The 57,671-nt window shown below is 56.5% G+C and carries 56 protein-coding genes (1 of these 56 running past the window's edge); 32 read left to right on the forward strand and 24 right to left on the reverse strand.

The genetic code is table 11. The features are described 5' to 3' along the window. Positions 1 to 428: 428 nt before the first annotated feature. The 5 genes from Q7U76_12180 to Q7U76_12200 all read right to left on the reverse strand — a co-directional run bounded on the left by Q7U76_12180 (position 429) and on the right by Q7U76_12200 (position 5,734). On the reverse strand, positions 429 to 1,436 hold the full coding sequence (locus Q7U76_12180; protein MDO8357139.1) for a hypothetical protein: 1,008 nt from the start codon (positions 1,434 to 1,436) through the stop codon (positions 429 to 431). 22 nt (positions 1,437 to 1,458) lie between these two features. Further along, positions 1,459 to 2,217, reverse strand: a complete 759-nt coding sequence (locus tag Q7U76_12185; protein ID MDO8357140.1) for a DUF3365 domain-containing protein — start codon at positions 2,215 to 2,217, stop codon at positions 1,459 to 1,461. Positions 2,218 to 2,345: 128 nt separating this feature from the next. After that, the gene (locus Q7U76_12190; GenBank protein ID MDO8357141.1) at positions 2,346 to 2,663 is read right to left on the reverse strand and encodes a hypothetical protein; all 318 of its coding nucleotides are present in this window, start codon (positions 2,661 to 2,663) and stop codon (positions 2,346 to 2,348) included. A 32-nt stretch (positions 2,664 to 2,695) separates the two neighbouring features. Next, on the reverse strand, positions 2,696 to 3,718 hold the full coding sequence (locus tag Q7U76_12195) for a sodium-dependent bicarbonate transport family permease (GenBank protein ID MDO8357142.1): 1,023 nt from the start codon (positions 3,716 to 3,718) through the stop codon (positions 2,696 to 2,698). 444 nt (positions 3,719 to 4,162) lie between these two features. Further along, positions 4,163 to 5,734, reverse strand: a complete 1,572-nt coding sequence (locus Q7U76_12200; protein MDO8357143.1) for a hypothetical protein — start codon at positions 5,732 to 5,734, stop codon at positions 4,163 to 4,165. A 327-nt stretch (positions 5,735 to 6,061) separates the two neighbouring features. Here Q7U76_12200 and Q7U76_12205 point away from each other — a divergent pair, with 327 nt between their 5' ends. From Q7U76_12205 to Q7U76_12225, 5 genes are all read left to right on the forward strand, one after another. Further along, positions 6,062 to 6,310 carry a hypothetical protein gene (locus Q7U76_12205; protein ID MDO8357144.1) on the forward strand — a complete coding sequence of 83 codons (249 nt, stop codon included), beginning with the start codon at positions 6,062 to 6,064 and terminating at the stop codon, positions 6,308 to 6,310. Next, entirely contained in the window at positions 6,307 to 6,912 is a 606-nt protein-coding gene (locus Q7U76_12210; protein MDO8357145.1) for a carbonic anhydrase, read from the forward strand. Before Q7U76_12205 ends, Q7U76_12210 begins: the two co-directional genes overlap by 4 nt. Positions 6,913 to 6,948: 36 nt before the next feature. Continuing rightward, entirely contained in the window at positions 6,949 to 7,149 is a 201-nt protein-coding gene (locus Q7U76_12215) for a hypothetical protein (protein ID MDO8357146.1), read from the forward strand. 138 nt (positions 7,150 to 7,287) lie between these two features. Further along, positions 7,288 to 7,698, forward strand: a complete 411-nt coding sequence (locus Q7U76_12220; GenBank protein ID MDO8357147.1) for a response regulator — start codon at positions 7,288 to 7,290, stop codon at positions 7,696 to 7,698. Between the two features lie 35 nt (positions 7,699 to 7,733). Continuing rightward, positions 7,734 to 8,342, forward strand: a complete 609-nt coding sequence (locus Q7U76_12225) for a GPR1/FUN34/YaaH family transporter (protein MDO8357148.1) — start codon at positions 7,734 to 7,736, stop codon at positions 8,340 to 8,342. Positions 8,343 to 8,505: 163 nt separating this feature from the next. Here Q7U76_12225 and Q7U76_12230 read toward each other — a convergent pair whose 3' ends face one another. From Q7U76_12230 to Q7U76_12275, 10 genes are all read right to left on the reverse strand, one after another. After that, the gene (locus Q7U76_12230) at positions 8,506 to 9,261 is read right to left on the reverse strand and encodes a DUF3365 domain-containing protein (GenBank protein ID MDO8357149.1); all 756 of its coding nucleotides are present in this window, start codon (positions 9,259 to 9,261) and stop codon (positions 8,506 to 8,508) included. 16 nt (positions 9,262 to 9,277) lie between these two features. After that, positions 9,278 to 10,363 carry a transporter substrate-binding domain-containing protein gene (locus Q7U76_12235; protein ID MDO8357150.1) on the reverse strand — a complete coding sequence of 362 codons (1,086 nt, stop codon included), beginning with the start codon at positions 10,361 to 10,363 and terminating at the stop codon, positions 9,278 to 9,280. A gap of 2 nt (positions 10,364 to 10,365) precedes the next feature. Continuing rightward, complete coding sequence (locus tag Q7U76_12240; protein ID MDO8357151.1) at positions 10,366 to 10,962, reverse strand: hypothetical protein; 597 nt, start codon at positions 10,960 to 10,962, stop codon at positions 10,366 to 10,368. Between the two features lie 78 nt (positions 10,963 to 11,040). Further along, complete coding sequence (locus Q7U76_12245; protein MDO8357152.1) at positions 11,041 to 11,412, reverse strand: hypothetical protein; 372 nt, start codon at positions 11,410 to 11,412, stop codon at positions 11,041 to 11,043. A gap of 88 nt (positions 11,413 to 11,500) precedes the next feature. After that, positions 11,501 to 12,451 (reverse strand): multicopper oxidase domain-containing protein, encoded by a 951-nt coding sequence (locus tag Q7U76_12250; GenBank protein ID MDO8357153.1) that lies wholly within the window; start codon positions 12,449 to 12,451, stop codon positions 11,501 to 11,503. A 183-nt stretch (positions 12,452 to 12,634) separates the two neighbouring features. After that, the gene (locus Q7U76_12255; GenBank protein ID MDO8357154.1) at positions 12,635 to 13,366 is read right to left on the reverse strand and encodes a Crp/Fnr family transcriptional regulator; all 732 of its coding nucleotides are present in this window, start codon (positions 13,364 to 13,366) and stop codon (positions 12,635 to 12,637) included. Next, on the reverse strand, positions 13,335 to 15,200 hold the full coding sequence (locus Q7U76_12260; protein MDO8357155.1) for a transketolase: 1,866 nt from the start codon (positions 15,198 to 15,200) through the stop codon (positions 13,335 to 13,337). Before Q7U76_12260 ends, Q7U76_12255 begins: the two co-directional genes overlap by 32 nt. 172 nt (positions 15,201 to 15,372) lie before the next feature. Beyond that, a complete protein-coding gene (locus Q7U76_12265) occupies positions 15,373 to 15,813 on the reverse strand; it encodes a fibronectin type III domain-containing protein (GenBank protein MDO8357156.1) in 441 nt (146 codons plus the stop codon). 465 nt (positions 15,814 to 16,278) lie between these two features. Then, the gene (locus Q7U76_12270; protein ID MDO8357157.1) at positions 16,279 to 17,112 is read right to left on the reverse strand and encodes a sulfite exporter TauE/SafE family protein; all 834 of its coding nucleotides are present in this window, start codon (positions 17,110 to 17,112) and stop codon (positions 16,279 to 16,281) included. Positions 17,113 to 17,114: 2 nt separating this feature from the next. After that, positions 17,115 to 17,549 carry an Rrf2 family transcriptional regulator gene (locus tag Q7U76_12275; protein ID MDO8357158.1) on the reverse strand — a complete coding sequence of 145 codons (435 nt, stop codon included), beginning with the start codon at positions 17,547 to 17,549 and terminating at the stop codon, positions 17,115 to 17,117. 262 nt (positions 17,550 to 17,811) lie between these two features. Between Q7U76_12275 and Q7U76_12280 the strand changes: the two genes are divergently transcribed. From Q7U76_12280 to Q7U76_12390, 23 genes are all read left to right on the forward strand, one after another. Then, a complete protein-coding gene (locus tag Q7U76_12280; GenBank protein MDO8357159.1) occupies positions 17,812 to 18,753 on the forward strand; it encodes a glycine--tRNA ligase subunit alpha in 942 nt (313 codons plus the stop codon). 18 nt (positions 18,754 to 18,771) lie between these two features. Then, positions 18,772 to 20,964 carry a glycine--tRNA ligase subunit beta gene (gene glyS / locus Q7U76_12285; GenBank protein MDO8357160.1) on the forward strand — a complete coding sequence of 731 codons (2,193 nt, stop codon included), beginning with the start codon at positions 18,772 to 18,774 and terminating at the stop codon, positions 20,962 to 20,964. A gap of 130 nt (positions 20,965 to 21,094) precedes the next feature. Continuing rightward, positions 21,095 to 21,586, forward strand: coding sequence for a hypothetical protein (locus Q7U76_12290; GenBank protein ID MDO8357161.1), 492 nt, complete (start codon positions 21,095 to 21,097; stop codon positions 21,584 to 21,586). A 28-nt stretch (positions 21,587 to 21,614) separates the two neighbouring features. Beyond that, positions 21,615 to 24,458, forward strand: coding sequence for a pyruvate, phosphate dikinase (ppdK, locus tag Q7U76_12295; GenBank protein MDO8357162.1), 2,844 nt, complete (start codon positions 21,615 to 21,617; stop codon positions 24,456 to 24,458). Then, entirely contained in the window at positions 24,455 to 25,573 is a 1,119-nt protein-coding gene (ribD, locus tag Q7U76_12300; GenBank protein MDO8357163.1) for a bifunctional diaminohydroxyphosphoribosylaminopyrimidine deaminase/5-amino-6-(5-phosphoribosylamino)uracil reductase RibD, read from the forward strand. Before ppdK ends, ribD begins: the two co-directional genes overlap by 4 nt. Further along, the gene (locus tag Q7U76_12305; GenBank protein MDO8357164.1) at positions 25,570 to 26,859 is read left to right on the forward strand and encodes a hypothetical protein; all 1,290 of its coding nucleotides are present in this window, start codon (positions 25,570 to 25,572) and stop codon (positions 26,857 to 26,859) included. The genes ribD and Q7U76_12305 overlap by 4 nt, the downstream gene beginning before the upstream one ends. A 14-nt stretch (positions 26,860 to 26,873) precedes the next feature. Then, complete coding sequence (locus tag Q7U76_12310) at positions 26,874 to 27,659, forward strand: hypothetical protein (protein MDO8357165.1); 786 nt, start codon at positions 26,874 to 26,876, stop codon at positions 27,657 to 27,659. Beyond that, complete coding sequence (locus tag Q7U76_12315) at positions 27,656 to 28,825, forward strand: MFS transporter (GenBank protein MDO8357166.1); 1,170 nt, start codon at positions 27,656 to 27,658, stop codon at positions 28,823 to 28,825. The genes Q7U76_12310 and Q7U76_12315 overlap by 4 nt, the downstream gene beginning before the upstream one ends. Before the next feature lie 265 nt (positions 28,826 to 29,090). Further along, positions 29,091 to 29,747: a riboflavin synthase gene (locus Q7U76_12320; GenBank protein MDO8357167.1), complete on the forward strand. Its 657-nt coding sequence runs from the start codon at positions 29,091 to 29,093 to the stop codon at positions 29,745 to 29,747. Between the two features lie 203 nt (positions 29,748 to 29,950). Then, positions 29,951 to 31,075 carry a sensor histidine kinase gene (locus Q7U76_12325; protein ID MDO8357168.1) on the forward strand — a complete coding sequence of 375 codons (1,125 nt, stop codon included), beginning with the start codon at positions 29,951 to 29,953 and terminating at the stop codon, positions 31,073 to 31,075. Beyond that, on the forward strand, positions 31,072 to 31,716 hold the full coding sequence (locus Q7U76_12330; GenBank protein MDO8357169.1) for a response regulator transcription factor: 645 nt from the start codon (positions 31,072 to 31,074) through the stop codon (positions 31,714 to 31,716). Before Q7U76_12325 ends, Q7U76_12330 begins: the two co-directional genes overlap by 4 nt. A gap of 263 nt (positions 31,717 to 31,979) precedes the next feature. Further along, a complete protein-coding gene (locus Q7U76_12335) occupies positions 31,980 to 32,411 on the forward strand; it encodes a response regulator (GenBank protein ID MDO8357170.1) in 432 nt (143 codons plus the stop codon). Positions 32,412 to 32,429: 18 nt separating this feature from the next. Further along, positions 32,430 to 32,714, forward strand: a complete 285-nt coding sequence (locus tag Q7U76_12340) for a hypothetical protein (protein MDO8357171.1) — start codon at positions 32,430 to 32,432, stop codon at positions 32,712 to 32,714. 96 nt (positions 32,715 to 32,810) lie between these two features. Continuing rightward, entirely contained in the window at positions 32,811 to 33,215 is a 405-nt protein-coding gene (locus Q7U76_12345) for a hypothetical protein (protein MDO8357172.1), read from the forward strand. Positions 33,216 to 33,412: 197 nt separating this feature from the next. Next, positions 33,413 to 33,802 (forward strand): response regulator, encoded by a 390-nt coding sequence (locus tag Q7U76_12350; GenBank protein MDO8357173.1) that lies wholly within the window; start codon positions 33,413 to 33,415, stop codon positions 33,800 to 33,802. Positions 33,803 to 34,277: 475 nt separating this feature from the next. Further along, positions 34,278 to 34,679, forward strand: coding sequence for a hypothetical protein (locus Q7U76_12355; protein MDO8357174.1), 402 nt, complete (start codon positions 34,278 to 34,280; stop codon positions 34,677 to 34,679). After that, positions 34,672 to 35,184: a hypothetical protein gene (locus tag Q7U76_12360; GenBank protein ID MDO8357175.1), complete on the forward strand. Its 513-nt coding sequence runs from the start codon at positions 34,672 to 34,674 to the stop codon at positions 35,182 to 35,184. Before Q7U76_12355 ends, Q7U76_12360 begins: the two co-directional genes overlap by 8 nt. A gap of 139 nt (positions 35,185 to 35,323) precedes the next feature. After that, positions 35,324 to 36,679 carry a TolC family protein gene (locus tag Q7U76_12365; GenBank protein MDO8357176.1) on the forward strand — a complete coding sequence of 452 codons (1,356 nt, stop codon included), beginning with the start codon at positions 35,324 to 35,326 and terminating at the stop codon, positions 36,677 to 36,679. After that, entirely contained in the window at positions 36,676 to 37,905 is a 1,230-nt protein-coding gene (locus tag Q7U76_12370; GenBank protein ID MDO8357177.1) for an efflux RND transporter periplasmic adaptor subunit, read from the forward strand. Before Q7U76_12365 ends, Q7U76_12370 begins: the two co-directional genes overlap by 4 nt. Next, positions 37,905 to 41,117, forward strand: coding sequence for a CusA/CzcA family heavy metal efflux RND transporter (locus Q7U76_12375; GenBank protein ID MDO8357178.1), 3,213 nt, complete (start codon positions 37,905 to 37,907; stop codon positions 41,115 to 41,117). The genes Q7U76_12370 and Q7U76_12375 overlap by 1 nt, the downstream gene beginning before the upstream one ends. Before the next feature lie 71 nt (positions 41,118 to 41,188). Continuing rightward, positions 41,189 to 41,503 (forward strand): quaternary ammonium compound efflux SMR transporter SugE, encoded by a 315-nt coding sequence (sugE, locus tag Q7U76_12380; protein MDO8357179.1) that lies wholly within the window; start codon positions 41,189 to 41,191, stop codon positions 41,501 to 41,503. A 244-nt stretch (positions 41,504 to 41,747) separates the two neighbouring features. After that, a complete protein-coding gene (locus Q7U76_12385) occupies positions 41,748 to 42,485 on the forward strand; it encodes a pseudouridine synthase (GenBank protein MDO8357180.1) in 738 nt (245 codons plus the stop codon). 212 nt (positions 42,486 to 42,697) lie between these two features. Then, entirely contained in the window at positions 42,698 to 45,160 is a 2,463-nt protein-coding gene (locus tag Q7U76_12390) for a hypothetical protein (protein MDO8357181.1), read from the forward strand. 218 nt (positions 45,161 to 45,378) lie between these two features. Here Q7U76_12390 and Q7U76_12395 read toward each other — a convergent pair whose 3' ends face one another. Together Q7U76_12395 and Q7U76_12400 are read right to left on the reverse strand one after the other, a co-directional pair. Then, entirely contained in the window at positions 45,379 to 45,969 is a 591-nt protein-coding gene (locus tag Q7U76_12395) for a DUF3365 domain-containing protein (protein MDO8357182.1), read from the reverse strand. A 981-nt stretch (positions 45,970 to 46,950) separates the two neighbouring features. Then, complete coding sequence (locus tag Q7U76_12400) at positions 46,951 to 47,448, reverse strand: BCAM0308 family protein (GenBank protein MDO8357183.1); 498 nt, start codon at positions 47,446 to 47,448, stop codon at positions 46,951 to 46,953. Positions 47,449 to 47,994: 546 nt separating this feature from the next. Here Q7U76_12400 and Q7U76_12405 point away from each other — a divergent pair. Next, positions 47,995 to 48,888, forward strand: a complete 894-nt coding sequence (locus tag Q7U76_12405; GenBank protein ID MDO8357184.1) for an IS1595 family transposase — start codon at positions 47,995 to 47,997, stop codon at positions 48,886 to 48,888. A 79-nt stretch (positions 48,889 to 48,967) separates the two neighbouring features. Then, positions 48,968 to 49,126, forward strand: coding sequence for a hypothetical protein (locus tag Q7U76_12410; protein ID MDO8357185.1), 159 nt, complete (start codon positions 48,968 to 48,970; stop codon positions 49,124 to 49,126). Here the strand turns inward: Q7U76_12410 and Q7U76_12415 are convergent. The 4 genes from Q7U76_12415 to aepX form a co-directional block, all read right to left on the reverse strand. After that, entirely contained in the window at positions 49,121 to 49,804 is a 684-nt protein-coding gene (locus Q7U76_12415) for a hypothetical protein (protein ID MDO8357186.1), read from the reverse strand. The genes Q7U76_12410 and Q7U76_12415 overlap by 6 nt on opposite strands. 96 nt (positions 49,805 to 49,900) lie before the next feature. Continuing rightward, positions 49,901 to 50,068, reverse strand: a complete 168-nt coding sequence (locus Q7U76_12420) for a hypothetical protein (protein MDO8357187.1) — start codon at positions 50,066 to 50,068, stop codon at positions 49,901 to 49,903. 190 nt (positions 50,069 to 50,258) lie between these two features. After that, entirely contained in the window at positions 50,259 to 51,086 is an 828-nt protein-coding gene (locus Q7U76_12425) for a hypothetical protein (GenBank protein MDO8357188.1), read from the reverse strand. Between the two features lie 322 nt (positions 51,087 to 51,408). Then, positions 51,409 to 53,043, reverse strand: a complete 1,635-nt coding sequence (gene aepX / locus Q7U76_12430) for a phosphoenolpyruvate mutase (protein ID MDO8357189.1) — start codon at positions 53,041 to 53,043, stop codon at positions 51,409 to 51,411. 940 nt (positions 53,044 to 53,983) lie between these two features. Here aepX and Q7U76_12435 point away from each other — a divergent pair. Both Q7U76_12435 and Q7U76_12440 read left to right on the forward strand, forming a co-directional pair. Then, positions 53,984 to 54,241, forward strand: coding sequence for a hypothetical protein (locus Q7U76_12435; protein MDO8357190.1), 258 nt, complete (start codon positions 53,984 to 53,986; stop codon positions 54,239 to 54,241). Between the two features lie 194 nt (positions 54,242 to 54,435). Continuing rightward, the gene (locus Q7U76_12440; GenBank protein MDO8357191.1) at positions 54,436 to 54,948 is read left to right on the forward strand and encodes a pyridoxamine 5'-phosphate oxidase family protein; all 513 of its coding nucleotides are present in this window, start codon (positions 54,436 to 54,438) and stop codon (positions 54,946 to 54,948) included. Positions 54,949 to 55,092: 144 nt separating this feature from the next. Here Q7U76_12440 and Q7U76_12445 read toward each other — a convergent pair whose 3' ends face one another. The 3 genes from Q7U76_12445 to acs form a co-directional block, all read right to left on the reverse strand. After that, on the reverse strand, positions 55,093 to 55,308 hold the full coding sequence (locus tag Q7U76_12445) for a hypothetical protein (GenBank protein MDO8357192.1): 216 nt from the start codon (positions 55,306 to 55,308) through the stop codon (positions 55,093 to 55,095). A 151-nt stretch (positions 55,309 to 55,459) separates the two neighbouring features. Beyond that, complete coding sequence (locus Q7U76_12450; GenBank protein ID MDO8357193.1) at positions 55,460 to 55,933, reverse strand: IPT/TIG domain-containing protein; 474 nt, start codon at positions 55,931 to 55,933, stop codon at positions 55,460 to 55,462. A gap of 68 nt (positions 55,934 to 56,001) precedes the next feature. Continuing rightward, positions 56,002 to 57,671 carry the 3' portion of an acetate--CoA ligase gene (gene acs / locus Q7U76_12455; protein ID MDO8357194.1) on the reverse strand. It continues 220 nt past the right edge of the window, so 1,670 of the gene's 1,890 nt are visible here — the last part of the coding sequence; its start codon lies off the right edge, out of view — the gene reads right to left on this strand; it ends in the stop codon at positions 56,002 to 56,004.

Raw genomic sequence — 57,671 nt, forward strand, 5'->3', positions numbered from 1 at the left:
CTTCGGCTTGGGAACCTGGCCTTCGAGGGTCACGATTCCCGTGATGCTACCTCCGTCCGTTACGGCAATTTCTTCATAGGCCCAAACAGGATTCCCGAATTCGATCGTGGCTAACATCACTGCTGCAATTACAGAACGCATTGGATCCTCCTTGTTCTCAATCAGGGTCTCGGCATGAGTCCTTTGTATACGTGTTTGACTATTAAGAGTTGCCAGATCCGGGGTCGGCAGCGGGCCATCCCTCTTCATTTTAGATTGCCAGACGACAGGATAACATAATTTTTTCAGTTGAAGAGGGCTTCTTTATGTTGTCCAAGCTTTTTCAGTACCGAGGCGGGGTCACGCTGGGCGAGGATACCCTTCTGGCAGATAGTCGGACGCTTCTCCACCCCTGCCTTCGATCGTTACAAGGGTCAATTCCAAGAGATCTAGGGGGCGGGTGTTATCAGAAAAATGTGCGGCTTTCCGTCCGCGGCGATTCCGACCCCGGCGATCTGGCCGCGATCGTTGATGCAGCGGGGAGTCAGGGCCTTCCACCCGGATCCCGATGGAAGAAGGGTGGTGAGATCGATCATTTTCCCCTGGCTATAGAGGAATCCGCGCGAACCACTGGTTCCAACGATTTGCCCTGCCTCGTTGATGGCCAGAGCCGTACTTTCTTGCCCCTCTAACGTTCCCAGGTCCGTCATCTTTCCCTCTGCATAGAGAAAGGCATGGGCCTTGTTGGAACCAGCCATGTTGGCGCTTCCCACGATTTGGCCACGGTCATTGACGCTGTTGGCGCGACTATCCGTTCCTCCGAGCGTCCCCAGATCTGTCATCCTGCCATGTTGGTACAGAAAGGCATGGGTTTCGTCGCTGTAGGTGCTGGCATAGCCCACAATTTGGCCATTGTTGCTGATATCTGTCGCCGCACTTTCTTTGCCTCCGAGGGTGCCTAAATCAGTGAGTGTTCGTCCTCGATACAAAAAAGCATGTCGTTCAGAGGGGAAATCGGAGCCGGGCACCGGAATGAGGGTGTACCATCCCACTGCCTCAGCGGAATCGTTGACCGCCAATGCAATTCCCGGCGGTCTCACAAACGCGGCGAGGTCGACGAACTTGCCGTCATGATAGATAAAGGCATCCCGACCGATATTCCCTACGATCTGGCTTTTGTCGTTGATGTCCATGGCTCGGCAACCCACTCCACCGCAATTGCCGAGATCGATGATTTTTTTCCCGTCAAACCACCAACCGGTATTCCTGGTTTGGCTGACCGGGACGGCTCCGGCCAATTGACCGTGGTTGTTGATGCTTTCAACCGTGCCGCCGGCGGCAATCGCTCCAAGGTCCTTGACGGTATATCTGTCCGCTGCCGCCGCCAGAACGGTGACACTCAACCAGGCTACTATTGCACAGAGGCTGATGGCCCAACGTGTACGAGACCGTTTCATCAGATTGACCTCCTCGACTTTCTCATTTTACCGCGTTCAAAGGAATCGACACACTGATCGCACCAGCCAGATCGCCCTCTTCGGCTCCTTCTTTGCGATATCCGGAAATGTCTAACTGTCCTGCCGGTCCACCGTGGCAGGCCAGGCAGTCTCTGGTGTAGTAGATCGGGGTCAGCACTCGCAGCATGTTGTTTCCGGTCTGCACCTCGCTGATCGTCACGGATTGACTGGGCTGAGTCAGCAAGCGCCGAAGGACCGCCTTTTCATACGGATCCGGTGCGTTTTTCGGGTTGCGCGGCTCGAGCGTCGTTTGTTTCAATTGAATGCCTGAACGAGCTGAAAATCGCTCGGCGACCTGGCTGCCGAAGGTGGCCGGGATGAAGTGTTTGTACCCGACTCCCTGTTGGTTAATCACCGGCTGGGCTTCTGCGACCACGTCTTTGCTCGCATCTAAGAGCGCGCGTAAGAGGTTCGTTGTACTGGGAGGCAAATGATCGGACGCGGGTTTGGTCAGGTCCACACCGGTCCTGGATCGAAACTCGTTCACGACCTGTCGCTCGAACACTTCTGGCGTGAATCCCTTGGCCCCCTTGCTTGGATCGTCGATCAATGATTGATGGCGATCGATCACCACTCGTCCTGTACTGAGGAGCATGGCGATCAGGCGTGCGGTTTCTTCTGCTTGATAGGGCGTGACGCCTGCCTCCACACAAGAGGGTCCTGCCAGGCCTAATCCACCGGCAATCATGATCATTAAAATTTTCTTGGCAACACAGGTCATATTCGTCTCCTTCACCGTACTGGTCTACGCCGATGTACTGCCTCGCACCGCATTTCAGACATTGTTCAGTTCTCGCATGCGACAGTGGGTCCACTGGGCGCATGGCCTTGCAAATGACTGACGAATTCTCATGCCTCAGGCTGAGTCGGTGTTCGGCTCTGCACCTCAATCTCATGCTGATATGCCATGACTTCATAATCCGGTTGGAGGATCCGCTCGACTTCTTGGAGGATGAGTTGGGCCACGGACGTGGATACGATCAGGAGCATTTTGACGCTCTGGTCGCTCTCGAGTTGACCTGTGCGGCTGCCATGTTTTCCCCATCCAGACGCGACATCTTCAATCGTGTAGCCCTGAGCGCCCGCATGTTCAACCAGGTTTATCAACGTGGGTTCCATGACCCGCTCGGTAATGATGGTCAGTAGTACTGCTTTTCCCATGGGCATATGCAGTGCTCCTCTCGTCCGTACTCCGCCGGTCATGATCCGAACAATTGTTTTGCGAGCCAAAAATACAGGGGGATGCCCATCGCAATATTGAAGGGGAACGTGATCCCCAGCGATGCTGTGAGGTAGAACGAGGGGTTGGCTTCCGGGATTGAGATGCGCATGGCGGCCGGTGCGGCGATGTAGGAGGCGCTCGCAGCCATGACGCCCAACATTGTGGCGCCGCCGACGCTCAGTCCGACAAATCCCCCCACGAGTACCCCAATCGTCCCGTCGATAATCGGCATACAGATCGCAAAGGCGATCAGGAACGCTCCGACGGCTCGAACCTCAGCCAGTCGTCGACCGGCTACCAAACCCATTTCCAACATGAATAGACATAAGACGCCTTTGAAGAGATCTCCAAAGAAAGGTTTGGTCACGGCAATCCCGTCCGGTCCTGAGATGTAGCCGATGACCAGCGCACCTAGGAGGATGATGGAGCCAGTCCCAGTCAGGGCTTCGTGCAAAACGGGCCGGATCCATCCTGCGCGGCTCTTCACGGTTCCATCCGATTCACCCTGTTGCCGCATTTCCACTTGAAGGGCGATCCGGGCCAATAAGATTCCGACGACCACGCCGGTTGGTTCGAGGATCGCCAGAAAGGCGGACAGATATCCCTCAGGTTTGACTTGAAGGCTGGATAAGAACTGCGTCGCCACGGCGAAGGTGACGGCACTGACCGATCCATAGTGGCCTGCAATTGCGGCCGAGTCATGGATGCTGAATTTCCCCATATAACGAAGGATAAAATAACCGGCGATGGGGATCAGGGAGCCCAACAAGAAGCAGGCGACAATCGGCATCCAGATTGCCGTGATTCCCACTTCACGGATTTCAGCTCCTCCATGCAACCCAATGGCGGCTAACAGATACAGTGTCAGTCCGATATAGAGGGCATCGGGGACTTTGAGTTCAGACCGGAGCAAGGTGGCTAGGATGCCCAACGCAAAAAAAAGCGGCATTGGTGCGGTTAAGTTATGCCCGATGGCGTCGAGTAACGTGTGGTCTACCATTCGGTTTTCCTTCCGATGTCATGCTGGTCCAAACGTAAACCGGGGATCGCAAGTTCTGTTCCGTCAACATGCGGTTGGCCATGAGGCTCGCGTCGATCTGAAATCATTGTCGGAAGCGGCTTTTCGCAAAAATCTGTAGAGATGTAGGCGGGTTCTGCCTTGAGTCATGTTTTGAGGTAGAGCGGATTCGCTCGGCCCGCTCTGTGCGAATCATGAGGTCTGAGAACGGGGAAGCACGACACTGATGTGGAGTGGGGGTGCTGTTGGAACCGGGTATATGGCGAATCCGACTGTGCTTCCATCACAGGTGACCGTGATGCCAATCGTATGGGCTGTTGCTGGTAGATCGGTCAATCGGCCAATTCCTGCCGGGTTGCGGGAGTCAGCGGTTTTGATGTTGAGAGATAGACCGGCTGCGTTGGTCAAGTGGCATCGCGGTCTACGCTAGAATCGCCAGAAGAACGACAGTTGTATCCGGTGGTTCTCGGCATTGGCCCCATCCGCATAGGTGGTACGGACCCAGTTCGTCATCAGCGCCGCTCGAATTTCCTGAGTGAAATCGTGGAACACATAGGCATAGTAGGTGGAGTCGCGGATATAGATACTCTGTGCTGTTCGGAGCGCTCCACCACAGAACGCCGCTGTCACCGTACAGGTCATTTCACCGGCGTTGGAGGAGTAGATGGTTCCATAGCCGCCTCCGATCCACGTTTTCCCTTGATCGGGGAGATAATACGTCGCATGAACCATCATCGAGGTCGAGCGTATCGCTTCAAATTTGCCGGTTTGACTGCTCACGGCTGCAAGACCGGCATCGATATTGGTCTGGCCGAAGGCCGTTCCGCCAAAGCCGCTGTTTGAAGTGGAACTCCCGCACACCGGATTGCAGACGCCCCAACTCAATCCGTTAAACATGTCGGATATCCCGGCACCTGTGACGCCCTCCATCACGATGTGCGCCGTATGACCCCACTCTCCATCCCGTGATGGGAGAACCGGAATAAATAGGCTAGAGGAGATTCCCCAGCCGGTTGCGTATGATTGACCAATCAGATTGGGTTGGGTTCCCGATGGACTCGTCGAACCCCCAGCATTCGCTTCGAGTTTCCGTCCGACCCCGCTGATTTGGAGGCTCAACGGCTTGAGCGAAATGTCGCCTGTCGAAGAACCGGTATAGGGCGCAAGCAAGCCGTGATAGGCGACCTGAACTCCCGCAACGAACGAGGGGAGGTTGGCATCGGGTTGTGGCGGACGCTCTACGGAGAAGACGGGAGTCAGGGAGAGGGTATCCGTCACGCGAAGTCGCTTAGACAGGCTGGCTTGAATCCATCGATTGAACATATTTGCCGGAGTCGCGGCGACCGACACCTGCCCTCTCGAATAGTCAGACATGAATCCAAACCGAGACCAATCCTGCCCGATCTTCACATCGACCGCTGGACTTTCCACCAGGAAGTACATCTGGAAAATGCGTGCATCCGGGCTGGTCCGCAACGTGAGATTGGACACTCCGGGGCTGCCGATCGCCGGCTCGTTCCCCAGGAAGTCGATCGATCCATAAAAGCGGCTTTTGATGCTATCCCGCTCCGGGGCTCGCACATCGAGTGTGATTCGGCTGTTTCTCGGGCTGGTTTGAAATAGGCTGTTGGCTCCGCCCAGCGTATTGCTTCGCAGGACCGGTCGGTTGCCGATGATTTCCTCATAGCTCCGCGTGCTATCCCCGATAAAGTCAATTTCGGCGAAGCCTCCCAATTTGACTTGCAGCCCGTTTTTCGTGATGGCCGCCGCCTGCTTCATGCGCTGTGCTTCTTCGGCTTTCGTTCGTTGCTCCTCTTCGAAGGCCTGATCGAATTCCTGTTGGGTGATGATGCCTTTGTCCAGGAGGAGTCGTAGTGCACGATGATCGTCTCCCCCCGCGAGACTCTGTTGAGAGAGCATGAGCGTTACTAGGAGGAGAGCAATTGTCCCAGCCAAAACTTGTCCCGTCGCGATTCGAGCTCGGCACGTGATGGCCATCAATTTCTCCTGAGACGATGTGTGGTTGATGTGAGTGCAGAGGCCTCCAGCAAGGACAATGCCATCTGAGAATGGTGGAAGCGCGCGTGGGATTGCTTGTGTGCTGGAGGATTGATTTTGGAGTCGAGCGGATCCGCACAGACCGCACAGTGCGAAACAGCGAGAGCGCATGGATTATTCGGCGCGTCTTGCGCGCGCTGTGCCACGGAGTCTTCTGAATTGCCCACTGCAGTCGAGCCGTTAGCCTACGGCGCAGGATTCGTATGAGGACGGACTAAATATTGCAGAGTTGTCGAGAGAGGTTTCTCTATGAGGGGCTGACGCAAGATGGCTGGTCACATGGTTTCTGTCACGATGCGAGAAATTGAAGACGCGGTGTATCAACTGGTGGCGCAGCATCGCCGGGTGACCTTTACGCTGCTCTCGTCTGCTTTACCTCAGTGTAGATGGCAGACGCTGTTTCAGGTGCTGCATGATTTACAGGAGAAAGGCCTCGTGGTCCTGGCTCCTCTTCCGTGGGATTACGAGATCCGTGCGGAGGACGCAAACGCGCGAATCGATGGGAGGACCAGGTGACTGTATTGAGACCGATCGAATCATTGGCCGACATCTCGCCGGAGGTCAGGGGCACACCGATCGAGGATCTCCTTCGCTACCACAATATGGGAGCGACTCACAGCCCCTACAGTCAGGCAGAAGTTTTAGTAGGGATGTGTATGGACCATCGTGAACGGCTGAGTTTCCCGGAAAACTTTGCCTATATCATTCGCTCGGCGGGGTGCAATTTGAGATATAGCGAGTTTCAGATCTCGTATGCCGTGGCGATCGGAGGAGTCTCCGCGATCGCGCTGGTCGGTCATACGAGCTGCGGCATGGTGAATCTGATGGATCGACGGGAGTTATTCATATCCGGACTGGTTCGGCGAGGCGGGTGGCAACGAGAATGGGCGGAGGCCCACTTCATGAATTCTGTGGCCATGTTTGAAATCGGGAATGAAGTCGACTTCTTGGTTGCTGAAGCCAGGAGGCTCCGAGGCCGATATCCCACTCTTCCGGTTGTTCCGTTGATCTATCGCGTAGAGGACCATCGGCTCTACCAGCTGAATGAACAGTGGATCCAATCTAATGCCACAGGTGGAGACGAACCTTGTCTGTCGTCGGAGCTGATGGCCCCGTAGGCAGGGCGCGCACCATACCCTGGTAGAGAGGCTGCGATGAACTGTGTCCGGTGTAACGGATGTGTGGTGGCGGAACAGCTCTCAGATCCCCACGGGACGAGCGAACGGGTAGATGCCGTGCGCTGCTTGAATTGCGGCAATATCGAGGATGCCATGATTGAATCCAACCGGAGTCGCCATCTTAAGCCGACTGTCGTCAAGAGCGCCACGGTTTTCTGTCGCCGGTCGGTCTCTTGATCGTTGGGTCGATTCTGCCTGGGAGGCGTCAAGTGAATCCTGACGGGAGGTGTCGCCGGCGCTACCTGTTCACCCGCTTTCACCAGCGTCCGATAGGTTTGATACACGCATGCAGCATGCAGTGAAGGAGGCGTCATCATGTATCCAGATGGCTATGGACAGCGAGTATTGGTTGTCGACGACGATACACATGTCCGAGCGCTGCTCTCGGCTCTACTCACGTATGAAGGGTACAACGTGTTTGAAGCAGGTGATGGGCTCGAGGCGGTTCAAGAGTTACAGAAGCGACATTTCGAGGTCGTCATTTCCGACTATCGCATGCCACGGTTTGATGGGATGCAATTGTTAACGATGTGCCAGCTCCTTTGGCCAGAGACCGCGGTGGTTTTGGTCTCGGGCGAGGACTCAAGTTGGATCGAGCTCGCGATCCGAAGGGGAGCCCATGCGTGGGTGAAGAAGCCGTACGGACGGATTGAACTGGTCGCGTTGGTTCGCCAGGCGATCGAGAAGGTCTCCGCGCGGACCGCTTCTCATGAAGTTCAGGCCTAGCAGAGGTGTGCGAGGATATATACGAGGTTATGGCCATGGCCAATGAGGCACATCCACGACGGAGCGACGCGCTGGCGATGGGGTTGTTCGGCCTGGCGGTCGGCGCCTTCACCCTCGGTCTTGCGCAGCTCGGCGAAATTCCGGAGCGGAATCATATCGGAATACTGGTCATCGTCTTCGTCTGCGGCGGTCTGATGCCCTTCCTTGCCGGCATGGCTATGTTCCGCAGTCACGAGCCATATTGCGGTATTGCGTTGATGACGTACGGATTGTTTTCGATTGCCGCCTGCATGGCCCAGCTGGTGAGCGTGAGCATTGGCGTCCAGCTTAGCCCGATATTGTACGGGCAGCTCAATGTCGTTTATTTCATGTGCTCGGCCGTCGTGGTGTATCTTACGGCCTATCGGGGCACTACGATCTGTCTTCTCTTCTTAATGATCGCGGCGACGTCGTTTCTCTCCGTTCCTGCCTCCCTGGGTCTACTGACAGAAACTCTTCCGGGAATCGGGCACCTTGTTGTGGGCCTGATGGCTCTTTATCATGCGGTAGGGAGTGTCACCTTGTCTTTTAACGGCCATGAACTGGTCCCGCTCGGACCGCCGCTATTGCCCCGGAGAGCGAGAGCCATTCAGGCTGTGCGCTAGCCGGGAGCCTGGTTTTACAATGTCTGATGAGTGTTTATGACATTGCTGATGGAGGCCTGGTGCTCAGAAAGCCGCCGAATTTTCTCGGTCACTCAGCGAAAGCTCGTGGAATTAGGGAGCGCTTGGGTAGAGTCTTGGCGGTTATCGAGCGGAATCCCTCACGCTAGGGCCGAGTCAGGGTCACCGTGATCGCTCCTGCGAGGTCACCGTCCATGTAGCCCTCCTTGGGGTATCCGGAAATATCCAGCTCGCCTTTTGGCTCACCATGGCAGCTGAGGCAGGCCGGTACATAATAGATCGGCATGACGACCCGCAAGGTTTGGCCTTGATCGGTGAGTTCGCTGACGTAGGCTTCGGCTCGAGGACGTCCAGACAGCCACTTCAGAACCGAGGCCTCGTATTCGTCCGGTTCATTTTTTGGATTGCGTGGTTGTAAGGTGGTTTGCTTGAGTCGTACGCGTGTGTGTTTGGAGAATCGCGCAGCGGCCTGGCTGCCGTAAGTGGCTGGAATAAAATTTTTGTACCCAATCCCCCGCTGGTTGATGACGACTTGGGCATCACGGACTACTTCTTTGCTGGCGACCACGAACGCCGGCAATAGCTCTTTGGCAAGGGGGGGCACTACGACCGTCGTGTTGTGCAGTTTTGCGAGATCAATGTTGGTCTGTTCGCGAAACTCCCGAACAAGTTGTTGTTCAAACACTTCGGGTGTAAAGCCCTTGTCTCCCTTATGTTGATCGTCAATCAGTAGTTGGTTCCGCTCGATGACCAGCCGGCCCGCTTTGAGTAACTTGGCTAAGAGTCGAGCGGTCTCCTCCGCCTCAGCACGATCGACCGCCCAGCTCGTGCTCGGGGTTACGGCTCCGAGGGTGAGGATCGCGAGCATTCCCGTGATGGCGGCAAATCGTAGGCTGTTCATCGGAGTCCCCTTTCTTTCATCGTGACCGGGTGTCGGCCAGTCGGCATTGGCCTTGATCGTAATGCTGAGGCATTTTCTCTGCGGCAAACGGAAGCCCTTCCGTTGCGGCCCGGCGAGGATAGGCGTAATTTTCCTCTAGCCAGCGCTGCCGCATCTCGGTGAGCCGGCCCGATTCATCAAGCCGGAACAGGAGGTCATTGAGGAACCGTCGTAACCGATAGCTCTCCTCGTCGGTGACGATTGCATAGTGTTCACGGGTCAGGATCAGCGGCTTACCATTTCCCACTGTGAGGAGCTGCCAATCTTTGCGGACCCGGCGTACCGTATAGTTGAGGACCGGTTCTTTTCCAAGAATAAGGTCGATCGGTGGGTGTTGGGACTCGAAGGCAGCGGGAAGTGAGTCGCAGAGCACGAGCGTGATGCCTTTCAGATTGGCTTCCGCATAGAATTGGGCACTGGTGCCTTCTTGAACGGCCACGGTCAGCCCTGCAAGGGCCTCGGACATGAGATGTGCATCGGCCACTCGCTCAGAGCGACGGATAGACGCACTCACGCGTTCAGCGACGTCAGGACGTACAGTGATGCCACCGATGCCTCCGGCATCAAAGTAGGGGTTCGAATAGGCGAGGCCGATGCGTCCTGGTGCTGCCACGTTGGCGCTGATAGAAGACACAAACAAGTCGAGATTGCCTTCCGTCAGTTCGATGAAGAGGTTTCGGAAACGAATCAGTTGTAGCGTCGGCACGATCGGTTCCTTGTTGCCGCAGCGTTGCGAGAGGGCCGCGCTGATTTCGCGCACGAGCTCGACATCGAGTCCTGTGACGCGTAGCCCTTCGTCTGTATAGATGGCCGGGAACACGAAGGGCTGAAAGGGTTCAACTGCCATGCCGACGCGGATCTGGCCCCTGGCGCAGATCGCATCGAGTTCGTTCGTGGCGACGGGATGCAGCAGTTGGACCGCATCTATCACCAGCCCACAGCCCTGCAGCATGAACGCGATGAGCAACAGTGACGCCCAGCCGCGCAACATCCCGATGAACGGCGCGCCGGTTCCGGCCTCATGTCGTGGAGCCTCCAGGGTCGTTCGCAATGTGTGAGACATGCTCAAAACCGAATCCCTGTCGTAATCAACCATTGTTGGGTCTGTCCGGCTTCACCGCGAAAATCGATTCCGTACTGAGTATATTGGATGGCCGTGTCGACTGAGACGCCCCGCCCGACCGGAAACCTGACGCCGACTTGACCGCCGATGAGATGTCCCGGCCATGTGTTGCCTGGACCGGGGAGTGTGGCGCCTCCGAGCAGACCCAGATAGGGAACGGCCCGGTCTTCGAGGGGGCCGAAGAGGACATGCCGGATTACGCGATTGATCGGCATCCCCTTTGGGAAGTCCAGAATATCGATGAAGTTATTCCATCGGGGATTGAGATACAACGAGTTCTGATCCGTCGTAAAGGTCTGCGTGTGATTGCTGTAGTATTGGTAAATGGTTCGAACTTCTAAATCGCCATAACGCAATGCCGTGATCCCGCCTTGGATCCCGATGACGCGATTGTCGGGAGCGAATGACCGCTGGCTGAATGTGATGTCGAAGTTGAATGGCCGGATAGGGAGCCATTCGAGGAGCGAGTCCTGAGCGTTGACCGGTGAGGCGAGCAGATAGGTTATGAGGCTGAGGGCTATGACTGAGAGGTAGCGCATGAGGCGATGGGGCCGATACGGCTCAGCAGGTGTCAGTCGTTGTTGCATCATGCGCTACGGTAGGTTTCGAGGCGAATGTTATTGAGCGGATGCCTCGGCCCCGATATGCTTCGGGGCGGTGATGCATGATTGCATAATTTCGATCTGGCAGGAAAGGGCGGTGCCGAGTGTTGTCTGAGCGACCCTGAGCATGTCCTGTGCTGAGATTTTTCCCTCCTCGACATCGAGGAGCAGATGTCCCGGAACGCTGGTGCCATCGACCGCGAAGACTCCCTCGGTTTGCCTCAAGACGGGTTCGAGTGTCTGCTGTGCCTCCTGACATTGTGAGCCTGACAGCATGAGGGCAATGCGTTCTTTCGGTGGGGCGGCCGAAATAGGGGAGTGGAGGAGGAGCGTGGCCGTGCAGATGGCTGTGAGGAGTGCGAACCTGGCTGATACGACGTTCAACATGATTTGATATGTATGGGCGAGATGCTCTTTGTCTCGGCAATGGCAGGGAGCGAGCCGCCAACGGCGGCTCGCTCCCTGCCATTGCCGCTTACTTCGCTGGCAGTACCCAGGGCACCATCGGCATAAGTGGTGCGTCCTTGGCGTCTGGTCCCACCAGTAATACCGCAATGGCGCCGCGTAGCGCACCCGTGAGCGAATGTGTGACGAGTGGGTAGGCGCCGGCTGATTCAGCCACGACGTCGAATGTGGCTGCGCTGCCAGGGCCGACGACATAGGTCTGCACACCCTTCAGATTATTGGCCGGATTGCCGCTCTCATAGACGTTGTCCCAGATTTCGCCGATCGGGTGAAAGGCGGAGAACTCGTTCGGGCCCGCGTTGACGAAGTAGATTCGAACTCGCTCGCCTGGTTTCGCATCCAGCTTGCCGCCTCCGGTCACGAACGGGTGGTATTTGAAGATGCCGCCGTTAAACATGACTCCATCGAACTTTCGGTCGAACATGGCCTGTACATCGTTGGGATTTTTGAAGAACTCGGACTGCACGAGGACATATTCGCGATCGGCTTTTGCCCAGGCTTTCGTATCTTTCGGATCGACGATGATGGCGCCGAACATGCCGCGGGCGACATGTTGGATCATCGGAGGCGCACCGCAATGGTAGAAGAAAATACCGGGTTTTTTGGCGACGAAGGTATAGCTGATGGTTTCGCCGGCATTGATGGCCCGATAGTTCTTTAGGAAGTCGATTTCTGCGGCATGGAAGTCCATGGCATGAGGATTCTTGTTCGTGGCGGGGTTGGTCAGGGTAAAGTTGATCGTGTCGCCTTCGGTGACGCGGACGACTGGCCCCGGCATGGTTCCGTTGAAGGTCCAGGCGGCATACTTCTCTCCGCTCCCATCGATGACGACATCCGATTCCACCGCTGTCATAGCGATGTCATGAGTCTTGGCCCATGCCGGTGCCGAGAGGGCTAGGCCTCCGACGAGTAAGCCCGTGAGGATGGCACGAGTGCCATAGTGGTGTCGCGATGATTGCATGGTCTCTCTCCTTCTCTGGTTGAAAATGGATGGATCCGTGGTCGTGTGAACTAACGGTCCTCTGCATTCAGAGGTTACAAATCCTAAATGTTAGCCGAATCACCATACGCTAGGCCGATGGCAATAAACATGACATATGTCATGTTTATGAAAATCGTGCTGAAAGGGGTGCGACGCGCGAGATTATGAGGCGGAGGCAAGGGCTTTCAGCCCTTTGAGGTCGCGAATCAGGAGGCGGTTGGCGGTACCGGAGACCAACCGGTCGCGCTTGAATCGGCTCATGATGCGAATGGCTGTTTCTGTAGTAATCCCCACCATGTTGGCCATGTCTTGTCTGGTCATCCGAACCGTCAGGCGGATTCCATTCTGATCTGCAATGCCGTTACGGGCTGCAAGGTCCACGAGCAAGGAGGCGAGCCGTTGGTCGGCGCGGTCGAGCGCGAGGTCTTTAGTCTTCTCCTGTGCTTCGTTCAAACGATTGCCCAGGTATTTAATGACTTCCATCGCGGCATCGGGATTTCGCCGCAGCATCTCGAAATAGGATTTCTTTTTCATCCGGAGAATGCTGACGTCTCCCATGGGCTGGGCCGAGCCTGGATGAGCCGTCCCATCGAACGCGGCCGCGTCGCAACAGAAGAGATCCCCCGGCATCAGCATCTTCAGCGTACATTCCTTTCCCTCCGGCGTGGACTTCACGCACTTGACGGTTCCTTCCTTGACGATGTGGAAGTATTCGGTGGGGTCGCCTTCGCGGAAGATGTAGTCGTGTTTGCCGTAACGGGTTTCGGTCAATTCCTGGAGCACGCGTTGGCGGTCCGCGATGGACAGGATGTTCAGGAGGGGAATGTGGTCCAGCCCTTGAGGAAGGACTGGACCAGACGGCTTACTTGGTGATTTGCTTGGTCGCTTCGACAATCGAGCGTGCTCCGATCCCAAAGTGATCCACGAGTTCGTCCGGCTTTCCGCTGTGTGGAATGACCCGAACCGCAAGTTTGTGTACTCGTAACCCTTCTGGTCCAACCGCACTGAGGACCGCGTCGCCTAACCCTCCGTGGGCATAGTGGTCTTCCACCGTAAGGATACGTCCTTGGGTGGCTCGGGCACTGTCGATCAAGGTTGTGCGGTCGATCGGTGCGATGCTGTAGAGGTCGATCACTCGTACGGAAATTCCAGCCGCCTTGAGCTGATCGTAGGCGTTGAGCGCTTCGAAGAGTGTCACGCCCGCTGCGACGATCGTGAGGACGTCCGAGGCGCTCTGGCGAAGGACTTTGGAGCCGCCGATCTGAAAACGCTCCTCTGGTCCATAGATGACTGGCGCTTTAGGTCTTCCGGCGCGGAGGTAGACCATTCCTTTGTGAGCGGCCGCTATTTCGACCAGTCTGTAGGTGCAGGTGGCATCTGAGGGATAGAGGACGACGACGCCTGGTTGGGCCGCCATCATCGCGATATCTTCGAGTCCCATTTGCGAGGGGCCGTCTTCGCCGATGCTGACGCCGACGTGTGTGCCCACCAGTTTGATGTTCGATTGGCTGATGGCCGCCATCCGGATGAAGTCGTAGGCGCGGGTGAAGAATGCCGCAAAGGTTGCGACGAAGGGAATCTTGCCGCAGGCGGCAAGTCCTGCTGCCGCGCCAAGCATGTTTTGTTCGGCGATGAAGTTTTCAAAAAACCGATTTGGAAATTTCTTGCCGAATTTGTCGGTATAGGTTGAGTTCTTCACGTCGGCATCGAGTCCGACCACCAAGGGGTTTGCTGCGCCGATGGCTTCGAGTGCAACACCGAAGGCTTCGCGCGTCGCGGCGGAATCGCCAAGCTTATAGGGTGACGGTGGCAGCGCGCTGGTGGCGGTAGCGTTCGGTGCCGGCTGTGCGGGTTTCTGACTAGAGAGCGAAATTGAGCTTGGTTTGAGCTGTTTGGTCAGTTCATCGATCGCCTTCTGTGTCTCTTCACCTTTGGGGACGGGCTTTCCGTGCCAGCTGGGGTGGTTTTCCATAAACGAGAGACCGCGACCCTTAAAGGTCTTGGCGAGCAGCACCGTCGGTTTGCCCTTGGTGGTTGCGGCTTCTTGGAATGCGTTCACGACAGCAGAGAGATCGTGTCCATCAATGACGATGGCATGCCAGCCGAATCCAGACCAGCGTGCACGATAGGCCTCCATGTCATGCTGCAACATCGTGGGATCGCTTTGACCGAGTCGATTGACATCGACAATCGCACAGAGGTTGTCTAATCCATGGTGGCGTGCGACTTCTGCTGCTTCCCAGACGGATCCCTCAACCGACTCTCCGTCGCCCATTAAGACATAGGTTCGGTGATCGAGCTTGTCGACGAACTTTGCATTGAGGGCGATGCCGATGCCGACAGGGAGGCCTTGGCCCAATGAACCGGTTGCCATATCGACGAACGACAAGCGGGGCGTCGGGTGTCCTTCAAGGTCTGAAGTCAAGGTGCGTAACTTCAAAAGGTCGCTTTTCGGAAAGAGGCCTGCTTCCGCCCAGGCGGCGTATAGCAGGGGAGCGGCATGCCCTTTTGAGAGGACGAATCGATCGCTGTTGATGGCCTTCGGATTCTTTGGGTCGTACCGCATCACAGTGAAAAAGAGGGCAGCCACGATCTCGGCAGCAGAGCAGCAACTTGAGGGGTGGCCGCTTCCGGCTTCGCTGGTCGCCCGAACACTTTCGATGCGGAGCTGCGTGGCCTTATTATGGAGAGCATTCAGGATATCGGGCGAAACGACTGAACTGGCCATCGGAGCTCCTTTCAGGATTGAAAACCGAGGAAGCCGGCACACACTTCTCTAGTTCAGAGATCGGTTGCAACGCGGCGGGACTTGAGGCTAACAAAAATGAAATATGGGAGTCAATGAAAGGATCTGTGCAGATGGGGGAGGATTAACGGTGCTATTCAGGCGGTCAGTTGGTCTACACGGAGGAAGGAGGCGTGATGGTCGATACTTCACTTGAACAGGCGCTTTCGAGTCCGTTATAGGCACTGACTGTAAAGTAGTAGAGCGTATTGGGCTCAAGGCCAGTAATCGTGGCCGACGGGGAGCCAACGTACTGCGATTGTTCATATGCGCAGCTGCCAGGTTGACCTGGTGATTGACGGCCGTAATGGACAAAGTAAGCCATGACGGAGGGGTCCGGGACCGGACTCCATGCGAGAGATGCGGTTGCTCCTGCCACCGGTGCCGACCCTCCACTGCTGCTACCGGGAGCGCTACTGCCTGGAGTTACAGTGACGCTTGGGTCGCTGCCAGTTTCTCCGCCGCCGCCGCATCCAGTCAGCAGCGAGGCCATACTAAGAAGCAGACCTGCGAAAAATGTGGTGAGGCGTAGTTGAGGCTTGCTGAATGAGGTCATGTACTACTCCAGGAATCGTGTCTTGTTCTGTGCTGTAGGTGTTGTCTGCTTCGTGCGTGATGCAGGCAGAAGGAGATCGTATCCTGACATGAGCAATGAACGTGCCAGAATTAATATATGTAAGATGTTGATTTAACATAATAAAATTACAGATGTATCGTCGGTCAAAACAATATGATCTGTAGAGTCTGCAGGGGAGACCATACAGACTCAGGTCCGATTCGAAGAGTGAAGAGAGGGATTTCTGTGAGGCACAGGCGAGTTCAGTTGGATCTAGCTCGACTCGGATGAAAGATGGGCATAGCTAGGCAGATAGTGTCTGCCAGGTGGAGTCAGCATGGAGAGGATGAGCGATCGCTAGCCGAGGTGGTGTGGGGATGTGAGTATGGATCGCGTTGCGTGAAAATGGGAGTGGCAACAGGGGCCTGGCGAGTGAATTAGAGGGCCGCTGCCAAGTTCTACCCCCTATGGGACGGTTCTATCTCGAAAGTAGCGAAACAGTAAGTATGCATTCAGGATCATCACGATGGAGAGGATGCTGTAGGTGGTGACGGCGGTGGCCAGGTTTAACTCGATCAGCACTCGGGACATGCCGAATGCGACGATCAAGGCATCGAAGGCCATGCAGATTCGTCTGAAGGTTTCAGGGTCCATCAAACGGATGAGGTAGCTTCCCAGGGGAATTCCCAGCAGGACGCTGGGAATGATGTAGGGAATGATTTCCAGGCTCTCGGCGCTATAGAGTCCAATGAAGTAGTAGGCGATTCCCGTCATGACCGCTTCCCCTACTCGAATGACGCCCAGCGCGGCCCGGAAATCCTGTTTCGCATACCCTTGATTGTTGAACAGCAGCGCAAGAGGAGGGCCTGAGATCGTCGTCACAGAATAGAGGGTTCCAATTCCTACTCCGAACGGGATTGCGATGGCCTTTTCGGCTTTGATGGGCTTTCTGATACCGGCAGCCTGAAGCAGAATCAAGGGCAGCAGCATAAAGTAGGTCACAAATTTGACCCAGGACGGATGGACAAGGGAGAGGATATAGCTACCGATCGCGACACCGATCAGGAGGCCGATCAAAATGGGCGCCACGCGCCACCAAATGTTCGGGACGCTTTTGCGGTTGATGAAGAGGACGTACCCATTGATCACTAATTCCACCAGGACCAACGCCGGATTCAGAATACGGTTGGTGTAAAACAGCAGCGCGACGGGAACCGTGATCGAAGAAAATCCGTATCCGAGGGCCCCGTTGACGGTGGCGGCTATGAACGTGATCAGTACTAGTACGACTACATCCATAATTATCCTTTGTGATGTCCGCAGGCGAAGTCGTCGAGTGTATAGTGGTCCAGGATGCCGGCAATGGCGTCACGCACGGTGCCCATCACGTGCTGCACCGGACATTGGGCATGCTCGGCGTAGGGGCAGTCCGCGCATTTTTGATAGGCCGTCTTGCTCACACATCCGATGGGAGCGAGGGGGCCATCCAAAATGCGAATCACTTGTCCGAGGGTGATTTCTCCTGGAGGTTTAATGAGCGCGTAGCCACCCTTCATCCCTCGACGGCTCGAGAGAAGGCCGGCTCGTTTTAGTGCAAGCAGGATCTGCTCAAGGAATTCGACGGGGATATGCTGGCGCTCTGCGATCTGGTGCCGCTGGAGCGTTGCTTTGCCGTAGAAGAGTGTGAGTTCCAGCAGCGCGCGAAGGCCGTATTCGCTTTTTTTTGAGAGCTTCATGGGAATAGGCAATGCCGAGTGAGTCAATCAAGTATAAAGACAATAGAGGACTGATAAGGCTACGTCAAGAGCAGGCGGGTGGAGATCAATCGCTGTCACTCCCGCAAGTTCGTCAAGATTTAAGGCCAAATCAGGAGGCCTATACTGATGCAACTCCTTGATCATAGAGGGATTGTTTCTTGACAGCTTGTGCGCATTCCTGTTAGCTTCTTCCTTCGCTCAGGGGCTCACGCAACAGTTTCACCACCTCGCAGGACCGATTGTGAACTACCAGGATCTCATTCTCACGTTGCATCATTATTGGGCCGACCAAGGTTGTGTGATCCAGCAACCCTATGATCTGGAAATGGGTGCCGGGACCTTCCATCCAGCCACATTTCTTCGGTCCCTTGGTCCTGAACCCTGGCGAGCTGCCTATCCCCAACCCTGTCGTCGTCCCACTGATGGGCGATATGGCGAAAATCCGAATCGTATGCAGCACTACTACCAGTATCAGGTTGTGCTGAAGCCGGCTCCGGACAATATCCAAGCGTTGTATCTGGAGAGTCTGGCCCAATTGGGGATTGATCCGAAGCAGCACGACATCCGGTTCATTCAAGACGACTGGGAGTCTCCTACGTTAGGCGCCTGGGGCCTAGGCTGGGAGGTGCGTCTCGACGGGATGGAAATCACGCAGTTCACCTACTTTCAGGAAATCGGCGGGATTGAACTCAACCCCATTACCGTTGAAATCACATACGGGACCGAACGCATCGCGATGTATCTGCAACAAGTGAATAACGTCTTCGACCTCGCCTGGAACGATGCAGTGACGTATGGCGACATCCATCACGAAACCGAGGTGCAGTTCTCGACCTATAATTTCGAAGAAGGCGATGTGGCGATGCTCATGGCCACGTTTCAATCGTTCGAGGGAGAATGTAAACGGCTGCTGGCAAATCGCGAGAAGCGGTTGACCCTTCCGGCCTACGAATTCTGTATCAAGTCCTCGCACCTCTTCAACCTACTCGATGCCCGTGGAGCCATCAGCGTGGCAGAACGTACAGGCTATATCGCCAGGGTTCGTGCGCTGGCGCGCCAATGTGCCGAACGTTATATTGAAGAACGAGCGGCGATGGGGCATCCGCTGCTCAATCGAGGCGGGGGGCGTGATGGAGCGAAGTCGGCAGCGTCGCGCGTGAGAACTACGGCCCGCCGCTCATAAGGAACGACAGAGAAATTCATGACAAAGAAGACTCAATCGTCTCGCCGTCCTGTCCCTCCTGCGAAAAAAATAAGCCGCCCTTCCTCTGTGAAGGCTGCTGAGTTGTTACTTGAGATCGGCGTGGAAGAACTGCCCTACCAGTTCATCGCGCCTGCGTTGGCAACATTGAAAGAGGCGGCTGAACAGTTATTCAAGGACCACCGCCTCGCGTTTCAATCTGTTCGTACCTTGGGAACGCCACGACGATTGACCGTAGTGGTTGAGGGCCTGGCGACTTTGCAACTCTCGATGGCCAAGGAAGCGATGGGGCCTTCAAAGTCGGTGGCGTTCGATCCAGCCGGTCAGCCGACCAGAGCGGCAATGGGATTTGCTGCAGGGCAAGGGGTTGCGGTTCATGAACTGCAAGTGCGTCAGACTCCGAAGGGGGAATATCTGTTTGCGGTGAAGCAAGAGCTGGGGCGCCCAGCCAAGGTGGTTCTGGGAGAACTCCTTCCACTGTTGATCGCGAAACTGTCGTTTCCAAAAGCGATGAAATGGAATACCGCCGGCGTTCGGTTTGCTCGTCCAGTGCGGTGGCTGGTGGTGGTCTATGGCGGGGCCACGCTTCCGATCGAAGCAACTGGGATTACCGCCGGCAACAAGACTCTAGGCCATCGCGTCTTAGGGAGCTCGAAGGGGCTCGTGGTTCGGGACTCCGGGTCCTATCTGAAGGGGCTTGAACGTCAAGGCGTCACTCCAGATCCCCAGCGTCGCCGCCACATGATCGAAGAACAGATTGCGACCCTCTGCAAAAAAGCCGGATTCTCGTTGAATGTCGATGCGGATTTGTTGGATCAGGCGGTCTATACGACTGAATGTCCCAACGCCATTATCGGTTCCTTCAAGCCTGCCTATTTAGAAGTGCCGCAAGAGATTTTGATTACCTCGATGAAAGAACATCAGGGGTTCTTTTCCTTGATGCACAAAGAAACCGGGAAGCTCGTTCCCCATTTCATCGCGGTGACGAACAATCGAGCCAAAGATATGGGATTGATTCGCGAAGGCAACGAGCGGGTCCTGGCTGCGCGCCTGGCCGACGCGAAGTTCTTTTTTGACGAAGACCGGAAGGTCAAACTTGAGGACCGGGTGCCGAAGCTGGCCGGGGTCACATTTCAGCAGAAGCTCGGCACGATGGAGAAAAAACAGCAACGGGTCAAGAAATTGGCCGGCGTCATCGCGTCGACGCTGCGACCGCAGGACGGCAAGCTCAAACAGGCTTGCGAGAGAGCCGCGGAGCTGTGCAAGGCGGATCTTCTTACGGGTGTCGTCGGTGAATTTCCTGAGCTGCAGGGCATTATGGGGGGCGAGTACGCGAAGCATGACGGTGAATCCGAGGCGGTGAGTCAGGCCATCAGAGAGCAGTACCTGCCTCGTTCGATTGAAGGCGAGTTGCCCAAGACCATCGCAGGTCAAGTGCTGTCGTTGGCCGATCGGCTGGATTCGATTGCGGCCTTCTTCTATGTGGGACTCGTGCCGACCGGATCGGAAGATCCCTTTGCCCTGCGCCGGAATGCCACGGCCGTTGTCAGGATTATTCTTGAGGGAGACCTGCGCATCGATCTCGGGAGTTATGTCGATACCGCGAGAAACCTCGTCATCGGTGATGGATTCAAAGGGGGGGCGGACTCTGCCGAAGATGGCCGACGCCGTATGACAGAATTTCTTTTCGAACGGGTTCGGCACTATGCCAGGGTTGTCCATGCGTTGCGGGACGATGTCATCGAAGCGGTACTCAAGCAGGCGCAGGGCAAGACGCTCGACCTCGTGGATCTTGTGCAGAGAATGAAAGCGCTTGAATCTGTGACCACCAAGCCGGAATTCGATCCATTGATCGTCGGCTTCAAACGCGCGCACCGTCTCGTCGAGAAAGAGAAATGGGATCGTCAGCCGGTCGATAACGCGCGGTTTGCGCATCCTGCGGAGTCGGCGCTGTACCAGGCTACGGTGGATGAGCGGGACAAACTTATGTCCGGGATGAAGCGGGGTGACTATAGCCAGGCGCTGGATGCGTTGGTACGTTTGAAGCCCGCCATCGATGCGTTCTTTGCGGCAGTCATGGTCAATGCAGAGGATCAGGCCGTCCGGAGTAATCGGTTGTCGTTGCTCCAAGAAGTGGATGATTTCTTCAACTCATTCGCGGACTTTTCGCAGATTGTGGTACAAGGTGGGTAGAGAATAGGTGGTCCCGGTGAGTCCCCCGTGCTCGCGCAACGCGCGGTCTGGGAAGGCCCTCGTTGAACGCGCGCAATAGGAGACTCATCCAGATCACCTATTGAGAGAGATCAACCGGTCGGGTGAGGGGATGGATCACGCATTGTCAGACGACCAGCGTCGGGCGAGTAAGATCCGTCGGTTCACGGTCGGCGTGTCTCTTGCCATCATGATTCTCTGCAATGCGATCGTTCTGATCGGGTTATGGGCCAGTGGGATTAACCTTGATGAGCTGGCAGCGACTCCCGATGTGTTTAACTCTAAACAGGATATTTGTCTCCGGCTCGGCTGGAAATCCGTCGCAGGGGCAACGGACCCGGTCCGTCTCTGCTCGGAATGGATCAATCTGTCCGATCCCTCCGGCAAGACGCATCTGATTCAACGGGAGATCAAGCTTCGGCAAGGGCCTGACGGGCAGTATTATGTGGATCGGGGAGTTCGCGCCGACTATCGGTTGCTCATATTGATGTTGTTTGTCGTGGCCGTCATTGCATTCGGGCTGGTGGCGAAATGGTATCTGGTCAGCCGGTATCGGCTGCGTCTCGAATCCGTCGCCGGCCAAGGGGCATCACTCGTCCATTGAACTGAACTCAACGCGAAGGAGAGGCAGCGTGGCAAAGAAATACGTGTACTACTTCGGTGACGGCAAAGCCGAAGGGACTTCCAACATGAAAGAGCTCCTCGGCGGGAAGGGCGCCGGCCTTGCCGAGATGACGAATCTCGGCATCTCCGTTCCGCCGGGCTTCACGATTTCCACCGAGGCTTGCGTGGAATATTATAAGAACGGGAAACAGTATCCGCCCGGTATGTGGGACGCCGCGCTGAAATCGTTGAAGCGGGTCGAACGGTCGATGGGTATGGGGTTCGGCGATCCTGAGCGGCCGCTGCTGGTCTCGGTCCGGTCCGGCGCCAGGGCGTCGATGCCGGGCATGATGGATACGGTGCTGAATGTCGGTCTGACCACCAAGACGGTCGAGGGGTTGGCTGCAAAAACACGCAACGAACGGTTTGCCCAGGACAGCTATCGGCGCTTTGTGTCCATGTACGGCAGCATCGTCATGGGCGTGCAGCGCGAACATTTCGAAGCGATCCTGAAGCAGAAGAAGGCGGATGTGGGCGTGGCGCACGAGACTCATCTCGATGCGAGGCACCTTCGGGAATTGGTCGCCAGCTTCAAGGCGCTTATCAAAGAAGAGACGAAGAAAGAGTTCCCCGACGAGCCGCTTGAGCAGCTTCGTTTGGCGGTCAACGCCGTCTTCTCGTCCTGGTTCGGTGCGCGGTCCGTCACCTATCGGCGACTCTATGGGATTCCCGATTCCTGGGGCACGGCGATCAATGTGGTGGCGATGGTATTCGGCAACATGGGAGAGACGAGTGGTACCGGTGTTGCGTTCACGCGTGATCCGGCATCCGGCGATAAAAACTTTTTCGGCGAATGCTTGATGAATGCTCAGGGCGAGGATGTCGTGGCAGGCATCAGGACTCCGCTTCCAGTGAATGCGCTCGCGAAGAATGTGCCGGAGGCCTACAAGGAACTGGAGCACACTTACAAGAAACTCGAGAAACATTATCGGGATATGCTCGATTTGGAGTTTACGATCCAAGAGGGCAAGCTCTACATGCTCCAGACCAGGGTCGGCAAACGGACCGGCATTTCCGCTGTAAAAATTGCAGTCGATATGGTGAGAGAAGGCCTCATCTCGAAGCAGGAAGCCGTGCAGCGGGTCGGGCCGGAGCAATTGGCGCAATATCTCTATCCGATTTTCGATACGAAAGAAGAGTCGAAATCCAATCCGCTGGGGAAGGGACTCCCTGCCGGTCCTGGCGCGGCAGCCGGGAAAATCGCCCTGACTCCCGATAAGGCCGTGACGATGAAAGCGGCTGGCACCCGTGTAGTATTGGTTCGCCAGGAAACGAGCCCGGACGATATTCACGGGATGAACGCTGCCGCCGGGTTTTTGACGGCACGAGGCGGGATGACCTCTCACGCGGCGGTAGTCGCCCGGCAAATGGGCAAGGTCTGTGTCGCCGGCTGCGATGCAGTGGAAGTGCTGGATGCCCAGTCCGTTCGTATCGGCGCCAAGGTGTTTCGCGAGGGGGATTATCTTTCGATCAATGGTTCGACCGGCAATGTGTATGAGGGGGACTTACCCGTCGTCGAATCTGAAATCATTCAAGTGATTCAGGGCAAGTTGGACCCGAAGCAGTCGGACAAGTACCAGCGGTTTGCGTTGATTCTGTCATGGGCCGACAGCGTCAGAAAACTTCGCGTCCGTGCGAATGCCGATGTGCCGGATCAGGCGAAAATCGCGCGGGGTTTCGGTGCGGAAGGCATTGGCCTCTGTCGGACAGAACATATGTTCTTCGCCGAGGATCGCATCCCGATCATGCAGAAGATGATTCTGGCACGGACTAAGGAGGAGCGGGAAAAGTTTCTCGATCAGCTCCTCCCGCTGCAAAAACAGGATTTCATCGGGCTCTATCGCGAGATGGCGGGCTTCCCGGTGACCATTCGTCTCCTCGATCCGCCGTTGCACGAATTTCTGCCGAAGCGTGAAGACTTGATGGTGGAGATTGCGCAGTTGGAATTGACCGGGCGCGACGGAGCCAGGCTTGAAGAAAAACGCCGGTTGCTGGCCCGCGTCGAGGAACTCCACGAGTTCAATCCGATGCTCGGGCTCCGCGGCTGCCGCCTCGGGATTACGATGCCGGAGATTACCCGCATGCAGGCGCGAGCCATCATGGAAGCCGCCTGTGAGCTGGCCAAAGAAGGAAAGAAGATTGTCCCGGAGATCATGATTCCGTTGGTGGGCATGGTCTCGGAAATGAAGGCACAGAAAGACTTGATCCGTGAAGTCGCGCAAGAGACGATGAAGCGGTACAACGTCAAGCTCACGTATCTGGTCGGTACGATGATCGAGCTGCCGCGGGCTGCCGTCACGGCGGATCGTATCGCGACCGAGGCGGAGTTCTTTTCATTCGGGACGAACGACCTCACGCAAACCACGTTCGGGTTCTCCCGCGACGATGCCGCGAAGTTCATCGATTTTTATCAAACCAACAACATTCTGGACGCGGATCCCTTCGCGGTGCTCGATCGAGAAGGGGTGGGGGCCTTGATGAAGCAGGCCATCGCCGGCGGACGGAAGAGCCGTCCAGGGATCAAACTCGGCATTTGCGGTGAACATGGCGGCGATCCCAGTTCGGTGGAGTTCTGCCATCAACTTGGGTTGGATTACGTGAGTTGTTCGCCCTATCGCGTCGCCATTGCGCGGCTTGCGGCAGCCCATGCGGCCTTAGCCGAAGCTGGCGCGAGCGCTGCCCCTTCTCCGCGCAAGCGGTCGGTGCCGCGTACGAAGGCGAAAAAGACGACGAAGAAGACTGCGAAACCCACGAAGGCGAAGTCGGCTCCGCAGCCTCGCAGCCGACCGCGCGTCACACGCAAGAAGCGGTGACTGCCACCACGACGCATCTCCACTTCATGACCCAGGCGCTTCGCCTCGCGGCGAAGGGCCTGGGTCAGACCAGTCCGAATCCCATGGTCGGCGCCCTCGTGGTCAAGAACGGCCGCATCGTCGGCCGCGGTTATCACCATGGGCCAGGGCAACCCCACGCAGAAATTCTTGCGCTCAATCAAGCAGGGCCCCGTGCCAAGGGCGCGACGCTCTACGTCACGCTCGAACCCTGTTGCCACCTTCTCAAGAGAACTCCACCCTGCGTACCGACAGTCATCAAGTCCGGTGTGCGAGCGGTGGTGGTGGCGATGACCGATCCGAACCCTCCGGTGAAGGGTCGCGGCGTTGCGGCGTTGCGCCGTGCCGGGATGACGGTGACGACTGGTGTTGCACGAGAAGAAGCCGCGCAGATGAATCGCGCCTATCTCCATTGGGTAAAGACCGGCCGTCCCTTCGTCATCCTGAAAGCCGGGATGACATTGGACGGAAAGGTGGCCACGGCGATGGGCGAGTCTCAATGGATTACTGGTCCACTTGCGCGGCAAGACGCGCATCGACTCCGGAGTCAGGTGGATGCGGTGATCGTCGGGGTCGGCACTGTGCTCAAGGATAATCCCACTCTCACAGCTCGACGCTTCGATCGCCCACTGAGGCTGGCACCGCGGCAACCGTTACGCGTCGTGCTCGATAGCACAGTCAGGACGCCGACGAAGGCAAGGGTCTGTGCCAATCAGGAGCAGGCGAAGACCTTGATCGTGGCGACGAGTCGTGCCTCAGAATCACGCCGGCGTAGACTCGAACTGGTAGGGGTGGAGGTGGTCTCCCTTCCGCTAAAGAACGGACAGGTCTCGTTCCCGGCGCTTATGACGATGCTGGGTAAGCGTGGGATCACGTCGGTGCTCATCGAGGGAGGCAGTACCGTCAATGCCACAGCGTTACGAGAGAAACTCGTCAATCGCATCCGGTTCTATCTTGCTCCCACTCTTATGGGAGGGCAGGATGCGAAGGCGGTGATCGGGGGACGGAGTCCGAAGCGCTTGGCCCAAGCATTGCCCTTACGCCACGTCACGGTTCGCCGCATCGGGGAAGATCTGGTTGTGGAAGGAGATCTGTGACGCGCAGGCTCCTCTGTGCGGTCCTGGCCATGATTCTGGCTTCGTGCATCGTTCATGGAATGCATGCGGTTGCTGCTTCCCCCTCAGTCGATCTCAAGACGCAGGTTTTCCAGTACCTCGACAGCGGGGATACGGACGAGGCTGCGCGCATTCTACAGACCATACTGTCCGATCCGAATGCCACGATCGACCAGATCATACGGATCATCCAAACCGAGCGGGACTATGTGCCACAGCCGACTGGAACGATGCCAGACGAGCGAATCGAGGTGCGGGGCCATGCCCACCACCTGGCGCTTTCCGTTCCTCTGACCTATCAGCCGGCGAAGGGTTATGGACTGGTGGTCTGCCTGCATGGCGCAGGATTTACCGGTGAGGCCTATCTGGAACGATGGCAGGCCCGATTGGGGGAGGACTACGTCTTAGCCTGTCCAACCGCTCCCATGGGTGCCTGGTTTACGAGAGGTGCGGAGGAGCTGGTGCTGGCGACGATTCGCTCCGTGCAACGGCGCTATCACATCGATCCTGACAGAGTGTTTCTCACCGGCATGTCCAACGGCGGAATCGGCGCCTGGGTGATCGGTATGCACGATGCGCCCCTGTTCGCCGGCATTGCGCCAATGGCCAGCGGCCTCGACAATGTGCTGATGCCGTTTTTGGCCAACCTGCGCTCCACGCCGCTCTATATCATTCATGGGGCCAAGGATCAGGTGATGCCGGTTGAACTCAGCCGCACCATTACGAAAGAGTTGACGAGGTTGGGCTATCCCTTTGTGTATCGGGAGCATGATCGCGAGCATCCCACGGCTGGCGGGCATTACTTCCCCAGGGAGGAATTGCCAGACCTGGTGACCTGGTTCAACGCGCAGCGCCGAAATCCAGTTCCAACGACGGTGACGGTCGTGCGTGAGGCAAGCCATTTTCAATCGTTCGGCTGGGTTCGTATCGATACCACGGACGCGATTGCCGCATTCTCGGAAGACCTGGTCTCCAAGCGAGACGAGCTGACCAGAACAAAACGTTATGCCAGGCTGGATGCGTCCGTCACAGCACCGAACCGGATTGAGGTTGAAACGGGCCTGGTGCGGCGGTATACGCTGTTCCTGAACGACCAGCTGGTCGACCTCTCCAAGCCTGTGACGATCGTCACGAACAAGCAGGTCTCGTTCGAGGGGAAGGTGGTCACGACCGTCGAGACCCTGTTGCGTCAAGCGCGTCTCCGTCAGGACGCTCGCCAGCTGTTTCCCGCTCAGCTATCCATTCAGGTCTTGCAGCAGACTCCATGACGTTCCTGGGGGCGATGCAAGGAAGATTGTGGGCGATATTGCTGGGGGGAGCCGTCGGGCTCTGGATCGTCCCGGTACAGGCCGAGTCCTGTGTGCTGGCGCCGTACCATGCGGGTCTCACGTTTCCAGTGTCGAAGGTTGAGCCACGATGGGCCTGTTCCCTGCAGGCGATTGTCGACGGATATACGACGGCCAGCAAGGTTGGGCCGGTTGTCATCCCGCTTCCCGAACAGGTCTATCTCTATCTGCTGGACCGTCCGCCGATGGCCGCCGCGTTGATCAATCGGCTTGAGTTGGGTCCCTACAAGGCAGAGGAGCGTGGCGCAGCTCGTTTCTGGGGGGATGATGGAGAGGGGGCGTCCGGAACCGTCGAACTTGTCTATCAGGATCGTACCAATCGGATTTACTTCCTGGACGGGTCTTACGAGGGTACGCTCTTGCCGCCGGTCAAAGGGAAGGCGGTCGTGTTTGTGAGAATGAATCCGATGAAAGATGGACAGGGAAAGGACGCGGTTGAAACGACGCTGGTGGCCTACACGAAATTGGACAGCCGTCTGCTGGCAGGGCTGGTGTCGCTCATTCGTCCATTGGTCGGAAACACCGTGACACGGAAGCTCACCCAAGGAGTCAATATCGTCAACCGGCTAGGACAGGAAATGCGGCAACATCCAGATCGAGTCCTGTTCGAGGCGATCGACCCGCCATCGTTGTCGGACGACGAGGTGGCCTTCTTACAGCATGCGCTGGAGCGCTTGTCGCATGGCAACGGCTCGATCCATTCAGGGACGGCTGCACCATGACAACGACACGCAGTTTCGCCCTGCTCTGCACCGTCGGCGTGTTTTGCTTTATCAGCTATAACATGGTCCGGATGCCGGTGTTGGCCCTGTTTGCAGAATCGCTCGGGGCCAGTCCTGAACGGATCGGGCTTATCGTGTCGGTCTCCACATTGACCGGGGTGTTCCTCAAGTTGCCGTCCGGCGCCCTCTCCGACATCTATGGTCGGCGGTTTCTCTTGCAGATCGGCGTGGTCGCGTTCGGGCTTCCGCCGTTTCTCTATCCCTGGGTCACAGATCTCGATTGGCTGACCGCCTTGCGCTTCTTTCATGGGCTCGCCACTGCGATCTTCGCACCCAGTGCGCTGGCGACTGTGGCCGATCTCTATCGAGAACGGCGTGGCGCGGCGCTCGGCACCTATACGGCCTCGACGCAATCCGGTGCCCTGCTCGGTCCGTTCATTGGCGGCTATCTGATCTACGCGTCGGGATTCCCCGCTGCCTTTGTGACGGCCGGCCTCTTCGGCTGCTTCGCCATTGTCATCTTCTATAGCCTGCACCTCACGCCGCCTCCTCCGCGCATTCAAGAAAAGGGGATGGCTCCGCTGCTGGCGGAGATGTGGAAGGGCTTTCGGGTCATCGCCAAGAATCGCAAGGTCCTCATTACCAGTTCGACCGACGCAGCCAAGATGATTGCGAACGGGGCCTTGATGGCCTTCCTCCCGCTCTATGGGATCTCGGTAGGATTGAATCCTGGAGAAGTTGGACTGCTGTTTACGGTCCAGGCCCTCACGTCGCTTGTGTCGAAGCCGATCATGGGTCGGGTATCCGATCGTGTTGGACGTCAGCCGCTCATCGTGATCGGCCTCGTGATCTGCGCGATAACCTTTGTCTGTATCCCTCAGGTGTCGATGTTTTGGCTGCTCTTGCTGCTCTCGGCGGGCTTTGGATTCGGCGAAGCCGTCGTCTCGTCTTCCTCGTCCGCGTTGGTCGCCGATAGTTCCGAGTTCAAGACGCTGGGGGCAGGGATGGGCATGCAAGGAACAATTGGAGACATCGGCCATGCCAGTGGGCCGCTATTGGCAGGCGTGTTGATTGCACACCTGAACTATGCCAACGCCTTCGCCATCATAGCCGGCCTACAACTGGTTGCGGCAGCGTTGTTCTGGATGACGATGAGACGAACGTAGACGTTGTTCTGGCAAGAGGCGCGGGGCGAGAGGCCAGGGGCGATCAGAAATAAGGTCTCGCCTCGTGCCATGTGCCCCTCGCCCGGTTTCTATACGATTTGGCAACGAACCGTCATGAATAATGTGGACTAGTTCTATATAATGACAAAATGATGAAAGAGATCGCGTCAGAGAACATCGTGATTGGCACCCTGGCCGGCATCGGTTTGCTGGTGCTGATCTTCTTGTTTGTCTATGTGGTGAAACGGATCATGAGGGACGAGTAATGTTTACAGGTATCGTCGAAGAATTGGGTGCCATCATCTCGGTCGAGAAGACTCTCGTCGGAACGAGGATGACGGTTCTGGCCTCAATAGTCCTGGGCGACCTCAAGATCGGGGACAGCATCAGCGTGAACGGCACCTGCCTGACCGTGGTGAACAAGAGCGAGTACAATTTTTCCGTGGAGGTCTCTCCCGAAACGCTGTCTGTTACGACGCTCGGGCAGCTCACTGCCGGCGCGCCGCTGAATCTGGAACGGGCGATGAAGCTGAATGAACGGCTTGGCGGGCATCTCGTAGCCGGTCATGTGGACGGCATCGGCACGGTTCGCAGCCGCCAACAAGATGGGAACGCCATCTTGTTCACGATCGAAGCTCCATCTGAGATTCTTCGTCACTGCATCCTGAAGGGGTCCGTCACAGTAGACGGCATCAGCCTGACGATCAACCAGGTAACCGAGCGTGGCTTCTCCGTCGCGATTATTCCACACACGGCGAAGGTCACGACCCTGGGCCTCAAGCAAGTCGGCGATCAGGTCAACCTCGAATCGGACTTGATCGGGAAATACGTCGAACGATTATTACAGGAAAGGGCGCAGCTTCCGGCCAAGCCAACCCCCGTTATCGACAAAGACTATCTCCAGAAGCGCGGACTTCTCTGACGCTCGACCTGAGTCCTCGGCTCGATCCGTGGCGTGACGCAAGGCTCACATCGACATACCCTCTTCAAACGTGGTTACATGCTTCACTCGCCGAGCCGTTCGATCATACGGCTTATCGTGGGGCAAGCCGGGCACATTGGTTTTCCGTACCTGTTGAGCTTGAATTGATACCGTTGCCGAAAGATAATCCACGGGAGCTAGCGATGAACAGAGGGGCTCGACAAGGATTCATTGCTGCCGGTGTCGCAACATTGACGGTCGTGCTCTTTGTTTTGGATCTCCACACGCCGCTGACTCTGGCCACCCATGTGCTCTACATCGTGCCGGTCCTTCTCGCTTTGTTTTCTCCGGTGCGGTGGTTTCCTGTTTCCGTTGCCGTCGTGGTGACCATATTGACGGCTATCGGGGGCATACAGAGTCCTCACCTGTATGACATTCCTCTCTGGATCCCGGTGGTCAATCACCTGCTCAGCGGCGTCGTGATTTGGATGCCGGTCTGGTACTCCTTCCAACGCCACAAGCATGCAGAGGAGTTACAACGACTTAACGAAGCCTTGGATAGGCGGGTGCAGGCTCGAACGCAAGAACTGGCTTCGGTCAACGAATCATTGGTGGCGGAAGTGGCTGAACGGATGCAGACCGAGCAGTCGCTCGAATCCAGCCGGCAAGAACTGCAGAAGTTGGCCTCTCGGCTGCTACGGGTGCAGGAGGAAGAGCGTCGCCGTATCTCGCGCGAGCTCCACGATGATATCAACCAACGGCTCGCGCTTCTCGTCATGGAAATCGAAGCGGTGGAACGTCAGCTTATGGCTTCACCCGTTCATGTGGGACGAGCCGTCCGAGCGATACAGGATCGGGTCGTGGAGTTGTCGGAGGATGTGCGTCATCTCGCCTATCAGTTCCATCCGTCTATTCTTGATGACCTTGGCATTCCGATCGCGTTGCAGCGTTTGGTGGACGATTTTTCGGCTCGAAGCAATGTCCGAGGGAGCTTTTGTCACAAGAACATTCCAGATGTGGTTCCCCAGGAGATCGCCACCTGTCTCTATCGCGTAGTTCAAGAAAGTCTCAATAACGTGGCTCGCCACGCGCAAGCTTCGCGAGTCGATGTGGAGCTGGTGCGGTCGCGTTTCGAGCTCACGGTGACGATCACGGATGACGGGGTGGGATTTGACGCTGAACCGTTCCAGTACGGAGAGCATGGATTGGGGTTGCTGAGCATGAAAGAGCGAGTCGCCCTGGTTCAGGGGACCCTGCAGATTGTTTCTGCCGTGGGAAAAGGCACGACGGTATTGGTGGCGGTGCCGGTGCTGGAGGAAGAGGCATGAGCAGGCCCCGGGTGCTCTTGGCGGATGACCATACCCTGGTATTGGATGGATTCAGGAAGCTGTTGGAGGATCGGTGCGAGATTGTGGGCGTCGCGGAGGATGGCCGTACCCTGCTTCGAATGGCCGAAGAACTCCAGCCGGATATCGTGACGCTCGACATCTCGATGCCGCAGCTCAATGGGATCGACGCCGCCAGGAAGCTGAAGAAAATACTTCCTCGCATCAAGCTGATCTTCGTCACCATGCATGCCGACTCGGCCTATGTGAATGAAGCGTTCAAGGCCGGTGCTTCCGGCTATCTACTGAAACGATCTGCCGGCTCAGAATTACTCCAAGCCATTGAATCGGCGATGGGTGGTCAGTGTTATGTCACCCCATTGGTCGCAAAAGGTCTGGTGAAGTCGGTCATCACCGGCGGCAGGCCTGCGGTGTTGAAGGACGAACCACTGACGGCGCGTCAACGAGAAGTCTTGCAACTCGTGGCGGAAGGGATGACGGTCAAGGAGATTGCGACGACCCTCAATATCTCACCGAAGACCGTCGAGTTTCACAAGTCGCAGATCATGACCCAACTCGATCTTCATACGACAGCGGAGCTGACAAAATACGCGCTCCTTCACGGCCTCACCGCATCGGACTAAGCTTTTGCACGCTTCCTGCCCGTACGAGCCGGCTCCGCAGCCCCGATTGGGTATCACGGTTTATCGAGCACCCGAGCGCCATGCTGCGGGACTGCAAGTGGAGCCATGCATGCAGCAGAAGCTTGCTGAAGACCGTGGCCGATTTTCCTAGGGAGATTGGCCTGCGTCCCTAGGGATAAGCCTAGTGTGCGTCCTCCTTCCTCCGCTTTAATATACAAAAGAAAGTGTTCACAGGAACATTCTCAATTAGCGGAGGGCAGATCATGGAAAAGATGCGGCTTCTTCTGGCGGATGACAATCCACATGTGCTGCAGATGCTGGCCTGCCTTTTGTCGGACGAAGATCGGATTGTGGGGACGGTCCCCGATGGGAGAACCCTCCTCACCGCTGCGGCCGAACTCAGGCCGGACATCGTGATTTCAGACATCGATATGCCTGGCGTCAATGGATTGGAGGCAGCCAGTCAATTGCGGGAGCTGCTTCCGCACACGAAAGTCATTCTCATGAGCGGTCATGACGACTCGGACCATGTTGCGCGCGCCTTTGCTGCGGGAGCCTATGCCTTTGTGTCAAAGGGGCAGGTGGGGGATTTGCGAACCACCTTTAATGAGATCATCAGAAATGCCCTCGCACGACCAGTATCTGAAGAACTTGTAGGGCATGGCATGACCGGTACGAACGTATTCAATTTCTGAAGAGCGGAGTGTTGCCATATGAAGCCCGATGAAGGTCTCACACAAGCAACCGAGCCTGATTTTCACGCGGTTCGTTGCTTGCTCTGCCACAGGATGCGGTCGGCTGAATCAACTGAGCTTGCCGCTCCGGAATGGGATGAATCGTCCGGGCTCCTGCACCGTTACCGTATTGGGTTGCCTGAGGTCTTTGTATCCGATACCTACTGCGATGAATGCGAGGTCTTTTATCGTCAGCTCATGACCTATGGACATCCTGGGCAGGGATCGGGAGTCTGGGACGCGCTTATCCCGCCCGTCATGTAAGACGCGACAATGGCAGCGTCCAGGAGACGTTGTGTGGCGGCCATACGTTGAGTCCGTGACGGCGTGAGGCAAGCTATTTCAACGTGTGAGGCGACAATGGGTGCAGGATCAGGACCAGCGCTGGACGGTCAAGCTCATCACACCGACGTCGGTATTGTCATGCTGGGAGAGTCATTGCAACTGCACTATGCGAATGATCGGGCACGCCATTACATGGACCGAGCGGGGAGTATGGATTCGGTCGTGCCACATACACATGACCTTCGCCTCGAAATTATCAAGTTGGGGACACAAATCCGGGAACGCAACACCAGGGGATCATGGTTCCATCCTGATGAGGACGAGGCCCGAAAGACCGTCAGAACGACACAGGGAGCATTTAACTTGCGCGGGATGCGAGTGCCGGGTCGCAGTGAGCGAGCCGAACAACAGATTATGATTCTCATTGAAGATCGAGTGAATGGGGCGTGCTCAACGAATTTTCAGGAGGTTTCCCGATAGGCTCTGATAGTTAGGGTGAGTTCCGGTTATGTCGGCTGGGACGGGGTGGCGTTGCAACAAGGTGATACGTCATGGCTCCTCTTGAGAAAACGCGAATCGATAGTGAACGGGAGAGACCAGCGCGTATGAGAATTGCCGCTCTTGTTCGGAAAGAATCGTTATCAGCGGAAAGGGGTCATGCCACTGGGCAGACGTCCATGCGCCGACGTATTCTGGTCATCGATCATGACGATGAAGCGAGGGACATGGTCTGTGAGCATCTGCTCGGGCTTGGGTTCTCTGTGGCGAGTGAAGACAGTGGGTTTTCCGGTCTTGTTCGAATCGCGCAGGAAAAGGCGCGGGCTCCCTTCGACGGACTCATACTGGAGCTCGATATGCCGTTGCTTGGAGGGATGGCGATTTTGCAGGAAATGCGGGACCGTCATTCGGAGATTCCGGTGATTGTGACTGCGCTATCGAGCGAGATCAAGCGTCTCCGCGACGCGGTGAATCTTGGAGCCAAAGAGTATCTCGTGAGGCCGTTCGATGCTGAACTGTTCGCGAGGAAATGCCGACGCATATTTCCTAACATTGTCAGTTCGACCTGATCACTTGAAAAGTCCAGACGATCACATCCACGACGTTCGCGTAAGTTAGATCGGTCCTTCTGGTCTGTCGAACCGACCCGCTCCGCTCGATAATTGAGGCCCGGAGAGTGCAGGTTCCAGGCTAAAGATATTCAGGGATATCGCGAGTGGCATATGAGATGTGAACGCTGCCGCGGATTCATCATTCCGATGCATTTCTGCCACGAGCATACGTGGGAGTATGACGGGTGGCTCTGTGTGAATTGCGGAAACGTGATCGATCCCCTCATTGAGACCAATAGGGATGTGCAGGCTCATGGGGGCGTAGGGCCGATGACACAACGAGGAATGCGTCCAGCACGGGGCGCGGTGGGTTCGATCCAACCTCTTCGTGTCCCTCGCACATGATTTAACCGGCCACAGTCGAAGATCGACTCGACGGGGATACGCGAAGGCGATGCGTGTCTCTGCATTCGTATATCGTGAGGGCAGATTCATGAGTGAAGCGCAGCAGAAACAGGGCATTCTTGTCGTCGCGAACGATCCGGATCTGCGGATGATTGTACGGCTGGCCATGGAAGAAGCAGGATACGAGGTCCACGAAGCACAAGTCGTTCAGGCGTCCTGTGCGGCACATGAGAAATTCCCTTCCCTCATGATCGTGGATCTCTCCAAGTCCAAAGAGGGAGAACCCGACGCCGTTCTGACAGCGATGCGCGAGCATCCGAAAATGAAAGTCATCGCGATTGGCGGCGGGAGTCGACCCATCAACGGGCTGTTCGAAGACAAGCCCTCCGGGGTGGCCAGGACGTTCTGGAAACCTTTCGAGCTTGGAGAACTCGTTAAGGCGGTCGAGAAAGAATTGAGCGTCACGGCAAGAGGATTGATCAATGTCTGAAGAAGTCCAGCAGCGCATCCTGTCAATGCTCCGACGGTTCGTCTCCAGGATCCACCAGTTTCGATCTGGAGACCGAAAAGACGCGCAGCGGAACGGTCTCACGGCCGTCTTGGTCTGCCTGGCATTGATACCCGGTTGTGCGAACCAGCCGGCCACTCAGCCTGTTCGGACACACGACATTCAAATCCGGGAGCACGTCAGCCCGCAAGACTTGTATGTTACTACCGGGGATGAGGTGCGCTGGCAAAATCTGCGGACCGATCCCGTCAAAGTCGGGCTTCTCAGTCATCACCATCTGGATCTCGTTTCATGCGGGAAGGGATTCACGCGGCTCGGCATGGTGGACGATACGGCGACGATTCCACCGATGGGCTACGTGAGCTTATGCTTTTCCAGACCCGGGATTGTTCAGTACAACGTCTGGTTGAATCCTGCCGATCCCCGCGGACGCATGACTCCCACAGCGAGAATCGAGGTATCTAACCTCTCGACCGGTCGAAAATAATAAAAAAAGAGCGTATCCTTAAACCAATTCTGCATGCCGGATAGCGGCTTGTACGAAGCGTTATGCGCTTGCGGGATGCACAGTGGACGATCTCTCGCAGGCTGACAGCAAATGTATGGCGGACAAAAGGTATCGCACGATGAACAGAATAACTCAATGGTCGCGTTTCTCGAAAGAACATGCTCGTGGGTTTTTCGTCGCAAGAAGCAGGACCGCATCGACGGGGTTCTTCTCGATGATCGCTCTCGCAGCGACAGGCACGATGGTTCTCGTCTGTTCAACGACTCATGCAGCCGGAAATGCTTCGGAGATCTACACGTTAGAGGGGATTGTCCAGCTGGCGTTGGAACACAATCCGACGATGGCAGGCGCGCAAGGGTTTATCGATCAGCAGCGTGGCCAACAAACCCTTGCGGGATCCTATCCCAATCCGACGGTAACTGGAAATACCGGAGTGGGAGAGATCAGAGATGCGGGACGGGCTCAAATCCGTGAATCGCTCGCACGGGAATCGTTGACCGAATATAACGCCACGATCGGGCAGCCCTTGGAATGGCCGGGGATGCGTGCCGCACGGCAGCGGGCGGCAGATGCCGGAGTGGCCACGGCGAATTCCGGTCTTACGGAAACCCGCTTGAATCTTATCGCCCAGGTCAAAGTGGCCTTCTACGATCTCCTGCTGGCTCAACAGGATGCCGGCTTGGCCAGGCAGAACCTCGACATCGTCGACGGGGTGGCCAGAATCGTCAAAGCACGGGTCAAATCAGGGGAAGCGCCTCAGTTTGAAGCGATCAAGGCCGAAGTTGAAGTCCTCAAGGCGCGGCAGCAGCTGGCGCGGGCGGACAATTCAGTCCGGATCAGTCGCGTCGTCGTAGATACCTACACCGGCGGCGTCCTGGGACTCTCCTATTCGGTGAACGGTGAGTTCGTCGGTATCCCGAAAGGCATTCACGTCGATCCCTTAATGACACGTATGCTGGACCAGCATCCCACCATTCAACGCCTGCTTCAATCGGTTGAACAATCAGAGTGGAAGCTCGAGTTCGAGCGGCAATCCCGGGTGCCGAACGTCACGGTGAACGGCAGTTACTGGCGGGAAATCGGCCGTGAAGCGTGGCAGGGAGGACTCTCGGTTCCGATCCCGACCTGGTATCGCCGCCAGGGGGAGATCGCCTCGGCGTTGGGCACCAAGCGACGTGAGGAGGCTGAACTGCTGCGGGCCCGCAACGAGCTTGTGCGAGCGGTGCATCAACATTATCAAGACGCCAGGACTACGGCTGAATTGATCGAGGTGTTCGACAAAGGTTTGTTGAAACAAGCTCAGGAGGCTCTGCGGCTCGCGCAGTTCAGTTTTCAGCAGGGGGCGTCCAGCCTGTTGGAGGTCTTCGACGCGCAACGTGTGCAGCGACAGATTCAGATGGACTACGTGCAGGCTCGGTATGACTTGTCAGTGTCGCTGGCTCGGCTCGAACGAGCGGTCGGAGGGACGCTATGAGCGATACCGTCTGTGCCGCACTGAGTCAGGCGTGGAGAGAGAGTTCGGCACGAGGTTTCACGGGCTCGGCTCTCGGTCTGCTCCTCGGCGCGGCAGCGGCAGTATTCGGTTGTGATGGTGCGCCGCCCACGTCTGCGGTTGCGCCGCAGCAGGCTGCCCCTGTCGAAGGACTCGTCCGTCTGTCGGCGAAAGAATCCTTGCGTGTCGGGGTGGCAGTTGCCCCGGTGGTTCGGAGCGAGTTCAGGACCCACCGGGAGTTTCCTGCTCTCGTCCAGCCGAATCAGCGCGCGATGGCTGATATTACCACCCTGGTCCGGGGCCGCGTCGTCGATGTCTACGCGGATCTTGGCCAACAGGTTGAAGCGAACGCCCTGCTGGCGATTCTCTATAGCAGCGACTTAGGCCTTGCCCAATCTGCGTATCTCAAGGCGCGGGCTCGGCTCCACCTCGCAGAGCAGGCGTATGCGCGGGCGAAATTTCTCCTGAAAGAACAGGTGATCGGTGAAGCCGAAGCGCAACGTCGACAGGCGGAATTGCTCAGCATGCAAGCGGAAGAGCATGAGTCGCGAGACCGCTTGAAACTGCTGGGGATGGACGACGATCAATTTCTCCGTCTTGGCCGCAGCCGGAACATTCAATCCCATGTGCCGATCGTCGCACCCTTCGCCGGCCGCATCATCGGGCGCAACATGACGAGAGGTGAAGTCGTCGAGACGACCGAGAAGCTCTTTGTCATCGCCGACCTGTCGGAGGTCTGGGTGCTGGCCAACATTCCGGAACGGGATATTGCGTTCGTTCACGCCAGCCATGCTTCCGGAGGCCGACAGGTGGAGGTTCGGATCAATGCGTATCCGAAAGAGGTGATGACGGGCACCATTACTTATGTGGGCGATGTGCTGGACCCTGCCACTCGCACGATGCAAGTCCGGCTTGAGTTGCCGAACCCTGACGGGCGGCTCAAACCGGAAATGTTCGCGACAATCCGCCTCTCGTCCGAGCCCCAGCCTGACCAGCTCGTGGTGCCGGATGCCGCATTGCAGCAGGATCAGGGTCGGACATTTGTTTTTGTGCAACGGGATGCGGATACCTATGAAGCCCGTGATGTCCAGATCGGTGAATCCAACGGGATTGCCACGACCATACTCGGCGGCCTGAGCGAAGGAGATCCGATCGTGACGCACGGCGCCTTCCTCTTGAAATCTGAATTATTGAAGAAGCAAGTCTGATGGTCGCGCGACTCCTCGAACTGTCCCTCCGCCAGCGCATGCTTATCGTGATCTTTTCGATCATGATCGCGGCAGGAGGGCTCTACGCCTTTCGAACCATTCCCATCGATGCCTTTCCCGACGTCACCAGCGTACTGGTGCAGGTGGTCACCAAGGCGCCCGGACTGTCGCCGGCAGAAGTCGAACGGCTGGTGACCTATCCGATCGAACTACAGCTGACCGGTGTGCCCTCTTTGACGGAGCTGCGATCGCTGACCAAGGTCGGCCTGTCTCTCGTGACGATCGTCTTCGACGATTCAATGGATATCAACCTCGCGCGCCAACTGGTGCTCGAACGGCTGATTGAAGTGAAGGAACTGCTCCCCCCTGGGGCGGAGCCGATGTTGGTGCCGAACAGCACGGGACTCGGGGAGGTCTTCCAATATTATCTGGAGGCACCTTCACGTCCCGCGCAGGACCCTGCCGCGAATGAACGGGCATTGATCGATCAGCGCACGATTCAGGATTGGGTCATTCGACCGCTGTTGAAGAGCACGCCGGAGGTCATCGACGTCAATTCGATGGGCGGCTATAGCAAGCAGTACCAGGTCCTGATCGAGCCGGCAATGTTGCGCAAATACAACCTCACCCTCCACGACGTGTTTGAAGCCATCGCCAACAACAATGCCAATGCCGGCGGCGATATCCTGGAAAAACATGCTGAGAAATACATCGTGCGGGGGGTCGGACTCATCCGCACCATTCAAGATATCGAACGCATCGTCGTGAAAGCCGTCGCAGGGACGCCGGTCTTTGTCGGCGATGTGGCCCAGGTACGGGTCGACCATGCCGTCCGGCATGGCGCCACAGTGCTGAACGGGGAGCGGGAGGTGGTGAGCGGTATCGTCCTGATGTTGCGGGGGGGCAATGCCCGCGACGTGGTCGAAAGCATCAAGGCTCGCATCGAGGACATTCATGCCAAGCAGTTGCTTCCCGATGGACTGAAGATCGTGCCGTTCTACGATCGGATCGAACTGATCAATGCGGCCTTGAGCACTGTCTATAAGGCGCTCGCGGAGGGGGTGGTGCTGGTTGTCATCGTCCTCTTTCTCTTTCTGGGCAACGTCCGGAGCGCGCTGATTGTCGTCGGTACCCTGGTTCTGGCCCCTCTGGCCACGTTCATCGTGATGGGCCAGGTCGGGCTGACGGCCAACCTCATGTCGCTGGGCGGATTGACCATTGCGATCGGCATGATCGTAGACGGATCCGTGGTGGTGGTCGAAAATGTCTATCGGCACCTCTCGCTGCAGCATGGCAACGTCAGGAAGCACAGCGAGGTGATCCTGGCGGCCGCGAAAGAGGTCGCGCAGCCGGTCGTGTTCGGCATCTTGATCATCATCATCGTGTTCCTGCCGGTGCTGTCCCTCCAGGGGATGGAAGGCAAGATGTTCAAGCCGTTGGCCTACACGATTATGATCGCGCTCCTGGTGTCGCTGGTCCTGTCGCTGACGCTGTCGCCGGTCCTCTGCTCCCTGATGTTGAAGCGGGGAAGCGAAGAAGATCCCTGGATCGTCCGCTGGGTCAAGCGTCTCTATGCACCGTCACTTCGCTGGGCGCTCGGGAATGGGAAGATTGTGCTCAGCCTGGCAGTCGGATTGCTCCTGTCCAGCCTAGTCCTCGTGCCATTTTTGGGAAGTGAGTTCATTCCGACCTTGAATGAGGGCTCCGTCGCTCCCCAAACTATCCGGCTTCCCAGCGTGTCGCTGCAGGCCTCCATCGAGATCGAAAAAGACATGCAACGCGCGATGCTGGAATTCCCGGAAGTCGAAATGGTGCTGTCCAAGATCGGCAGAACCGAATTGGGGAACGACCCGCAAGAGGCCAACGAAAGCGATCCCGTCGTACGGCTTCGCCCGCTCGATCAATGGACGACTGCCCGCACGATGCCGGAACTGATGCAGAAGTTCCGTGAACGGTTGACGCGGGTCCCCGGCGCCACCTTCCTGATCAGTCAGCCCATTCAGCAGCGGGTCGATGAGTTGATTTCAGGGGTGCGGACGGAAGCGACGGTCAAGTTATTCGGTGACGATCTGGAGCTGTTGCGGCTCAAAGCGAACGACATCGCCGGCGTGCTGGCGACCGTGCGCGGGGTGCGGGACATCAAGGTCGAGCAAGTGTTCGGGCAGCCCTACCTGACGATCGATATCGACCGCGGCAAGATCGCCCGGCACGGCATCAACGTCGCCGATGTGCGGGAGATCATCACGACGGCGATCGGCGGGAGCGCCGCCACCCGTGTGTATGAAGGCCAGCAACGGTTCGATCTGTTCGTCCGTTTTCCGGAACAGTACCGGAACAGTGCCGAGACCATCGGCAATATTCTCCTGACTGACGCATCCGGCAGGCTGGTTCCCCTTGGCGATCTGGGGACGGTTCGGGTGGAGGAGGGGCCTGGACGGATCAGCCGCGAACGGCTACAGCGCTACGTGTCTATCGGGTTCAACACGCTGGGGCGTGACATCGGCAGCCTGGTGTCCGAGGCTCAGGAGAAAATTACCGCACAGGTGGCGCTTCCGTCCGGCTACACGATCACGTGGGGAGGGTCGTTCGAAAACATGGAACGGGCGATGTCCAGGCTCAAGATCATTGTGCCCATGACCATCGGGCTCATCTTTCTATTGCTGTACTCGTCGTTCGATTCGCTCCGTCAGGCCACACTGATCATCCTGAATCTGCCTTTCGCCTTGGTGGGTGGGGTCGTGGCGCTGTGGCTGACGGGGGAGTATCTTAGCGTGCCTGCCTCCATCGGCTTCATCAACCTCTTCGGTGTGGCCGTCCTGAACGGCATTGTGTTGGTCTCGTATATGAACACGTTGCGTGACGAGGGCCGCAGTCTGGACGAGGCCGTGGTGGTCGGTTGTCTGCTCAGGCTGCGCCCAGTCCTCATGACGGCATTGGTTGCGCTGCTGGGCTTGCTGCCACTCGCATTTGCCCGTGGCATCGGTTCTGAGGTGCAACGGCCTTTGGCGATTGTCGTCATCGGAGGACTCGTCAGTTCCACGTTACTGACATTGATTGTGTTGCCGGTGCTGTATCGGTGGATGGAGGGACGGGTCGCGGCTCCGGTCCCTGCAACGGAGTCCGATGTCGACGAGGCTGCGGTGTCTCCGAGCGTTTCCGCAACCGGCAATGGTCACGCGGACGGAGTAGAACCGGTCTCGTTGCATTCGTAGTTCGAAAATGCTGGGATATCGATCTTGTAGAAAGAGCCGCGAGGCGAACGATCTGAAGAGAGTGGGGTGAGATGGGTTGGTTCTATTTGTGTGTGGCGGGACTGCTGGAAATAGGCTGGGCGATCGGATTGAAATATACGGAGGGATTCTCACGTCCATGGCCCAGTGCCTGGACGCTGTTGGCTATGGTTGGCAGCTTCTATTTTCTGGCGCTGGGGTTACGAACCATTCCGGTCGGGACCGGCTATGCCGTATGGACCGGGATCGGAGCCGTCGGGACTGCCACATTGGGGATTCTCTTATTTGCCGAGTCGACGGCTCTTCCACGGTTGGCCTCACTTGCCTTAATTATTCTGGGAATCCTCGGTCTCAAAGCCAGTTCATAGCAGGCTGCTGAAAATGTCCGTCAGCTTCGTTCTCAGCTCATCGAAATCCTCAACGTACCACTGAGGGTACGCCTCCGGTTTCGATTCGCCTGCGGCCTTGCTGAACGAACATTTTGAGCAGCCTGCGAATGCGTGTCCTGTTATCCCATAACATTCGACAAGGGCGATCTTCTCTGTCGCGGACTGCTATAATCCGAAGTCGTCGGCTTTCAGCGATCACTTTTCAAAATGGATAGGGTTCAGAATGGCACAAAAGTCTTCTTTATCGTCTAAACGGTTTACGGTGGATCGATTGCTCTCGAAGCTTGGTGTGGCGTCCCGGAGTATGAGTCAGGAATGGGTCCGTGCAGGACGAGTGCGCATCAATGGTCGAGTTGTGCAGGACCCGGCTACGTGGGTCCTGTGGCCGAAAGATGCCATCGCGGTCGATGACAAGCCGATTCAAGATTCGGCCAAGCGATTGATTCTCTTTCATAAACCCAAAGGGGTCATCACCACACATAGCGACGAAAAAGATCGTCAGACCATCTTCGATCTATTGCCGGCAGACTTGGGCTATCTGCATGCGGTCGGGAGACTCGATCAGGCGACCAGTGGGTTACTGCTGCTCACCAACGATTCGACTGTATCGAGTTATCTCACCGATCCTGGTCATAAAGTGATGAGGACTTATTTGGTCTCCGTGCGGGGAGAGTTCACTGAGGCCCAAGCGACAGAGGCCGTAGCCGGAGTAGTCGAGGAGGGCGAGCGCCTCCAGTGTCATACCGTGAAGATTCAGAAGAGCTCCGGACGCGAATCCCATCTGGAAGTGGTCCTGGTCCAGGGGAAGAATCGTGAAATCAGACGGCTGTTCTTGGCCTTGGGGCATGAAGTAACCAGACTTAGGCGCATTCAATATGGGCCGTTCAAATTAGAGGAACTCCCACCGGGCGCTTGGCGCGAGATCCCAATCGCGGACGCAAGAAAATTGCTCAAGCTGTAACCTGCCTTCCGACCCCCTCTTCTGTAGAGTGGAATTATTCTTCGCATCAACGTAGATTGCCAGCCCAGGGCACTTGTACACGTAGGATTGTGCCGTCGACAGCCCGCTGTCGTTCATCTCAGACCAATACGCTAGACACCTCCGCACTGAATCTACGCGGACTACTCCTGTTCCAGCATTTTTGAGTCACCTTTTTTCGTAGGAGAAGCACTATGGCCTCGACGACTTCAGGCAAGGGCAACGTTCACAGAGCGATGGGGATGAGAGCCGCCGCCCTCGTCGTGATGTTAGGGATGGTCGTAGGCTGTAGTGGCAGCGACACGGCTACTCCTGCTCCTGCCACCTCTTCCGTTGCATGTCTATCGAGTACGATTGGTCCGGCAGGCTGCACGCTCACAGGGCCCGATGGCGTACAAGTCGTGGTGCCAGCCGGTGCATTGAGCCAGCCGACCACCATCGGCATTGTGCGTAACCCTCCAGTCGGCGCGCCGGCGCCCCTGCAAGAGGGCAACGCCCCAGCCGGCCCGGTCTATGAGTTCACGCCGCACGATTTGGTCTTCAACGTACCAGTGACGATCCGCATACCGGTGCCGGCAAACGGAGTCGGGCTAGAAGTCTTCATGGCCAGCCTCGGTGCGGATTGGCAGGTGAATAACGCCACTCTGGTCAACGGCTTCGCCGAGTGGCAGCGGAACAGTTTCTCCTTCGGCATGGCGGGGTTGGCTTGTGCTCCTCAGGCGGGTGACCCGTATCCCTGTTCTTACCCGTCTGGCGGAGCGAGGGTCACGGCTACGCCGAGCGCAGCCATTACTCAGATCGCTCCAGGCTGGCTTAATTTTGGAAGTGGAAGTGCAGGGTCCTGGCGCGTGAATCCTCCCGGTGGTACGGTCAGTGTGACCTTGCACTATCGCGCCGCGCCCGATTGCAGCGCCGTCGGCGGCGGCGGACTGTCCGGAAACGTGAGATTGATACGCTGGAATCCGGCTGTTCCGTTGAATACACCTGGCAGAGTCACGACCGTGTTCGACCAACCAGTCACGCTTATCCAGGAACAGGTAATCCCGCCTATCGGAACTATGAGCCACGGCGGCGGCCCCACTTTCCGCGGCGTGGGCAGCACGACGGTCGACATATCCTCGCACCTCGGCGATGCGACCAACGCGTTTGGCTTTACGTTTTCCTGCCAACGTCCAGGTCATCCCGTGCATACAGGAGGCGATCTTGTCACGATCATCGGGCCCATGCCTGCACCTAGCGCGACGTTCACCATCGGTGGCACGGTCAGCGGCCTGACTAGTTCTGGACTGGTGCTACAGAACAATGGCGTCGATGATTTGATTGTGCCTGCGAACGCTTCTTCCTTTACCTTCAACACAGCCGTCGCGGCAGGCACATCTTACGCCGTGACTGTAAGGCTCCCCCAACCAACTGGCCTGAACTGTACCGTGCTGAGTGGCATTAACACGGCCAACGGCAACGTCACGAATGTGGCGGTGAGCTGCAGCCCCGTCAGCGGTCCAGTGCCGTTGGCTGCGACGGCGATTGCGGCTGGTTTCTGGAATTCGCTGGCCGTGGCGACCGACGGTACCGTCTGGGCCTGGGGCTACCTCGTTGATCCCACGACTGGCGGCTACAAGAGCGCGGCTCCATGGGCCACGACGCCCGTGCGGGTGCAGGGGTTGACGGGTGTGAGGACTGTCGCTTTGTCCAGTGAATCTGGAGCGTTCTACGCGCTGCACACCGACGGCACGGTCTCAGCCTGGGGCCGCAACGATGTCGGTCAATTGGGCGACCGCACGACCACGACACGTACGACGCCTGTCAAGGTGCAGCAGGGTGTAGGCCTGGATATGGATGAGGTCTGCTCGATCGCAGCCGGTTCAAACATGTTGCTCATGGCCCGCGAGACAGGCTGCTCTCCCGGCAACCGTTCCATTAGCTTCGGCCCGTGGATCGTCGGTCTGTTTAGCGGCCAGAACTTTGGCGGCGATAACGCTACTGGATTCCCGTTCAACGGGGCCATCGCGAAACTCCCGTCAGGTTGGCCGGTGGGGCAGACGGCAGGGCAGACCGCGAGCGTTATGACGGTGCCTGACGCCGCTAATGTCGGTGGTGCGGTCGCTATTACGACCGGTCGAGGTGACGGGTATGTGTGGGGCGCTAACGGCAGCAATCGTTTGGGGGCTGGCCCCTCGGTCTCCTTTGTGGGAGGTGCAACCGGCCCAGTACTTGGGGGCTGGTCAGGCTTTGTCCCCCTTGAGATTGGTCGTGATTTTGCGATCGCGGTTGACGAAACCGGTACCTTGAATAGCGTCGGTCGCAACGCGGAAGGGCAGCTCGGCGACGGTACGATGACCAGCAGAACGACGATGGCGCCGGTACTCGGGCTTCCCGCATTTCCTGTGACAGCGTATAGTGCCGGCCAGGTGAGCGCGGCTGCTATTGTGAACGGACAACTATGGGCCTGGGGTTGGAACGACTTCAGCGGCGGCGTCGCCGTCACCAGGCCTGGACGCGTGGGCACAGGAACAGGCTTCACTCAGGTTTCGGTCGGTGACATGCATTCACTGGCCATCGGCCCTGGTGGAGAGGTCTATTCCTGGGGTGTTGGCACCAACGGTGGCCTCGGCAGAAGCGGCAGCGGAAGCCTCCCAGCCGTTGTCATGCGGCCCTGATTGCGCGCAATAGCGAATCATGAAGAAGGGCCGCACGTTTGATCGTCAAACGTGCGGCCCCTTTCTTTTGTTTTGAAGCAGCCGTGGTGGCTTGCAGGTCAGCAGGATGCAGGCAGATGGGTGGGATGGCGGGCCGCTGAACAATCTTGCGGTCGGCTGGATCGAACCGCAAGATTGTTCGGTCATCGACTCGATAGTCACACCCACAGTCTTTCGATTTATTTCACAGGAATACTGATCACAATTGCTCCCATGACATCATTGATCTTGAAGTCCCGTTTGGGGCTGTCCGGATGGGCATTATGGCAGCCGATGCAAGCCTGGGTTACCGCAAGATCCGGATAGACGGCCTGGAAATAACGGGCTCCTCCTTCCTTCACAAAACCGGTATGGGGTTTAGCCGGATGAGTGAGGACCGTGCCCAGGCCTGTCTTCTCGAACTCACTGGCGGCGGCATTCTTCTTGTTGATCGGCCAGAGGCTGATCAATCGATATTGGATGCCGACGCCTTTTCTGGCCATGACGCGGCCCGACTCCATCAGGAATTGAGCCGGGAGCGGCAGCGTATTCTTCTGCTCCCAGTTCTCCGAGGCCACGACCACGCCTTTGGTCTGCATCCGTTCCACGACGTGCTTGGTGTAGACCTCACGGTCCGCTTCAATCACGGCGTGCACATAGTCCGCCACCAGTTCGACGGGCAGACTGACAGCGGTCCCTTCCGACGCTGCATGGCTCGGCCCGACTGCGCCGCAGCCTAATCCGAACACCAGGATGAGAGCTCCCCGTAGGAACTTGCTGGAGAATGTCATGGTACCCTCCTTGGTTTCTTCATGGACCAGTCGGCGTCATGCGCCGCGGTTCCATGAAGGGGTGCGGTGCGTTGCGGATAGAAGGTTGCACAATCGTAGCGATGAGTAGGCGGATTAGTTTGTCCGCCAAGCTGGAGTCGTGAATAGGGTGAGGGGAGCGGAAGCCGTGACCTGCACGAGGTGACTGAGTCAGCTGGTCGCTAGGATCGCTGGAGGAGTGGAAGGAGGCCACGTAGTAGGAAAATACCGAAGCCATAGCCCGGTTCTCCCTGTCAGTATGATGCAGCGTGCCCACCGGATCATATGATGAATCATCATACTCTCCGGTCTGAAAGCTGTCCAACTCGCTGATTCACCACAGATTCCTGTGAGTGATTTCTACTCATGTTCAAGGCGAGGAGACGGTCAGAGTCTTGAACCGGAGATACTCCTCATCCCGATAGCCGCAGGCGTGCCATTGAATCACCTGTATGTTGTTATTCAACCCCCTCGACACGACCACGCGCCACCTTGTTGTTCATCGCTGCCTTCTGGCCTACATATAGAGCGAGTTTTATGCCAGATGTACCAATGGAGATTTTCCAGCAATTGACTAGGCAAATGAGGGGAAGCATTTAGGAGCCATGCTGAATGAGTACCTAAAGTGATTCAGCCATGTATCTTTCAGGATCACAGAGCATGAGATCATGCTCTCATTAAGTACAGTCCGGAGCGCTGTTGAGAGTGCTGTAAGGGCGAGATCGAAGGTAATGGAAAACTGATGTTCATGCTGGGACGATTAAGTTGACACCAACCACTGCTGTCCTTGGGGGAAAGTGGGGAGTCGTTCAAGTAAGCAGCACCGTGCCGGGCGAGAGGAGCAGAGGTCTCGGGAGGAGGACTCGTTTGAAGGAAAGGCTGTCGAGCCCCGAACTCACGCCGAGGGAGTCTCGCCTGCCGCATTCGATCGGCAGACGAGACTCCTGGCTCTTGTCCCTCAGCTTAGCTCTCCCAGTTCGCCCGGAGCAGGTCTTCGCTTTCTTCGTAACGACAGGTGAATGTGCCGTGATGTGCGTGATGGAACGCTTCGCCGATGCGCCGCGCGAGATGGGGGTCGGTTGTGGTGATGATCACCCCGACTGGTGCTTCGGTTTGGTCCTGGATCGTGATGATGCGAGCCAGAGGATGTTCGGCTTTGACACGGGTCTCTTCATTGCGGGCGAGCCCGAGAACCTGGTCCCGATGCGAGGCGACAAACTCACCGGTGAGCAGCAGCACTCCGCTTGGCGCGCCGTCCTGTATCCGTTCACAGGCAGGGCACAGGAGCTCGTGACTCTTCGCTGGGGCAGGGTCCCATGTCCACCGCCCTTTGTGGTAGACCGCTTTGCACTCACGACACACCGACGGCTCCTGGAGTTTGCCCTTCGCCTTGTATGGATCGTGCATCCGGGCTCGAACCGATCGATCTTTGCTGTCTTGGGGAAGATGTGACGTCGACATAACAGCTCCTTTATTCCCTTATGTGAGAGATCTCTGATCATTCCGTCAGGGAGGGAAGTCCCCCCGTGCGGCCTTTCCGCACCGCTCCAACAGGATGCCAAATCGGCACGTAAAATACCACTGCAGAAGGATGCAGAGGGGAATCAATTCTGCCGAAACCATGGATGGACGAGAGATCCAGATCGCGGACGTGAGGAAGGCGCTCCGACAGTCCTAACTCATCGCTCGTATCTCGTCCGAAGAAGAGAGCATATGGCGTATAGCCAATAGCGTATGGTCTGGAATGGAGAGTGGGCATCTTTGCAGCCAGCTATAAGCCATTCGCCATACGCTCTTATCCCCAGCGAGATACGCTTCATGGGTGTCGACCTGTTCGTGACGGAAGGCGGCGGAAGGGCTAGCTTGGAGAAAAGACTGTCGAGCCCTCCAATATCTTTGAGCATGGCGACTGGCTCCAATAAGTCAATAGTCATGCTTGGGCTATTATGTTGCACTTGACACCCATGTATGGTCCTTGGTATATTCGTCCCAACAAAGGAGGACGACATGACCAAGCCGACTATGACACTCGCCGCGTTGATGACTCGCTTCTCTACCGAAGAAGCCTGCAAAGAGTTCTTGATTCAACAACGCTGGCCGAACGGAGTGGAGTGCCCTCGCTGCCATAACAAGAAAGTCTATGCCCTTAAGAGCAAGCCGTTTCACTGGGTCTGTAAGGGCAAGGATTGCGGAGAGCGAAATGGCTATCGCTTCTCTGTGATCAGCAAGACCATTTTTGAGAATACAAACTACCCACTTCGTATCTGGTTTCAGGTGATCTACTTGATGACGCAGAGCAAGAAGGGCATCAGTGCCTTGCAGATCCATCGCCAGATCGGGAGCGGCGACTATCGCACCGCCTGGTATATGTGCCATCGGGTTCGTGCTGCCATGCGGGATAGCGGATTCGCTAAACTCATAGGTGAAGTGGAGGTTGACGAAACCTATATTGGTGGCAAGGACAAAAACCGGCATTGGGACAAGAAAGAGCATGTGAAGGGCGGTAGTGCCAAGATGACTGTCATCGGGGCCATTGCTCGTAAGGGAAACGTCGTCTGCCAGGTGATCGAGAATGCGGACCGCCTGACCATGTGTAACTTCGTCCGTCAAACTGTCGGCGATGCCGTGTCGCTTGTTGCCACCGATGAGGCTGCAGGTTATGCCACACTCAAGAACACGCTCCCACATGAATCCGTGAATCACGGCAAGAAGGAATATGTTCGCGGCAATGTGCATACTAACAATCTGGAAGCCTTTTGGAGCTTGTTGAAGCGCGGCGTGATCGGCACGTTTCACCAAGTGAGCAAGGACTACTTGCCGCTGTACCTGGCAGAATTCTCGTTCCGGCATAACAACCGGAAGAATGCTGACATCTTCACGCAGGTCGTAGCAGGATGCTGAGTACGCCTCCGCTGAAGCGTGCTCAGATGAAGTATCAGCCGAAGAACGTGCAACTCTCTTTGCCGTTGGAGGGCAATCTATGCCGAAAGCGAAACCGGTTTCGCTCCATCCGTTGAGTTTTGATGAGGCCATAAAAGCGCTCCTGGGCGTTACCGCTGAGCCTAAACAGCGCAAGTCACGTGGAAAATCAACAGATGACGTAAAGCCAAGACGGGCAAAACGCCCTACTAAATCATGATTTGGCTGCATCCTGTGGATCGTAATATTCTTTCCAAAACTCTCCAAGTTTCCCCTTGTACCTCTCAATAACTCCCCAAATATTTGGGTTGGAGGCACTCTGCGGAACTACTATCATTTGACCACTCATAATGTCCTCAAATCTTCCAGTGTGACCTGGTAAATTATCATTTAAGTACTGGCGAATTTCGCCATGCCAATCACTGAATTCACTGTCTGGTGTAGCTCCCTGCGCAATGTCGGAAAGATAAATTCCGCTAAAGTGTTGCTGAATATGATGCGCCCTAAAAACAAAACGATCTAAATCCTCCCTGATTTTTGCATTTCTAGCTTTTACTTCTAAGCGCGCCTCTAGCATCTTTTTGTCATTTTCGAGAGCTTCATATCGTTTTGCGAAATCCGCTTCTTGTTTTTCTGCAATATCCATTGGAGCCTTAACCCCAAAGAATAAAACTGCACCGAAAATAATCCAAAGCGCAGCACCTACCCCAATCATCGCAGTCATACCCCAACTCTTATATTCTGTCGGTGCAAAAATAAGCGTGAGTATGGCTGCCGCGATGAGAACGCAAACTGTTGTGACCGGAGTGGCCCATGAACTAATTCCAAATAGATTAAAGAGAGCGTCCTTGATATAGCGGTAATAAAGAATTGAATAACTCGGGTCGGTTGTTTCCATAGCGCACCCCCTTGGTGAGAGGTAGCCATGGTAGCGATGTCTAACTTGGGTGTCAAGTTAGACATAATCGCCCATGCTTGACCCCGAATCCCTGTTCTAGGCTAACAGGATGATTTTGATGAGGGCGGCAGGATCGAAGGCCGGGGCGCCTTCGTCGTCGTTTTTGTAGCGGGCGTGGAATCCGGCGAGGTCGAGTTCGTGATCTACCAAGTGGCAGAGGGCGTGTTCAAAACTACCGGGAATAACCTGCTGGTCAAAATCCACCGGCAGAAGTTTCAGACCTGTTGAATGGGTTTGTATCGAGCCATCCCAACGGCCTCCCCATGAAATTTGGTGCGTTTAATTATCTCATGGGAGATAGGGGTATGGAGGTTTTTCTACAGCCTCAACGTGGAATTCACCAGCCGCCGCGCTTCTGGGCGGTCTGGTGGAATGCAGGGCTAGAGATCATGATTCAAGGTTTGCTGCCAACATACATTCTTATCATAGCCTTATTAGCTCCTGGTGGAGCCATTGTGAATCCAGGCCACTCTTCTCTTTTTGATACCCCGGCATTTGCAGTGTTGATACCTTCTGCATTTAGCGCTGATAGTAAAGCAGATGCGGCCGTCTTATCAGACTCGCTGGCATCTACCAATACTCCAACTGACAGCCCAATGAATGATCCGCTCCCGACTGCTGTTGAGGAAAATAAATTCAATCCGGCAGCACGCAATGGATTTTCGATTAAAGAGCGAAAGTTTGTAATCTCCGGACTCTCTCCAATTTGGAGTATGTCAATGGAGATGCCGGAATATGGTTTAAGTCTCTTGGATAAAGCACCAATTTGTTTTTGCGTAATTGAACGCGGCGCTAATCTTTCCTCGATTTTCACTCTTGCCAATCGTTCGCCTTCTGCGATTTTGTTGGCCTCCGCTGCACGGGCATTTGCCTCTGCTGATTCGGCTTTTGCTTCTTCGGCTCTGGCATTAGCCCCAGCCAAATTGGATTCTGCCTGCTTTGCGGCCGCGAGAGATTGTGACGCATCCGCTTTAGCTTCCTCCGCACGAGCGTTTGTATCTGCAAGATCACGTCTTAGGTATTCTTCTTTTACATTTCCCATCCATACGACTAGCGCTGTTGCAATTACGCCAACAACCAAAGCCCCGATTAACGCTATATTGGCAGCATCTTGCCACCGAGCGGCTGTTTCAAATGAAGGCCACATGCTCTTCCTCTCAATTCTCCCTTGGATTTCTCTATCAGCGATAGTCGTTGTATCCATTATTGGGTTGGTTGCCATTTGAGGAATATTTCGTCATAGATACAGGATGAGGATGATGATCTCTAACTGTCTATTATCTGGTTCCGTATAAGATACCAATTGCCTTGCATGCAGGATAAGACCCCGTGGGGTCCTGCCAGGATTGCGACGTAAGTCCAAGTGATTTCTTCGAGGTTCTTCTCTGCATCCCATCCATGCGGGGTCTTCTACAGTTCCGTATAAGACCCTTTCCCCCGCCTGCTCGACGAGCGAGTTTATCTGGCTTGTGGGTTTGTCTTGTTGACCGAAACCAAACAGACCAGACCAACCAAATAGACCAAACAAACCAGAAGCCCCGCGATCAAAAGTTTCCCGCCTGGACCACATCCTCAAGGCTGTTGATATCGAGCCAGTGGCCTGCCGTATAGAGCACGCGGATTGGGTACTGCCGTTTCAAGAGTTCTTGGAGCAGGTGCGGGATGCCGGCTTTGCGGTTGGCTGGCTTGGCCAGTAGCTCCACAATGATGCCGGTGATGAGCGTGGCGGCGCTGGGTGAGACTTTGAGAAAGCCCATCCAGACCCCGTGGATGGATTCTTTGGGAAGGTTGTCGCCCAATTGCTTGAGAAAGATCTTTGCGTTAAAGGCTCTTCTCGAATTGGGAATGGTACATTCTGTAAATCCGCCGAGGCGGGCATAGCTGCTCTGTTCCTGCCAGTTGCTGTCGACGAAAATGACGCAGTCACCGGTTTCCTGGCAGAGGGACTGGGGAATATATTTATTGAACAGCACGTCGCCATAGGAAATGATGGTGTCCTTTGCCGGTCCTTTCAGGGATTGGAGGGCCTTTAAGAGCGAATCCAGTTCGCCGGTGTCCGCGAAATCGTCGTTGTCGACATAGGTCAGGTTGGGCAGATTGACGGTTTCTTTCTTATATCCGCGGACCACCACGATGTCTTTGATCCCTACGGCATTGTAGGCGTCGGCGATATGGGACAGGATGGGGATGCCCTGGATCTTGACCATCGTTTTGGGCTGCAGTTCGGTAAGTTCCCCCAGCTCTTTTCCGCGGGAGGCGGCCAGCACGATGGCCGCGGTGCCCTCGGCGCCTTTGGGCAGATAGCGGTCTTCAGCCTCTTGTAGCTCTGCGGCGTTTTGCAGGCGGAAGATTTCGGAGACCGGCGCGACTTTGTCTTCGATGGAGAGCAGGTGTTCCTGGTCCTTTAACGTGCGTGCGGTTTTTTGCATGGCGGCCACGGCCGATCGAAGCATGTGATTGGCCCAAATCACCATCGAAATCCCATGCTGCCGAAACACGTCGGTGGGGGTCGCGTAATATTTGGTGGGCACGATCACGACGGGGCAGCGATTGCCCCATTCCTGTTTGAACGCCAGGATTTCATCCGGCACTGAGAGGGCGCTGTGAATGAGGATGCCGTCCGCCCCTGCCTGATGATAGGCCTCGGCGCGACGCAGCGCTTCCGCCAACCCCCAGCCGCAGATGAAGGCTTCCACTCTGGCGATAATACAAAAGTCCTGGTCGGTCTGCGCATCTTTGCCGGCTTTGATCTTGCCGCAGAATTCCTGCATGTCCGCCATGGGTTGGGCGTCCCCCTTGATGAAACTATTCGTCTTGGGGAAGAGTTTATCTTCGATACAGACCGCGGCGATTTTGCGTTGTTCGAGTTTGCGGACTAAGCGCTGCATATTATTGAAGTTGCCGTACCCCGTGTCGCCATCGAGGAGAATGGGAATCGTGGTGGCGTCGGACATAAATTCCAGGGTCTCCAGCACCTGGGTCCAGCTGGCTTCGTTGTTGTCACGGACGCCGAATTGCGCGGAAATGGAGAGACCGCTGCCCCAGATGCCTTTAAAGCCAGCCTCTTGAACGATTTTTGCGCTGAGGCCATTGTGCGCCTCGCAAATGAATTCGAGCTGCTCCGACAAAAGGAGCTTCTTAAATTGACGTGCTGTGGTCGTGCCTGTGGTCGAACTCATGGATTCCCTTCCTTCTCACTACCAACACTCATTGAGGCGGTGCCACTCTTGGTACTCGCTCGCTGGAAAGAATACCGTTTTCCCCTGGAGAAATCACCCTGCATTAGGGGCCATAAAACGTGCGCAGTAAGAGCTGAACGAGGTGGAGCTTCCTCACCCTCGTTTCGATGGCCTCCTGCTGGGATACGTTGGGAATGTTCTCGCTATCTCAGACTGGTAGTAGGCCGATCTGTGAATGCTTGCAATATATTTCCAGGCGAAATGAAATTTCCGCTTTGGCTCTACTGGACCGAGTGCAGACGGCTCTATAATTCGGTTCCCCAACTTCTGTGGACAACTCTGTGGACAAGCACCTCTTTGGTAACGAAATGGCTGATACGGAGAGAGTTGCGAGCTGATTGCCTGAAAAATAGGCATTGTGGCCCGCAGAACGGACCCCCAACATTTTGTGGCTTGACGGGTATTTCAGCCGTTTTACTACCAGCTGTGGGACTTTTTTTAGGATCGATTGATTTCATGCTTGAAGCGGCAATCTGAATGTGGGGTGTCGCACGGGAGACCTGACTTATGCACAGCTTTTGAAATAGTACTCAGGTGTCAAGAGTAAAAATTCATAGGGTTTATGCTGTTTTTGCCTCCTGACAGAGGGCGGGGGCGACATTTGCTTAGGAGGTTTGACGCGGGCGAGGCTGGTTTATTCGGTTTGTCTCGTTCCTCAAGCCAAAGAAGCTGAACCAACCAAGACACAGACTCAGCGACGAATGATGGGGGTATGAGATGGGATGGAAGGGTGAGGCATTGCCCGTTTGATTGGATGAGCATACTTCCCGGTGCTGGTGCAGTTGTACCAGTGTATTATGGATGACGGAGAAGGTTTTGTGTCGTATGTGACCGTCCCTGCAAAGCCGGTTTGTTGAGGATTCTCAATCTGGAGGGAACCATGTCAACCAAGAGGATCGTTTCACGGAAGCGGGTGCAAGGTCGAGTGGTTGGTCGAGAGAAGAAGGGACCGGCTGCGAAGCGAGAGGATTCGGGGCTGAGTCGCCGGCTGCAGGACCTGCGGGAGCAGGTTGATATTGTGCTGCCGGAGATGACGGCCCGGATCGCAGCATTAGAGCATCTGTTGCGTGAAAAGCAGCTCTGCACCAGGCAGGACCTGATCTCCGCGCGCGCGTTCGTGCGTATGCAGGAGGCGTAGACGGCGGGCCTGGCGCCTGGATGCTCGTGACGATTTCATGGGAGAGCGCATACTCCAGTGCGCGGCTCCCTTTCCTGTAACTGACTCAACCGAGGGGGGGAAATCGTAAGGCGTGAAAGGTGAAACAAGCGCGATGAGCGAGATGGGCGGATCTGGCGAGACGGGGCATGATTGGACGGAGGGAGGGTATTTCTATGGCAATGTCTGAGGCACTGTCGGATGAAGAGGTGCAGGCTGCGTGGTCCAACCTAGCCGAGGAGGTCCGTACGGGGGTTTTGCTGACGCTCAGAAATGGGCGGCCGTTCGGGTCGCATGTGCCCTACGTCTTTGGCAAACAGTGGTCGCGAGCCTATATTCATGTCAGTGGTTTGGCGTTGCATACCGGACATTTGTTGCTGGATAGCCGCGTCGGGCTATTTGTCTCGGAGCCGGATCGCCCAGAGAAGAATCCCTCGGCGCTCCGAAGGATGAATCTTCAGGGTGAGGCGGTGTTGTTGAATGCTGGTGCACCGAATTATGCGGAAGTGAAAGAGCGGTATCTGGCGCGTTTTCCCCAGTCGGCCATGATGTTTGGGTTTGCGGACTTCTCACTCTGGGAACTGCGGCTCCAGGACGCGCATCTGGTCCTGGGATTCGGGCAGGCCTACCTTTCCGATGCGACCACTCCTCTGGCATGGACACATCAGAAGCCCGAGCAGAAGAAATAGCAGGATGCTGAAAAAGTCCGCCAGCTTTGTTCTCGGCTCATCGAAATCCTCAACGTACCCCCGAGGGTACGACTCCGGTTTCGACTTGCCTGCGGCCTTGCTGGACGGTCTTTTTGAGCATCCTGTGGGGAGAGATCTCTTGCGCTAGGGTTCATTCTGGGCCGAGGCCCGGTAGGTGAAGTACAGTGCGATGGCTCCAGTTGTGGCAATGAGCAGGCCGGCGATGAAGCGGGTAGAAAAACTCAGTTGCTGGATATAGCGGTGATAGAGGAGCGGCAATAGAAAAGAGGCAAGCAGAGCCGTAGCAAGGCCTAGCATATGCCGTTTGAGATAGATCGGTTCGCCCGGCTTACGTTTCATGTCCGATGTGTCCTCATCATTTTTCCGCTCTCTCTTGTCTCTCTCCACAGGTCATCCTGGCAGATCCTCAAGTGCGCGCATCGGACGAGCACCGTTTCACCGTGCGCGTTCTGCGAGCAAGAAGGATGGTCTGGCTGGCCCCCGCTCTTCTCTATTTCACCAGGAACGGTTTCGAGTTTTCTCCCGAGGCTGTGGTGACGGTGAGGAGAACCATGCCCTTCTTTCCGCCGCTTGGCACGGTCGTCGTGATGCTGTCGTTGGTCTGTTGAAACTTTGCTGGATGACCAGGGCCGAAGGAGACGCTGCGTAAGCAGGCTGCCGCGCCGAAGCTGGTTCCGGTGATGGTGACCTTGTCGCCGGCCTTCCCTTCGTCAGGCGTGAGTTTATCGAGCCTTGGTGCCTCACCGTAACAGGATTGGGCTTTTCCCGCCGTCTCCGCCGACGCAAATTTCGGGGTGGTCGACTTTTTGGCATTTGGAACGGTCTGGGGCTGAGACTGTTTTTTTGCTTTCGTTTCCTGCTTGCCCGGTTCCGCAGCCCAGGTAGCAGTCGGGCTCATGGCGACCAGGAAGGTTGCCAGTACTCCAATCGCAACTGTGATGCTGGAACTTCTTGCTGTTTTCATGACCGGCCTCCGATCGTTTCGAGAGCGCACAGACGTCTCATTGACCACCGGTCTTGAAGCCGGTTGGATCAATCTTCGATCGTCGAGATATCGCCAAGATCTTGTCCGAGTTCCTTGGCTTTGAGCACCCGCCGCATGATTTTTCCAGATCGGGTTTTTGGGAGCGAGGGGACGATGTCGATTTCAGACGGCACCGCGATTTTTCCCAACTCTTTCATCACTTGATCCTTGATCGACTGGATCAGTGCCGGGCTTTCCACTTCCCCCTGTTTCAAAATGATGAAAGCCTTGATGGACTCGCCGACGAGCTTGTGCGGTTTGCCGATGACTGCCGCCTCAGCCACCGCATGATGGCTGACTAGCGCGCTTTCTACTTCGGCGGTGCCGAGCCGGTTACCGGCCACTTTGATCACGTCGTCGGCGCGGCCCATGAACCACATGTAACCATCTTCATCTTTGTGGCAGATGTCGCCGGCGCTGTAGCAGTTCGGGATGGTGTTCCAATAAGTTTTGTAGCGTTCCGGATCTTTGTAGATGGTCCGCATCATTGCAGGCCAGGGCTTCTTGATCACGGCGAAGCCGCCGGCGTTGGCGGGGAGGCTGTTGCCTGCGCTGTCCACGACATCGGCTTCGATGCCAAGGAAGGGTCTGGTGGCCGATCCTGGCTTCAACGGGACGGTCGGCAGGGGGGTAATCATGATCGATCCTGTCTCGGTCTGCCACCAGGTATCCATGATTGGTTTGTCCCCACCGGTTGCACGATGGAACCATTCCCAGGCTTCCGGATTGATCGGCTCGCCCACGCTGCCGAGGATGCGGAGGCTAGAGAGGTCGTATTTCTTGGGCCAGTCTTCCCCATACCGCATGAGCAGACGAATGGCGGTGGGGGTCGTATAGAAAATCGAGACGCCGTAGCGTTCAATGAGATCCCACCAGCGGCCTGGTGTCGGATAGTCAGGCTTGCCCTCTGCCGTGAGGATTGTGGCGCCGTTCAGGAGGGGGCCATACACAATATAACTATGGCCTGTGACCCAGCCTGGATCGGCGACGCAGAAATAGACATCGTCTTCTTTCAGGTCGAAGACGTATTTCGTCGTGATGTAGGTCCCGACCATGTAGCCGCCGTGAACATGGACTACGCCTTTGGGTTTGCCTGTGGTGCCGGAGGTATACAGGATATAGAGGGGATGTTCGGCATCCAGATGCTCGGCCTCGCAGACCGCCTTCTCGTCCTTCAGCCAGTCGTGCCAATCAATTTCTTTCGGCGAAGCCAGCGCGACTCCTGGGGTCTGTCTTCGCAGCACCACGACTCGCTCAACGGTGGAGGAGTTGGCGACGGCTTGGTCGACCACCGTCTTGAGGTTCAGGACTTTTCCCCGGTCATATCCCACGTCGGCCGTAATGACCAGCTTGGCTTCGGCATCTTGAATGCGGTTCGCGAGGGCTGGGGCACTGAATCCTGAATAGACCACACTATGAATGGCACCGATGCGGGCACAGGCGAGCATAGCGACAATCTGTTCGGGGACTTTCGGCAGGTAGATCGTGATCCGGTCACCCTTCGTGATTCCCAGCTTCTTGAGCGCATTCGCGCAACGATTGACCTGTCGATAGAGTTCCCCATAGGTGATGACCCGTTCCTGGTCCTGCTCACCCACCCAGATGATGGCGACCTTGTTCTTGCGCCAGGTTTTGACGTGACGATCGAGACAGTTATAGGCAATGTTGCAGGTGGCGC

It is taken from the genome of Nitrospirota bacterium, from assembly GCA_030645475.1.
Lineage (GTDB): Bacteria > Nitrospirota > Nitrospiria > Nitrospirales > Nitrospiraceae > Palsa-1315.

Bases quoted from the DNA above. Each gene is read 5' to 3' on its own strand.
- Q7U76_12365 (MDO8357176.1), top strand. From the start codon at position 35,324: ATGAACAGAATAACTCAATGGTCGCGTTTCTCGAAAGAACATGCTCGT.
- Q7U76_12290 (MDO8357161.1), top strand. From the start codon at position 21,095: ATGGATCACGCATTGTCAGACGACCAGCGTCGGGCGAGTAAGATCCGT.
- aepX (MDO8357189.1), bottom strand. From the start codon at position 53,043: ATGAGTTCGACCACAGGCACGACCACAGCACGTCAATTTAAGAAGCTC.
- Q7U76_12265 (MDO8357156.1), bottom strand. From the start codon at position 15,813: ATGACCTCATTCAGCAAGCCTCAACTACGCCTCACCACATTTTTCGCA.
- sugE (MDO8357179.1), top strand. From the start codon at position 41,189: ATGGGTTGGTTCTATTTGTGTGTGGCGGGACTGCTGGAAATAGGCTGG.
- Q7U76_12215 (MDO8357146.1), top strand. From the start codon at position 6,949: ATGAACTGTGTCCGGTGTAACGGATGTGTGGTGGCGGAACAGCTCTCA.
- Q7U76_12205 (MDO8357144.1), top strand. From the start codon at position 6,062: ATGGCTGGTCACATGGTTTCTGTCACGATGCGAGAAATTGAAGACGCG.
- Q7U76_12180 (MDO8357139.1), bottom strand. From the start codon at position 1,436: ATGAAACGGTCTCGTACACGTTGGGCCATCAGCCTCTGTGCAATAGTA.
- Q7U76_12310 (MDO8357165.1), top strand. From the start codon at position 26,874: ATGCAAGGAAGATTGTGGGCGATATTGCTGGGGGGAGCCGTCGGGCTC.
- Q7U76_12315 (MDO8357166.1), top strand. From the start codon at position 27,656: ATGACAACGACACGCAGTTTCGCCCTGCTCTGCACCGTCGGCGTGTTT.
- Q7U76_12340 (MDO8357171.1), top strand. From the start codon at position 32,430: ATGAAGCCCGATGAAGGTCTCACACAAGCAACCGAGCCTGATTTTCAC.
- Q7U76_12195 (MDO8357142.1), bottom strand. From the start codon at position 3,718: ATGGTAGACCACACGTTACTCGACGCCATCGGGCATAACTTAACCGCA.
- Q7U76_12200 (MDO8357143.1), bottom strand. From the start codon at position 5,734: ATGGCCATCACGTGCCGAGCTCGAATCGCGACGGGACAAGTTTTGGCT.
- Q7U76_12400 (MDO8357183.1), bottom strand. From the start codon at position 47,448: ATGTCGACGTCACATCTTCCCCAAGACAGCAAAGATCGATCGGTTCGA.
- Q7U76_12240 (MDO8357151.1), bottom strand. From the start codon at position 10,962: ATGCGCTACCTCTCAGTCATAGCCCTCAGCCTCATAACCTATCTGCTC.
- Q7U76_12260 (MDO8357155.1), bottom strand. From the start codon at position 15,200: ATGGCCAGTTCAGTCGTTTCGCCCGATATCCTGAATGCTCTCCATAAT.
- Q7U76_12425 (MDO8357188.1), bottom strand. From the start codon at position 51,086: ATGGCAACCAACCCAATAATGGATACAACGACTATCGCTGATAGAGAA.
- Q7U76_12190 (MDO8357141.1), bottom strand. From the start codon at position 2,663: ATGCCCATGGGAAAAGCAGTACTACTGACCATCATTACCGAGCGGGTC.
- Q7U76_12275 (MDO8357158.1), bottom strand. From the start codon at position 17,549: ATGAAGCTCTCAAAAAAAAGCGAATACGGCCTTCGCGCGCTGCTGGAA.
- Q7U76_12230 (MDO8357149.1), bottom strand. From the start codon at position 9,261: ATGAACAGCCTACGATTTGCCGCCATCACGGGAATGCTCGCGATCCTC.
- Q7U76_12370 (MDO8357177.1), top strand. From the start codon at position 36,676: ATGAGCGATACCGTCTGTGCCGCACTGAGTCAGGCGTGGAGAGAGAGT.
- Q7U76_12415 (MDO8357186.1), bottom strand. From the start codon at position 49,804: ATGGAAACAACCGACCCGAGTTATTCAATTCTTTATTACCGCTATATC.
- Q7U76_12450 (MDO8357193.1), bottom strand. From the start codon at position 55,933: ATGAAAACAGCAAGAAGTTCCAGCATCACAGTTGCGATTGGAGTACTG.
- Q7U76_12355 (MDO8357174.1), top strand. From the start codon at position 34,278: ATGAGTGAAGCGCAGCAGAAACAGGGCATTCTTGTCGTCGCGAACGAT.
- Q7U76_12345 (MDO8357172.1), top strand. From the start codon at position 32,811: ATGGGTGCAGGATCAGGACCAGCGCTGGACGGTCAAGCTCATCACACC.
- Q7U76_12325 (MDO8357168.1), top strand. From the start codon at position 29,951: ATGAACAGAGGGGCTCGACAAGGATTCATTGCTGCCGGTGTCGCAACA.
- Q7U76_12225 (MDO8357148.1), top strand. From the start codon at position 7,734: ATGGCCAATGAGGCACATCCACGACGGAGCGACGCGCTGGCGATGGGG.
- Q7U76_12360 (MDO8357175.1), top strand. From the start codon at position 34,672: ATGTCTGAAGAAGTCCAGCAGCGCATCCTGTCAATGCTCCGACGGTTC.
- Q7U76_12220 (MDO8357147.1), top strand. From the start codon at position 7,288: ATGTATCCAGATGGCTATGGACAGCGAGTATTGGTTGTCGACGACGAT.
- Q7U76_12270 (MDO8357157.1), bottom strand. From the start codon at position 17,112: ATGGATGTAGTCGTACTAGTACTGATCACGTTCATAGCCGCCACCGTC.
- Q7U76_12410 (MDO8357185.1), top strand. From the start codon at position 48,968: ATGCCGAAAGCGAAACCGGTTTCGCTCCATCCGTTGAGTTTTGATGAG.
- Q7U76_12335 (MDO8357170.1), top strand. From the start codon at position 31,980: ATGGAAAAGATGCGGCTTCTTCTGGCGGATGACAATCCACATGTGCTG.
- Q7U76_12250 (MDO8357153.1), bottom strand. From the start codon at position 12,451: ATGCAATCATCGCGACACCACTATGGCACTCGTGCCATCCTCACGGGC.
- Q7U76_12390 (MDO8357181.1), top strand. From the start codon at position 42,698: ATGGCCTCGACGACTTCAGGCAAGGGCAACGTTCACAGAGCGATGGGG.
- Q7U76_12245 (MDO8357152.1), bottom strand. From the start codon at position 11,412: ATGTTGAACGTCGTATCAGCCAGGTTCGCACTCCTCACAGCCATCTGC.
- Q7U76_12330 (MDO8357169.1), top strand. From the start codon at position 31,072: ATGAGCAGGCCCCGGGTGCTCTTGGCGGATGACCATACCCTGGTATTG.
- Q7U76_12435 (MDO8357190.1), top strand. From the start codon at position 53,984: ATGTCAACCAAGAGGATCGTTTCACGGAAGCGGGTGCAAGGTCGAGTG.
- glyS (MDO8357160.1), top strand. From the start codon at position 18,772: ATGACAAAGAAGACTCAATCGTCTCGCCGTCCTGTCCCTCCTGCGAAA.
- Q7U76_12445 (MDO8357192.1), bottom strand. From the start codon at position 55,308: ATGAAACGTAAGCCGGGCGAACCGATCTATCTCAAACGGCATATGCTA.
- Q7U76_12395 (MDO8357182.1), bottom strand. From the start codon at position 45,969: ATGACATTCTCCAGCAAGTTCCTACGGGGAGCTCTCATCCTGGTGTTC.
- Q7U76_12235 (MDO8357150.1), bottom strand. From the start codon at position 10,363: ATGTCTCACACATTGCGAACGACCCTGGAGGCTCCACGACATGAGGCC.
- Q7U76_12385 (MDO8357180.1), top strand. From the start codon at position 41,748: ATGGCACAAAAGTCTTCTTTATCGTCTAAACGGTTTACGGTGGATCGA.
- Q7U76_12320 (MDO8357167.1), top strand. From the start codon at position 29,091: ATGTTTACAGGTATCGTCGAAGAATTGGGTGCCATCATCTCGGTCGAG.
- Q7U76_12185 (MDO8357140.1), bottom strand. From the start codon at position 2,217: ATGACCTGTGTTGCCAAGAAAATTTTAATGATCATGATTGCCGGTGGA.
- Q7U76_12350 (MDO8357173.1), top strand. From the start codon at position 33,413: ATGCGCCGACGTATTCTGGTCATCGATCATGACGATGAAGCGAGGGAC.
- Q7U76_12375 (MDO8357178.1), top strand. From the start codon at position 37,905: ATGGTCGCGCGACTCCTCGAACTGTCCCTCCGCCAGCGCATGCTTATC.
- Q7U76_12405 (MDO8357184.1), top strand. From the start codon at position 47,995: ATGACCAAGCCGACTATGACACTCGCCGCGTTGATGACTCGCTTCTCT.
- Q7U76_12440 (MDO8357191.1), top strand. From the start codon at position 54,436: ATGGCAATGTCTGAGGCACTGTCGGATGAAGAGGTGCAGGCTGCGTGG.